We start from the raw sequence: 57,671 nt of genomic DNA, 5'->3' as shown, positions 1-57,671 counted from the left end.
ATTTTCCAACTGAAATTGAAGCAAACGTTTACAGAGGATCTAGCGTGAGCTTTAAAGCCGAAGGTAATATAAAATTAGGTGTTAAATTTACACTTGATAATAATCCGGATTATATCTATGAAAATGGAATTCAAAAAATAGACGGATTTAATAACAATTTATACGGAGAAGTTTTAACCGACATGAAATTTATCATCATACCTCAAGTTCAAGTTTTCCAATCTAAATTAATTGATGTTAAAGGTAAAATAACTGTAGGACTTAAAACTTCTAATATAGGTAATGGAACTTCTTCAGATGACTCTAAAAGTTTTTCACAAGGAACAGTTTATACTTCTGCGGCATTCACTTTTTCAAGTTTAGGTTTACCTGCCTTTACCACCGATATTTTCAAAAAATCAATAAATATATGGAAAAAAGGAGAATATATTAATTCTGTTTCTTTTTCAAATTTTAAAGTGGGTAAAGCTACCATTGTACCATGCAGCGGTTTGACCTCTTTTGGATATGATGTTTTGTTAGATTATAAATACAGCTTACCAGGTAAAACAATTTCCGGTGATTTAGAAATAACTTATGATGTATATGCTGATAATGGAACTCTTCTTGAGTCCAATAAAACAGTCAAAGTATTACCATATAATGTAACTTCTAACTCATTTAAATTCAACATGTGTATTCCTTTCAGAAAAATCAATTTCTTCAATATATCTAAAATTAGTTATGTTAAAAATATAACTATTAAAGATGCTAACGGTTATATAGCGAATGGAATATTAGACCCATTGACCGGAAGCCCGGTTACTGAAATTGCATTTGTAAGGTAATTTTTCTTAGTAATATATTAGTAAAGGTAGACGCTCATTGTCTACCTTTTTTTATAGAACTAATATTTCCTCAAAAAAATCAAAATGTATAACATTAAAATTATCAATTTTTAAATTTTTCTTAAGATGTATAAGATATCGTGAAGAATTTTTAAAAAGAATAGTAAATAAATACGGTAAACATTTTAAAGGACTTACAGATTATTACTAAATTTGCACGATAAAATTGTTATTATGCAACTTTCAGAACAAGAACTAATTCGAAGAGAAAAATTACAAAAACTTAAGGATGCGGGTATCGATCCATATCCCGCTGCAGAATATAAAGTTACGCATACTGCCCAAGAAATAAAAGATCAATTTAAAGAAGGAGAGAAGGTTGTGATTGCCGGAAGACTTATGTCTAATCGTATTCAGGGAAAAGCGGGTTTTTCTGAGCTGCAAGACACCACCGGGCGTATTCAGCTGTATTTTAACAGAGATGTAATTTGTCCCGACGATGATAAATTTAAATATAACGATTTTTATAAAAAATTGCTCGATTTAGGTGATTTTATAGGAGTTGAAGGAGAATTATTTGTCACTAAAATGGGCGAAAAAACCGTAATGGTTAACGATTTTAAACTTCTTTCAAAGGTATTGCGACCGCTTCCTCTACCTAAAGTTGATGAAGAAGGAAAAGTCCATGATGCATTTAATGATCCTGAATTAAGATATAGAATGAGATATGTTGACTTAGTAGTTAATCCTCATATAAAAGAAATTTTTATTAAACGGACTCGTCTGTTTAATGCTATGAGATCCTTTTTTAATGATAAAGGATATTTTGAGGTTGAAACCCCTATACTTCAATCCATTCCCGGTGGAGCTGCGGCTCGACCGTTTATAACCCATCATAACGCCTTAAATATTCCATTATATTTACGAATTGCAAATGAATTATATTTAAAACGTCTTATTGTTGCCGGTTTTGAAGGTGTTTACGAATTCTCTAAAAACTTCAGAAATGAAGGAATGGACAGAACGCATAATCCTGAATTTACTGCAATGGAAATTTACGTTGCTTATAAGGATTATAATTGGATGATGAAGTTTACTGAACAATTATTGGAACATTGCGCCCTAGCAGTAAACGGAACAACCCGAGCAACATTTGGAGAGCATGAAATTGATTTTAAAGCTCCTTATGCCCGAATTTCCATGACCGATGCTATTAAAAAATTTACGGGATTTGATATAACAGGAAAATCTGAGGAGGAATTGAGAAATGCAGCAAAAGAAATGGGTGTTGAGGTGGATGAAACTATGGGTAAAGGAAAAATCATCGATGAAATATTCGGAGAAAAATGTGAAGGTAATTTTATACAACCAACCTTTATTACTGATTATCCCAAAGAAATGTCTCCATTAACTAAACAGCACCGAGATAATCCTGAATTAACCGAACGTTTTGAATTAATGGTTTGCGGAAAAGAAATTGCTAATTCTTATTCAGAATTAAATGATCCCATAGATCAAAGAGAACGTTTTGAAGAACAATTAAAATTGTCTGAAAAAGGAGATGATGAAGCGATGTTTATTGATCAGGATTTTTTACGTGCATTGGAGTTCGGTATGCCTCCTACTGCAGGTTTAGGTATAGGAATGGATCGATTAATCATGTTCCTTACTAATAATCCGTCTATACAAGAAGTATTATTTTTCCCGCAAATGAAACCCGAGCAAAAAGCATTTTCTATTGAACATTCTGAGGAAGAAAAGATTATCATCAAATTATTACAAGATAATAATTCTTCTATGGAATTAAGTGAATTAAAATCTTTGGCCGGGCTAAGTGGAAAAAAATGGGACAAAGCCATGAAATCGCTTTCTAAACATTCATTGATTACTGTTACTGTTACAAATGAAAATAAAACAGTTGAATTAATTTCTTAAAATAAAATTTTTAAAAAATACAATATTTAAGGCTATCTTTTTTAGATAGCCTTTTTAAATTAAAATTAAATTTAAAAATGAACTAAAAAAATGTTTTTATTATCTACTAAATCTATAGGGATTGGATGATATTAAATTCATATTTATTATCTTTGTTTAAAATCAAAATAAATAAATGATTATGGAAACCATATTTAAAAATAAAAGTCAAGAATTACTTAGCAGTATTGAAAATCTAAAATTAAGTAATTCTGATTACGAACAAGTTGCATCAGAATTATTTAAATATAATTTTAATGATTACGATGCAGCTTTTTCTATTAATAAAGTAAATGTTCCGGAAGGCAGTTATGTTCGTTTACCTATTTATGCTAATAAATGCTGTGCAATTTTAATGCTTTGGGGAATAAATAATAAAACTGCCATTCATGACCACTTAAACTATGACGGATTAATAAAAGTTTTAAAAGGAAATCTTACAGAAGTTAGTTACATTGAAGATAAAAATTTCATAGTATACGAAGGAGAAGGCGTAGCTCCTGAAGGTGCTATTTTTCCTGAAGATTTAGGAGGTATTCATTCGGTAGTTAATAATTCTTCGGAAATATCTGTTAGCTTACATATCTATCACACTCCTCAAACTTCTTTAAAAGGTGTTAGAATTTTTGATATTGTAAATAGAAAAATAGCCATCTTAAATGATAAGGCTACATCCTGTTCATGGAATTTACCTGAAGATAATTACGAGAAAATCACTCAATTATAACTAGTATAATCTAGTATAATTTTAAAATATTTAAATTCTAACTCAGATTGAGTTAGAATTTTTTAATTAAATATTAATTCATATTCGTCAATTTTAAACCCTAACCAAGTATTCAACCTCTACTTTTCAGATATTAATTCTAATCTTATATTTTCTAATTTTTTTGAACTTTACAACTTATAAAGTTTAGCAATAAAAAAAGCTATTCCATTTAAATGAAATAGCTGTTTAATCTTATTAATTGTAAAAATTATTGTAAAAGTTTTTGAAGATTTAAAGCATCTGCATTTTGAGGATCCACAGATAATGTTTTTTTCAAATAAGTTTCTGCTTTATCTTTATTTCCTTCATGATATTCTTTATAAGCGAAAAATGTATAGGCAATAGCTAAATAGGCTTTTTCATTGGCTGAATATTCTTTCTTCGGTTCAACCATATCAATATATTTTTGGAAGGCTTGAGCTGTAAGACCGCTCTTATCACTCGAATCATACGCGTATAATGCCATACCTTTTCCGGCATAAGCTACTTCCCAGGTAGGAATTAGAGAAATCAATTGGTCCCATGATGCAACAGAGCCTAAATAATCTTTAGCTTCGTATTGTTCTAAAGCTAAATTATACCATGAAGTTGTATCTTTAGCATCAGCCGCAACCGATTTTTTCAAAGCCTCAATTTTAGGATTAGTTATAGATGCTTCTGTTTTAGCTCCCGGTTGTAAGGATAAAAGAATAGATTGATAATCATAGGTTTTATCTCCATGACCGATGGCTTTGGTTAAATTCAGTATCGCGGTTTTGGTTAATTCCTCTTTTTCTTGACCGTTTGCAGTTTTAAGTAATGAGGCTTGTATTTTTCCTAAAACTCCATAATCTGAACCTTCTCTTTTTGATTCAGGAATGGTTTGTAAATATTGATTTATATTTTTATAGGCTTCGGAAAAATCTGAATTTTCAATTAAATCCAATGCTTTTAACTTAAATTTTAACGGATCGGATATATCATTCCAATTTCTAGTCAGTAAATCTAAAGACTTTGCATAATCTTTAATAAAATAGGAAACTTTAGCTAATTCAAATTGAGTTTCGGCATCGTTGTTCCCTGACAAAGAAATATATTTTTGTAAGTTTTTAAAAGCTTCATTATAATTACCACTTCTCACATTAAAGTCTGACAAATATTTGTATGTTAATGGATAATTAGGATTAGCTGCTATGGCCTTGTCAAAATTTTCTGCAGCTAATTTTCCTTGTCCATTGGTTCGCCCCCATATGTTTCCTATTAATGCATAAGGTATGGATTTATCTGCGGCAATTCCTAAGGCTTTGGTATAATTGGAAACCGCCTTACCCGGATCTTTTTTTTCAAAATAGGCATTTCCTAAAACTATATAGTATTCGGACTTATCTTTATTCTTAACCAAGTCTAATAACTTTTGGCCATATTCGATACTTTTATCATAATCTGTACTTTCCGGCTTATTGGTAAATAATTGATAGGCTTTTGATATTTGAAATAATACATCCGCATTTTTGTACTTAGATCCTTTGGCGATGGATTCAAATTCTGCATTTGCTTCCGATTTTTTTCCTTGATATAATTTTATTGTCGCCAATCCGATTTTGTTTAAATCAGATTTTGGATCTAAAGCCAAACCTTTATTAAAATATTGTGAAGCCATTTCTAGATCAGGTTTAGAAATTGATAAATAATATGCCCCTAAATAATAATAATTGTCTGCTGATGGTGATTGAGCTGCTAATTTTTCAAAAGTATTTTTAGCCTTGCTATATTGATCGCTTTCTAAATACTTAATACCTTCTTGAATACTTTGTGCATTCATAAATCCTGATAACATCATAGCAGAGATTACAAATGTTGCACCTATTTCTTTTTTCGCGTAATTCATTCTAAATTTTTATTTATTTTTATTTTTATTTTATTTTTAACTATTATTTGTATTCTAATAGTATTAAAATTATTTATTTTTTAAACTATTTTTTAAAATTTATCTTCCATGAAGCTCAATCCTTCTTTCATACAAATAATAGGGTTGAAGTCCTGCCCTTTTAACAATAAGCTGTCCTCTCTGAGAGCCACAAAATCTTGAAAAACTGCTCCCTATTTTAAAACTGTTTTCAGCATTTAATAGAAAAACTCTTTTGGTGAAAGGGTATATACCTTCACGCAAATTAGGCACCGTCGGATTTATTAAATTACCATCCGCTCTTCTTATAGGCAATATTCTCACTTTTGAAAGGAACTCCTTAACTTCATTACTATTTTCTTCACTTAATACATCCAAACCAATAATTCCTATATGAGAGCTATTTTTACTAATAAATTGGATTACCTCTTTTCCATTTGAAAATGAGTTAATTTTTTGATTTTTAGCAAGTTTAAACCCTAATTTTTTTTTTAAATTATTAAAATTACTTGAATTTCCTCCATCAAATACAAATTTACTATCATTTGAAATAATATTTGATTTTAAAGAAGTTTGGTCAATTTCTTTAATGGAACTTTCTTTTGACACAACAAAAATGGTTGCATCACACGCTATTTGTGTTGAAATATAAGTAACATTGGTATGATTATATAAAATTCCGGCTTCTTCTGAAGATAAATCTCTGGTAGTCATTGCTAAGGAAACCTTACCGTTCAAAAGATAAGCGATCACTAAATCTTCAACTTCCGGCTTGAATAAAATTTTTGTTTCGGGATAAGAGGATTGAAAAACTTCAACTAAAGCAGAGCCTAAATTAATAAGTGACGGATCAATAGCTAAAGTTATATTCCCTTGCCTATACGCTTGTTTCTTTTTTATATCTTCTTGGCACGAAATACATATAATTAAAAAAGCTAAAAATACTATGGGGCTGATTATTAATCTATTGTTCATTTTGTCTAATATATTTAGTCGCTCGATAAGCTCTAAAAAATCCGTAAACTATTAATAATCCCCCTAAAATCCAAGAGTATTCAGGTTCTAATTCAATAAAAAACTTTTTATAAACAATAATTAATATTCCTATTATAAAATACCCAATTCCAATAAATATGGAAAGTGATTTATAACTTAGCTTCATACTTCTTTTTTTGAAGAATTCTAAATAACAAATATAAAAATATTTATTTACTTATCTTTGCAGTTACTATTCTTATAATCTTTTTAAAAAATAAATTATATGGATTATGTTATCAATACATTTTCAGACTTAGAAGATGTTGCTAAAGAAATAATTTCAAATTCAAAATATAAAATTTTTACACTTAAGGGAAATCTAGGTGCCGGAAAAACCACTTTAGTAAAATATTTATGCAAAACACTTGAATGCCATGATACCATAACCAGTCCAACTTTTTCATTAGTAAATGAATACCTGTGTCCTGCAGGTAGAATTTATCACTTTGATTTATATCGAATTAAATATATGGAAGAATTAATAAATATTGGTTTTTATGAATACATAGATTCCGATAATTATTGTTTTATAGAATGGCCGGATATATGTGAAAATGAATTACCTGAACATCATAAAATTTTATTAAATTTGATGGATCAAACCAGGCACTTAACATTTAACTAATATGGGTATTTATACACCTTTTTCCGAAGAAGAGTTGATTCCCCTGGAGGAACGAATTGAAGTGATAAAAAAAGGAGGAAAATGCAGTATTGGTATTCCTAAAGAAGATCATTTGATTGAAAGCAGGATTGCTCTCACTCCCGATGCTGTATCGGTTCTAAGCTCTAATGGTATTGATATCATAATGGAAAGTGGAGCCGGTTTAGGGGCTCATTATTCCGATGCTTTATATTCCGAAGCAGGGGCAAAAATTTCATACGACCCTAATGAGGTTATGTCTCAACCCATCATTTTAAAAGTTGAACCTTTATCCATAGATCAAATAAAGCACTTGCAGCCAAATTCCTATTTGATTTCTGCTGTACAAATAAATACTCAATGCAAAGAATATTTCGAAGAACTTTCTAAAAAAAAGATTACGGCTTTAGGATTTGAATATATACGAGACAGCCATAATGAATTATCCATTGTACGACTTATTGGTGAAATAGCCGGAGTTTCCAGCATACTTATTGCCGCTGAATTACTGTCTTCAACTCATGGGGGAAATGGTCTTTTACTAGGAGGAATAACCGGTGTTAGACCGTCCAACGTAGTAATTATAGGAGCAGGAAATGTGGGAGAAAGCGCCGCACGTTCGGCTTTAGGGTTAGGAGCCACCGTAAAAGTGTTTGACAATTCTATTACTCGACTTAGAAGATTTCAAGAATTACTGGGACGACGGTTATATACGTCTACGATAGACCCGAAAGAGCTCAGCAAAGCGTTGATTCGCTGCGATGTTGCCATTGGTTGCTTAAAGGGAGAACTTAGAGCTCCGATTATTGTACCTGAAAATACTGTTAAAAGAATGAAACCGGGATCAGTTGTCATTGATATAAGCATTGATAACGGAGGAGTTTTTGAAACCTCAGAAATAAATGCTAAAAATGAAGCTTTTATTAAACATGAAGTCCTACATTATTGTGTTCCCAACATCACTTCTAAATTTGCAAGAACCGCTTCAAAAGCTTTAAGTAATTTCTTTTTAAGTTATTTTCTCAATCTGAACAATCAAGGAGGATTTGAAGCTATGTTTAGAAAAAACCGTGGAATTTGTCAGGGCATTTATATGTACAAAGGCAGAATAACAAATAGACAGATAGCTTCTTGGTACGACCTGCCGTATCAAGACATTCATTTACTAATTATTTAAGCATGTCATTTTCTAAAAGATTAAGACTCTATCTTACGGGTTTTTTTATGGGTCTTATATTTATATTATTTGTATTTGGTAATAAGGTATTTTCTTGGTCATATTTGCCCAATGACAGGGTTTTAGCCGAAATACAAACCAAACCTTTAAAATTTTCAAATCAAAGTCTGGAAAGTCTTAAACTAAAAAAAATATCTCTCAATTTTATAAAAGATACAGTTCTTAGTAAAGGTAAAATAAATTTTAAGATGAGTAATGCTAAAGCATTGCCTTGTCCTCATTATGTCCTTCATTATGAAAGCTTAAAAGTTACATTTACTAAATGCAAAGACACGGTAGTTATAAACACGATTGATTAATCCTATTAAGGATTTTTTAACATAAAATTCCGTTTGTACAATTTTTTCCTATATTTACAATCTAAATGTAAAACAGAATATATGAGATGGTTTACTAGACAGAAAAAAAACATCAGTACTGACATTAGCGAAAAGAGGGAGGTTCCTGAGGGATTATATTATAAAACTCCATCCGGGAAAATTATTGAAACTGATCAATTAACAGCTAATTTCTATGTAAGTCCGGAAGATGATTTTCATGTTAGAATTGGTAGTTCCCAATATTTCCAAATTTTATTTGATAATGGTAAATTTAAAGAACTTGACGTAAAAGTTCACAGCAAAGATTCATTAAATTTCGTCGATTCCAAACCGTATAAAGATCGATTAAAGGAAGCACAATCTAAAACTAATTTAACTGAAGCCATAAGAAATGCGGTAGGTAAAGTAAATGGAAAAGAAATTTATATTTCTTGTATGGACTTTAGTTTCATCGGAGGGTCTGTAGGATCTGCGGTTGGAGAAAAAATTAGAAGAGCCATCGATTACTGTATTAAAAATAAATTACCATATGTAATTATAAGTCAATCCGGAGGTGCTAGAATGCAAGAAGCAGGGCTATCTTTGATGCAATTGGCAAAGGTTGAAGCTAAATTAGCTCAATTAAGTGATGCCGGACTTCCTTATATATCTGTACTAACAGATCCAACCTTTGGAGGAATAACCGCTTCATATGGTTCTACCGGTGATATTATAATTGCTGAACCCGGCGCATTAATCGGATTTGCAGGACCAAGAGTAATTAAAGAAACTATCGGAAAAGATTTACCTCCTGGTTTCCAATCTTCTGAATTCCTTTTAGAAAAAGGCTTTATAGACATTATAGCACACAGAAAAGATTTAAAAAATACCATTTCACATTGTGTTGACATGTTAATGAATAAAGAAGTTAAATAAAATATAAATAACAAAGAAAAAGCTAATAATTATTAGCTTTTCTTTTTTTAATCCATTACCTAAAAATTTATAATCTCCTCAAATAAATGACCCTTAATTATATTTGGATTGCCTTTATTATCTTATCTTTCTTTGTAGGAATTCTTAAGTTCCTGTTTTTAGGAGATACGGTAATCTTTAAACATATGGTTGACGGGTTGTTTAGTACTACCAAAGTTGCAGTAATGGATATAGCTTTGCCTTTGGCAGGAATGATGACTTTCTGGTTAGGAATAATGAAAATTGGTGAAAATGCAGGTGCTATACGTTTTCTCTCTAAACTGGTATCTCCTTTTTTTTCCAAATTATTTCCTTCCATTCCCAAAGGTCATCCTGCAATAGGAAATATGATGATGAATTTTAGTGCAAATCTTCTTGGACTGGATAATGCCGCCACTCCTTTAGGATTAAAAGCAATGGACAGTTTGCAAACACTGAATACTAAAAAAGATACTGCAACGGATGCACAGATCATGTTTTTAGTTTTGCATACCTCGGGACTAACATTAATCCCGACTTCCATTATGCTCTACCGTTATTTAAATGGCGCACAAGATCCCACCGATATATTCGTACCGTGTATTGTTGGAACTTTTTGCACTACTTTATTTGGTATAATTATAGTAGGAATTAAACAACGCTTAAACCTATTTAGTCGCCAAATATTGATTGGTTTACTAGGAGCTCTAGTAATGATTTTTGGGCTTTCATACTTCATTAAATATTCCACAGATTCTCGGACAAAATATGCTGTTGAGTATGTATCTCATATCACCCCTCAAACTGTATCCGGTGAAAATGTAACTACAGAAGATTTCGTTAAATTATATCCTGATTCATTTCAGAAGGAGATTAACATAAAAGATAAAAAAATAACTCCTGAGTTGATCCGTAAAACTAACCAAGAATATATAAATTTTGAGCGTGGTACAGCCTCTCGAGTGATTAGCAACGTACTTTTATTACTAATCCCCGTTGTATTTATTACAGGCGCTTTTATAAAAAAAATAAATGTTTTTGATAGTTTTATTGAAGGTGCTAAAGAAGGTTTCGGAGTATCTGTAAAAATAATTCCTTATTTAGTAGCCATGTTAGCTGCTATCAGTTTATTGAGAACCAGCGGGATAATGGATTATCTAATTAATTCTATTTCTTATTGCTTATCCTCGTTACATATCAATACCGATTTTTTACCTGCACTACCTACTGCTTTAATGAAGCCCCTTAGTGGGAGTGGTAGCCGTGCATTAATGATTGAGGCCATGCAAAATTATGGTGCTGATTCTTTTGTAGGAAGACTTACCTGTATATTTCAGGGAAGTGCAGATACTACTTTCTATATAGTTGCTCTTTATTTTGGAAGTGTAGGTATTAAAAGAATTAGATATTCTCTTTCTGCAGGTTTGCTGACCGATTTATTAGGCGTAATTACGGCAATTTTTATTACCTATTATTTCTTTGGGTAGCCATTAACTATAAATATGTTAATTTTTTTAACACATCATCGAACTCCTATAACAATATTTTTCTTAATTAAATATTAATATCTTTGCACCTGTTAATATTTAATTTTTCTTTGTTCCTATGAATGATTTTAGTTGGGGCCAATTAGTTAATCCGGAGTTTTATATAAAGTTAGGCGGTATTTATTTAGTTTTATTTATAGTTTTTGCTGAAACGGGTCTCTTTGCCGGATTTTTCCTTCCCGGAGATAGTTTATTATTCCTCTCAGGTATATACAGTAAGGAGTTAATTCGAGAAATTTTTTATATTGAATCAGATTTTTTAAGTGTTTTTTTATTATCGTGCTTAATTTCAATTGCCGGTATAATTGGCAACGAAATAGGTTATTGGTTTGGAAAAAAAAGCGGAACTTATCTTTATAATAAAAAAGATACCTTTTTATTCAAAAAAAAATATCTTTTCCAAGCAAAAGAATTTTATGAAAAACATGGGGGAAGAGCAATTATTCTTGCTCGGTTTTTACCTATTTTAAGAACATTTGCACCTATAATTGCCGGAATTGTTCAAATGAATAAGGGTAAATACTTATTTTATAATGTTTTAGGATCAACGGCTTGGTCTTTTTCCTTATTATTTGCAGGACATTACCTTTATCAAATATTCCTTAAGGAATTTAATTTTGATTTGAAACGTCATATTGAAACTATTGTATTAGTAATGGTAATAGTAACCACCGCTCCTGTTGTAGTTAAGTTATTTTTCCAAAAAAATAATGATATTTCAGAAAATTAATGTAAAAAACTAATAGATATATATAATTTTTGAAATTATATATATCTACCAGCTGCTTTTAATTGCAATAAATTATTGACTGTTTAATTTTACTTAATTCAATAATTTTTATACTTTTTGAAAAGTTTAGAATTAAATTTATAGTATATTCGGAAGGACCTCTCCTTTCATTTGACAAATTAATAGATTTTTTATACATTGAATATTGTTCTTTACTAGTTATTATAGTATAGATAACGATATTAAATTAAATTTTATTATTATAAATGAATGTTAAATTTTTGGTCTCAATTAGTTTTCTTAGATTTAAAATTGCATATCTCATTCTACCTAATGCCGTATTAATTCCGACATTTGTTTCTTCTGCAATTTCTTTGAAGCTTAAACCTTTATAAAAGCGTAATTCTAAAACTTCTTTTTGATCTTCAGACAGCTCATTTATAAGTCTTTTAAGATCCAGGTTAATTTGCTCATTTATTATTAAATCCTCTATGGAAAGTTCGGATACTTTTACAAAATCAAATATATTATAATCCTCATTCTGTCCACTGGATTCATTAATTATTTTCGTTTTATTCGAAACCCTAAAATGATCGATAATTAAATTATGTGAAATTCTCAAAACCCATGGTAGAAACTTCCCCTCTTCGTTATATTTTTTCTCCTTAAGAGTTAATATAACTTTTATAAAAACATCTTGAAATAGATCTTCAGCTAACTCCGGGTTATTAACCTTTCGATTGATATAATTATATATCTTTAACTTATGCCTATCCAACAATGTTTTAAGAGCATTTTCATTTCCATTAATATAAGAATGAACTAATTCACAGTCAGTTCTTTTTATCATTACTTATGATATTTGTTAGTTAATAGAGTAAAATTTTATTCTATATATCTAATAATTTCAATTTTCTAACAAGACAACTTCTTAGGGAACAAATGTATATATAAAATTTTAAAAAAACCTAAAAAATGTTAATGAAATTATAATATTTTATTCATGCAACATAAAATTGATTTATTTTTTTCTTATTTATACTGCAAAATTCTACTATTACTATCAAAACTTAAATACCATGAAATAAAATCAAAACTTTTTCATTAAGCAATATAATTTTTAAAATATAGAACAAATTTATATATTGCAACTTGAAATCTAAATATTAATATGAATAAGATAAAATACCAATTAGAATTTGCAATGAAATGTTCCACTACTCTTTTGTTTGAATATATTGGAACTTCTTCAGGTATGAGTGAGTGGTTAGCAGATGACGTAATTGAAAGAGGAGATAAATTTACTTTTGTTTGGGGTGATCAAGAAGAATCAGCCAACTTAATACGATATAAAGAAGAATCTTTTGTGCGTTTCAGATGGGAAGAAGATGAAGGAACGAAATATTTTTGGGAACTTGCCATACATGTTGATGATGTAACCAGTGACGTTGCTCTTGTAATTACTGATTTTGCCGAAGAAAGCGATTTAGAACACTCAAAATTATATTGGGAAAATTTAATTGAAGACCTAAAAAAGATTATAGGTTCTTAAATAATATAATTACTCCCCGTATTAGGGCCAATAAAAAAAACCACTAACACAAAAAATACTAATGATTTAGTATGAAAATTATTTTCAATCAAAAATGTATTGAAGAAAATCAATTAGTAATCAATTACACTGAAAACAATTATTTTTCCGGGGATTTTGTAAACGGTTTCTGTTGGCTATTTCAAAATAAACTCCTCTATTGGGAATATGTATATTTCCAATTGATGGCATCCATGAGAAAAATGAGGATAGATATACCTCTAGCTTTTACTCCGGAATTATTTGAAGATCAAATTAAAATACTCTCTGAGAAATTAAACACCACAGAAGGTAGAGTAAAAATAACAATCTATAGAAATATCCAAAATCATCCCCCTTCATTTATAATACAAATTTTACCCCATAAAAATTTCTTTGTAACTACTGAAAATGAAGTTGATGTTTATAAAGAAATTCTTATATATCCCAATTTATTGTCAGATTTATTAATTTATCAGCCTCTTAATAGCATAGCAGAACAATATGCAATAGAAAATGAGTTACAGGACGTTATTTTGCTGAATAGTGAAAAAAGAATAGCTAGATCTGTATTAGGCAATATATTTTTAATTCAAGATAATATGATAGTTTCCCCTCCCACTACGGAAGGTGCCATCCAATCTGTTTTAAAGAAAAATTACATCCTTTTTCTACGAGAAAAAACAAATTACATCTTTAAAGAAGCACCAATATCTCCTTTCGAAGCTCAATCTGCAGATGAATTTTTTATTCTTAGTGATGAAAATGGATTACTGCCCGTTACCCGGTTGAGAAAAAAAGTTTTTAAAAAAGATCAAACTCGTTTATTGACAAAAAAGTTTATCGGTTATTCTTTAGAATAGTTGGTAACTCAAAACATCTGTTTTTGTTTTAAATAAAAAAAGGTCGCATAAGCGACCTCAAACTAAAACCACAAAAAAATGAGAAAGCGATTACATTTAAGTAATCATGTCTTGAAAGATCATTAAAAATCTTTTTAAAGATATCTCTTACTTTCTTGATGCAAAAATAATCTAATTATGGTTCTATAAAGGGTTTTATCAATAAAATTATTTTATAGTGTAAATAGTACGTTTTTTATTACCCCTCAATTTTAGATAGATAAACACGCTAAAGTGTAAAATAAAATTTAAGCTTGTACTATAAAAATGGTGGGTTCTTTGTGAAAATTTGGTTTTTTAGCTTTCCAATCTTTGCAATATAAAGTTTTAATAGATTCGTTGGGAAGAGTAACATTCGTGGCAATACATAAAGAAGTTTTTGGATTTAAGTATTTAATCAAGTCATCAAATAACGCTTGATTTCGATACGGAGTTTCCATAAATATTTGCGCTGATCCTTGATTTCTGCTCACCTTTTCAAGATTTACTATTGTCTTTTTCCTTTCATTAGAATCTATGGGAAGATAACCGTTAAAAGCAAAATTTTGACCATTTAAGCCACTGGCTATTAAGGCTAATATGATGGAAGAAGGACCTGTAATAGGAACTACTCGAATATCGTGTCTGTGACACCAAGAAACTAAAATATTACCCGGATCTGCTATGCAAGGTAATCCCGCTTCTGAAATTAATCCAACATCCTCCCCGTTTTTCAAAGGCTGTGAAAGATATTCCAATTCCTCTTCCGTGGTTCTTTTATCTAATATTGAAATACTTAATTCGCTTTGGATTATATCCGGACATAAAAATTTAATAAATTTTCTGGCCGATTTTTGATTTTCAGCAACAAAAAATTTTAACGTATGTAATAATTCGATTTCTCTCGGAGAAAATATATCTTTGGGTGAAGTTTCACCTAAATAGGCAGGAAGTAAATATAATACAGCCATAATTATTTTTTACTAAACTTTTTTCTTCTTACAAATATAAACGAACCTCCTACGATACTGATTAAAACGATAGGAACCCCTAAATTTAACCATTGCCAATACGTTTTTTCCTGAACAATTAGAGGCTTATTCAACATTCTCATTTGTACCGTCCTGTTTCTTAAAAGCATTAAACCGTGATCATCTAATAAATAGTCCAGGGCGTTTATTAAAAATTCTTCGTTTCCATAAGTAATACCTGTTGAATAATCAAAACCTAAAGGCAAAGGTTGACCTTTTATCACCTGATTTCTTGCTATGTCACCATCGGATATAACGATCATCTTATTATTGTTTGACCGGTCCACAAAATTTTTAATTCCACTAGACTCTATCCTATCCTTGTATGCAGAGGTAAATTTCCCTTCAAGCAAAACTGCCAATATTTTAGGCCCTTTATTGTATTCGTTCCAATTTACATTTTCTCTTTCAAATAACTTTGCTTCTTCAAGTGATATATAAGAGGGTACTCCTTGAAGCGCGGTATAGGAAGAACTTTGATAGAGAATTGTTTTTTTAACTCCGGGAGTATCTAAGGTATCTATGGAAGTAGGAAACTGAAAGTATACCGGATTAATATTTTTGGTTATCGGATGATTATTCAAGGATAATCCCATAGGAAAATATACCCAAGGTACTCTTGCATTTTGTGCATTTCCTTGTATTTCTCCAACCTGTAAATTTATATAGGTAGGATTTTTTATATCCTTAACAATTCCGGAATTTATCCTTACTCCGTAAGAAAATAATAAATCAGTTAAATTAAGATCATACGGATAAGCCAATATTTTACTGGACTTAAGCAAAGTATCCATTTCGGCATTAACTTGATCAATTGCCCATAGTGTTTTACCTCCACTCATGATATATTGGTCAATCGTTAATTTTTCCTTATCAGTAAAAGCCTTTCTTGGTTTAGCAATCAGTATGGCGTCAAATTTCTTAAGAGTTGGTAAATCCTGAAGTGACAGTGTCTGACTATCTTTAGGAAAAATAGGTCCGAAGTTATAACTTTGATGAATCCTATTAGCCAGGCTGAACATTTCCAATCGGTTCAGTTCTTTTTGATTTACTAAAATGCCTACACTTTTCAAACGTTTATTGGATAACTTATCAATAGCACTTATAAAACCGTATTCCAAATTTTCGATAGATTTAGCCATTTGCTCATCTCCTGTTATTCCTGCTTGTGAAATTATTAACGGTACTGTTTGCCCATTGCCTTTATATTTTATAGTTGCATAAGGAAATAAAATTAGTTGAGATGATGCTCCATCTTTTTCAACCCGCAAAGCCGAAGGAGCCATACCCATAGCTTCTAATGTCTCTTGTGATAATTTTTCCTTTATTGGATCTATTAATTGAAAATTAATATTGGAATTTAACCTTTTAAATTCATCCAGCAGACTGAGGGTTTCAGACTGCAGTTGTTTAAAATCTGCAGGAAAATCTCCTTCTAAATATACATCAATCTGCATGGGCTCATCAATTTTTTTTAATATTTGACGAGTACTTTCAGTTAACGTATATCGTTTATCCGAAGTTAAGTCAAACCTTTTATAAAAAAAACCACTAGCCAATATAAGCCCTGCAATAAGTAGTAATACTAAGCTAATATTTATCTTTTTTAAATATCTCATTACTTTTTGCTGTTGATTATTCGAATCGATAATAAAAGAAATCCAACTATTACAAAGATAAAATAACCTATATCTCTTGTATCAACGATCCCTTTTGTAAAACTGGTATAATGTTGAAAAAATCCTATTTTTTGCAGGGTATAATCTAAATTTCCTAACAGATTATACGATGCCAAATTTTCAAATCCATAAAAACAAATAAAACAAAAAAAGACACCCGTTACAAACGCTAATACCTGATTTTTTACTAAGGAAGAACAAAAAATACCAATTGAAGCAAAGGTCATAGACAAAAAGAGTAATCCGATATATCCGCTAACAATGATTCCTGAATCTATATTTCCTTTCGGTATACTTAAATTATTAATCGTATAAACATAGGTAAAAGTAGGAAGTAAAGAAAATAAGACTAGAACTAGAATCGCCCAATATTTACCTAAAACAATAGATGAAACAGACAATGGTTGAGAAAATAACCAGACCAAAGTACCGTTTTGCTCTTCTTCCGCAATGCTTTTCATTGTCAAAGCAGGTAATAGGAACATCAATACCCAGGGAGCAAGTATAAAAAAGTTATTTAATGTAGCTAATCCTACATTGAAAACATTAAAATCATTATCGAAAAACCATAAAAATAACGAACAGATTAACAAGAAAGCAGCCGAAACAATATAAGCGCCTAATGTTCCAAAATATGCCCAAAGTTCTTTTTTAAAAATTGAAAACATACGATTCTTACTTTTTCTTTTTTCTGTTAACTAATTTTACAACCAACATAATTACAAGAACTAAAACAATAAAACTGATCAATAAGCTTAGCCACATTCCCATAAAATATTGTTTAAAAATAACTATAAATATTACGGCAAATAAAATAATAGTAGCAACTTCATTCATCATACGGAGCTTAATAGAGGTTGTAATGAATTTTCCGGCCTTTATCCTCCTAATACACCTCCAACTCCAGTAATGATATAGAGCCAATGCTCCAACAAATACCAGCTTAATATGGAACCAAGGTTCTCTTAAAATGTAAAAAGTAATATCCCCGCGAGTATTAATCATCATTAATGTTCCGGTAATAAGCATTATAATTCCTGCCGGAACCGTTATGATATCCCATAAACGAGAAATCATATATATGTATTGCTTTCTAAGAATCTCACGCTCAAGCTCCGGTTTTTCATTGGTATCTATAAAATAAACAAATAAACGTATTAAGTAAAAAATCCCCGCAAAATAGCTTACCATAAAAATAATGTGAATCGCTTTTAAGGCAAAATAACTGGGAATATCAGGAATATGCATTATACAATCAATTTTGAATGCGAATTTAATAAATTTAATATTATCAATACTTTAATATATAACCCTGTGAACAGGCTATATATACACACCATATATATTTAAGCTAAAATTAAAGTTCTTTGAATATTTGAATAATTGATATAATTTTTGTTAATAAAGAAATAAGTAAATATTGCTTAACCATTCTATCAATTTCATAAATAAAATTGTAATAAAATTAGTATTATACTGAATAAATGTAAAATTTTAGGCATTTTTTTTGAAAATAACTTTAAACATATGTATTTAGATAGCATACATCAGTATCAAAAAATTGTGTTATTATTTCAATTAATTAATCATTTATATAATTCTGTTTATGAAAAATGCTTTACATCCTAAGAAAAATGTTGCCGTATGGGTAGGAATCATTTCAGGAATCATTTCAGGTTTTATCAAATTCGGTTGGGAAGTTCCTTTTCCTCCCCGTACTCCCGAAAGAGATATGACCAATCCACCACAACACCTCCTGGAACAACTGGGAATGTCTCATGACCTCTCCCATCTCATGTATTATTTTAATGATAATCCGCGACCGATCATGAGCTTTATTATTCATTTTTCCTTCTCAATTATCTGTGCAATATTCTATTGCATAGTTGCAGAATATTATCCTAAAATTAAATTATGGCAGGGAACTGCCTATGGAATATTTATTTTCATAATGTTTCATATTATTATAATGCCAATACTGGGAACGGTACCTGCCCCGTGGGATCAGCCTTTTGCAGAACATTTCTCTGAATTTTTCGGACATGCGTTCTGGACCTGGATAATTGAAATTACGCGTAGAGATTTACGAAACCGAATTACGAAACAACCGGATTCCGAAATCCCTCTTACTTCTCCTTTCAGGTAAAAATTTTATATTTCAACATACATGTAAAAAAGGAGCATATATTTTATGCTCTTTTTTTACCTTATTTACCTAAAAAAAAATCAAAACATTTCTATACCTTTGTTTTCAAAATAAGACATAAAGAAATGAAACCCGGAATTCCTAAAGGCACCAGAGATTTTACCGCTAAAGAATTACAAAAGAGAAGATACATAATTACTAAGTTACAATCCAATTTTGAAAAATTTTGCTTTCAACCGTTGGAAACTCCTTCTTTTGAAAATTTAGATACATTGACCGGTAAATATGGAGAAGAAGGAGATCGTTTAATTTTTAAAATATTAAACAGCGGTGATTTTCTAGCTGAAGCGAAAAAAAAGAATCCGGATATGTCTCAATGGAGTTCCAAAAATATAATCGGTTCTATTTCAGAAAAAGCTTTGCGGTATGATCTTACCGTACCTTTTGCACGTTACGTTGCCATGAATCACGGGCAACTTCCCCTACCTTTCAAAAGATACCAAATACAACCGGTGTGGAGAGCAGATCGACCTCAAAAAGGACGATATCGTGAATTTTATCAGTGCGATGCCGATATCGTTGGTTCAGCCAGTTTGTGGCATGAAGTAAATCTTACTTTATTATATGATTCGGCTTTTTCGGATTTACATATTCCTATTGAAATTCATATAAACAACCGAAAGTTATTGGCAGCTATTGCTCAATATGCATCTATCGAAAATCAATTAATCGATTTTACCGTTGCTTTGGACAAGTTAGACAAAATTGGTTTAGATAAAGTTTTAGAAGAAATGTCAACTAAAGGCATTGGACAAGATTCTTTACAAAAACTTATTCCGATTATTGAACTTTCGGGAACTTTTGAAGAAAAAATTTCGCAACTGAAAGATATACTCATAGATATTGAAATAGGGCAAGAAGGTATTCAAGAGATGGAATTTATTTACAATCGGGTAAAAGAAATTGGTCTTAACTCTGCGGAAATGGTTTTCAACTTGACCCTAGCGCGAGGTTTGGATTATTATACCGGAACTATTTATGAAGTGAAAGCTAAAAATATCTCCATGGGATCAATTGGCGGAGGTGGACGATATGACAATCTCACCGAAATATTCGGCGTTAAAAACATGCCGGGAGTAGGTATTTCTTTCGGATTAGACCGAATATATTTGGTTATGGAAGAACTTAATCTTTTCCCTGAGGCTACATTACATCAAAAACAAATTCTCTTTTTCAATTTCGGTGAAAATGAATGTCTTCAAGCATTGAAACTAATTAAAGAACTTAGAAGTAAAAACATTGCTTGTGATTTATATCCTGAAAAATCTAAACTTCAAAAACAATTCAGCTACGCAGAAAAAAAGGAAATATCTTTTGTAGCCTTTTATGGAGAAGATGAAATTAATACGAATACAGTAACACTTAAAAATATAAAAACGGGCGATCAGAAAAATTTATCTATTGATGAAATTGAAGAATTTTTATCTTAATTTTAATTAATTTTACCTCAAATGATTTACGAAATTACAGTTATGTAGCTAGTAATTAAACACATAAAAGCTTTTAAAACTGGCATATTTTTAGATTGGTTTTATTTGTTAATTAATTTAATAAAACCAAAATAATAATGAACAAGTTTTTAACCTTAGCATTTCTAGTAATGCTGTCTACTTCTGCCTTTGCTCAATCCGGAAGAAAAGAAATGAATAAAGAATACGGCAGACAATATAAAGAGATAGGCAAAAATCAAAATTTATCCGGATACGAAAAAGCACAAAAAAAACGTGAACTTTCACTTCAACAAAAACAAGATAATTTAAATTACTCGAACTCTCATGATCATGCATACGATCACCACTCAGAGCTTGCCGACAAAAAGAAAAAAGAATTAGACGCTAAAATTGATCAATTAGAAGAAAGATATAAAAGAGATAAAGAAAGAATTGAAAATAACCGTCAATTAAGCAAAAATGAAATAAAAATTCAAAAAAACGAACTTGAAAGAACATATAAAGATAAAAAAAATGCATTAGTTAGAGAAAAGAAAGCAATTAAGAAATAAATTTTATTAATGAAATAAAAAATAATTTCTTTATTTAAAAAATTGCATTTAACTTTATCTTATGAAATATTTTAAATTACTATTTTTTCTTTCAATGCCTTTTTGTGTTCTACAAGCGCAAATGCAAAGTTTAGAAAAAAAAATTCATTCCATTACTAAGAATAAGAAAGCCACTGTGGGAGTGGCCGTAATTTTCGACGGAAAAGATACCTTAACAGTCAATAACGATATGGAGTATCCGGCGATGAGCGTTTTCAAATTTCATCAAGCACTTGCTTTGTTGGACTACATGAACAAAAATTTACTTTCTTTGGAATCTAATTTATATCTGAAAAAATCAGACATAAAAAAAGATACTTACAGTCCTTTAGCAAAAGAGTACCCGGAAGGTAATTTTACTATTCCTATTGGCGATTTGTTAAATTATACGGTTTCCAAAAGTGACAACAACGCCTCTGATGCTTTATATTATTATATGAGTGGTACTAAAATGACAGATCTGTATTTACGTACACTAGGAAGTAAAAATTTTTCCATTCAAGCAACCGAAGAGGAAATGAGCAAAGATTTTAATAACCAATATATAAATTGGACGACTCCGTTGGAAGCTGCTCGTTTATTGGATATTTTTATAAATAAAGACATCTTTTGTAAAAACTATAAAGATTTCTTATTCCAAGCAATGACAGAATCTGAAACAGGTTCGGATAAGTTAAAAGCTCTTTTACCTAAAAAAGTTTTAATTGGACATAAATCCGGCAGTTCTTCCCGAAATTTGGAAGGTTTAAAAGCCGCCGATAATGACATCGGTTTTGTTTATTTACCCAATGGGAAACAATATTCTATTGCAGTATTTATTAAAGATTCCAAAGAAGATGATAAAACCAATGCTCGAATGATTGCCAATATTTCTCAGGTAGTATATAACTTTTATAAAAATAAATAATTTTTCATTTTGAAATTTTACATATATCAAACCGGAATGATTTTAAAAATCATTCCGGTTTTTTAAAACTAACAATAACTAGATATTACGCTATTTCCTTTCTAATTTCATCCAAAAATTCCAATTCGGAACGTGGAATTAATTTTTTAGCTATATCCAATAGATTATATATATCTGTACGCACCTCTTCTTCTAATTTTTCTTCTTTAAAAAACAACGATTTTTGTGAAATATGAATAATGGAGTAAAGCAAAGCTCCCAACTGCACATAATTTTCAAACACAAATCCCGATTCAAGATCCTCTGTTGCCGGAGCAGATTGTAAATAATGACGTGCTTTATCAAGCCAAAAATCTTTAGTATTTGTCATTCTCATTTGTTATTATACTGTCAAAATTAGCTCATTATTGATATGGTATTTTACAAGTACTTACTTGTATAATACAATTATTGAGATGTATTTCACAAATTCGTCGCTTTTAGCCGTATTTTTAGTATTTTTGTATACAATAAATAAATAGTAACAAAGAATGAAATTAGATATTGCTCCTCAAAAAACACATCATGGTAGAAATATCAAACGATTGCGCGAAATGTTAGGAATAAAACAAGAGGCGATCGCTATTGATTTGGATATTACCCAACAATCCGTTTCTGAACTTGAGCAAAAAGAATTTATCGATGATTCTACACTAAAAAAAGTAGCCAAAACTCTTAATGTTCCGATTGATGCTATTAAAAACATGAATGATGAAGCAACTTTTAATTATATCAACACTTTTAATGATAAAGTAGAAAGTTCATTTTTAAATAATCCAATAAATTGTACTTTCAATCCTATTGATAAAATTGTAGAGCTCTATAATGAAAAGGAGGCTTTATATGAGCGCATGCTGAAAGAAAAAGATGAATTATTGGAAAAGTTATTGAATAAATAACGGATTTCAATTTAGATAATAGTTTAAAGAGGTTTTAGTGTTAAAATCTCTTTTTTTATTTTACTGATTTTTTTCAAATCATATGTTTTATTTAACTGAATTGATTAAAAATAAAAAAACACTCTCAAATACTGAAAGTGTTTTTTTAATCTAATGTTATAACTATTTTAACTGTGAATTGCTCTTTTTTCGGTAGCTTCTAAGGCAGCCTCTTTTATAGCTTCAGCATACGTAGGATGTGCATGGCTCATTCTAGCTATATCTTCAGCAGATGCTCGATATTCTAATAAAGTCACGGCATCCGCAATTAAATCGGCGGCACGAGCGGCTATCATATGAATTCCCAATACTTCATCGGTTGCCTCATCAGCCAATATTTTTACAAATCCGTCCGTATCGCCACTTGCTCGAGCCCTTCCTAATGCACGAATGGGAAATTGTCCTATTTTGTAACTACGCCCCTCCTCTAACAATTGTTCTTCTGTTTTTCCTACTCCTGCAACTTCCGGCCAGGTATATACCACAGCGGGTATAAGATTATAATCTATATGAGGTTTTTGTCCTGCTAACTGTTCGGCAACTAAAACTCCTTCTTCTTCCGCCTTGTGTGCCAACATAGGTCCACGAACCACATCTCCTATAGCATAAATATTCGGAATATTCGTTTGCAAATGTTCATTTACTTTTATTCTTCCTTGATCATCCAATTCAATACCTGCCTTTTCCAATCCAAGATTTTCAGTATAGGGTTTTCTTCCGACAGCGACTAAACAATAATCACCCTCAAACCTGATTTCCTTACCATTCTTTTCCACTGCTTGAACAAATATTTTATCTCCCTTACGTTCTATCTTGGTAACTTGAGTGGATAAAGAAAATTTCATTCCTTGTTTTTTTAACACTTTCAGTAATTCCTTAGATAAATCGCCATCCATTGTAGGAATTAACCGGTCTAAAAATTCTATGACGGTCACTTCTGCTCCCAACCTTTTGTATACAGATCCTAGTTCTAATCCGATAACTCCTCCCCCGATAACCAATAAATGCTTAGGTATTTCTTTAAGATTTAATGCCTCTGTTGAAGTGATCAAACGTTCTTTATCTGCGGGAGCAAACGGAAGGTTTGCAGGTTTAGAACCGGTGGCTATAATGAAATATCGAGCTTCCAGGTTTTTTATATTTCCTTTCTCATCTTTAACTTCCAATTGATTGGAAGACTTAAAAGTACCCATACCATGAAAAACCGTAATCTTATTTTTATCCATTAAATAATCGATTCCCTTACTTGTTTGTTCAACGACTTCATTTTTCCGTTGAATCATTCTGCTAAAATCAATCGTTGGCTTAGTAATTTCAATTCCGAAGTCTTTAAATTGGTGTAAAGCTTTATCATAAAGCTCGGAAGCATCTAACAAGGATTTGGAAGGAATACATCCCAAATGTAAACAGGTGCCTCCTAAATGGGAATATTTTTCTACCAATGCAGTTTTAAATCCTAATTGTGCACAACGAATGGCTGATACATACCCCCCGGGCCCCGATCCAATGATTACTATATCGAAATTATTCATGATTTATTTTTCTACTAGGTTGGAATTCAAAGATAAAAAATATACATTCAATTTATACATCTCACCTAAACAATTTTATAAATTTAAAATTACTTAGCCTATACCTTTACATAATGTATTAAATATAGTTAAACAGTAAAAGGTCTTGATCGAAATTATTTCCATTTCCAATCCAACATTCTTTTATACGGAATCGATTTTAATTCTGCTAAATCAGTAAGATTTTTAGTAAGTGAGTCTTTAGCCTCAATTTGAGATTTTGGAATAATAATATTTCTTCCCCTATCTAATTTTATAAAAAAATGCGAGGGAATTTCATAGATTAGTTCTATATTGGAAATAGGAATTTTTCCTTCATTTTCACCGTTGGAAAGGATTATATCATCCGTTGTAAAAGTAAGTCCAATGGTCTCTAATTGTGTTTTATTAAAATTTCGATAAACAAAACGTTTATAAAATCTTTTATATATCCAACGAGAATAAATCGGATAAATAAATATAAAACCAATTCCAAATACTCCAAAATAAGCTGCTAATGCATAGTTTTTTAAAAAAACAAAAATTACAGCAAGTACAAAAAAAGCGGAAGTCCATAAAAGTAGCCCTTTTTTCCTTTGTTGTTTTACTATTTCATTCATCGAAGCACTAAAAAGCTGATGAGTAAGATAATCATCTGCTGAAATTTTATAAGTATATGTATAATCTTTCATAATTGTAAATGTATGAAATCCGTCGAATTTATGTTAGTGATTTAATAAGTAAGAATGAGATACGTATAAATAAATATTCCTATCTCCCTATATTATAAAATTAATTTATAATTGAAAATAGTAAAAGATAGGAATAAGTATATGTCCCGTTAGTAACGGAAGCATATTATGGTTATATTTTCTTTAAAAGAGATTTTAATTCAACATTCTCTCCTAAAATAGTTCGTAAGGAATCTACTGAAACTCTTTCCTGTTTCATAGTATCTCTGTTTCTTATAGTAACAGTATGATCGGAAAGCGTGTCATGGTCAACGGTAATACAGTAAGGAGTACCGATAGCATCTTGTCTTCTATATCGTTTACCAATGGCATCTTTATCTTCATACATTACATTATAATCAAATTTCAAATCATTGAAAATCTTTTCTGCATATTCCGGCAATCCATCTTTTTTAAGTAATGGAAATATAGCAACTTTATTAGGCGCTAAAGCAGGAGGCAAACTTAAAACAACTCTTGATGAGCCATCTTCCAATGTTTCGTCTTTTAAACATTTAGATAAAAGAGCTAAAAACATTCGGTCTAATCCAATAGAAGTTTCCACTACATAAGGAACATAACTTTTATTTTGTTCCGGATCGAAATATTGAAGTTTTTTACCGGAATATTTTTCATGTGCCGATAAATCAAAATCAGTTCTGGAATGGATACCTTCCAATTCTTTAAATCCGAATGGAAAATTAAATTCAATATCAGTGGCAGCGTTTGCGTAATGCGCTAACTTTTCATGATCGTGAAATCTATAGTTATCTTTTCCCAATCCTAAAGCTAAATGCCAATTTAAACGTTTTTCTTTCCATTCTTTAAAATAAGACAATTCTGTGCCCGGAGGAACAAAAAATTGCATTTCCATCTGTTCAAACTCTCTCATCCTAAAAATGAATTGTCTTGCCACAATTTCATTTCTAAACGCTTTACCAATTTGTGCAATTCCAAAAGGTAATTTTTTTCTTCCTGTCTTTTGAACATTTAGGTAATTTACAAAAATTCCTTGTGCCGTTTCAGGTCTTAAATATAAATCGGTAGCAGAATCAGCAGTAGAGCCTAATTTTGTCCCAAACATTAAATTAAACTGACGAACTTCTGTCCAGTTTTTGGAACCTGTTTCGGGATCACCAATTTCCAGTTCTTCGATTAAAGCTTTAGTATCTGCTAAATTAGTTTCCAAAGATTTAGCTAATCTTTGTAAGATATCTGCTTTTTGCTTTCTATATTCTAAAACTTTAGAATTAGTAGTCTCAAACTGTTCCAAATCAAAAGCTTCTCCGAATCGTTTTCTTGCTTTTTCAATTTCTTTTTTGGCTTTATCTTCAAATTTCTCCGCAAAATCTTCCACTAAAACATCCGCACGAAATCTCTTTTTACTGTCTTTATTGTCAATTAACGGATCATTAAACGCATCAACATGACCGGAAGCCTTCCAAATAGTAGGATGCATAAATATAGCAGAATCCAATCCCAAAATATTTTCATTCAACTGCACCATTGCTTTCCACCAATACTGTTTAATATTGTTTTTTAATTCAACACCATTTTGACCGTAATCGTAAATGGCTGATAATCCGTCATAAACTTCACTGGAAGGAAAAACAAACCCATATTCCTTGGCATGGGCAACTACCTTTTTTAAAACATCTTCTTGAGATTTCATATATATACTTGGTTAGATATTTATATTCAACGTTCAAATTTACTATAAAAAATGAGATATTACCCTATAACTGTTATATACCTCTATCAGGAAAAACAAAATATATCTAATAATTCAACCGAATCTTTCGTTGATATTAAAAATAAATTTGCGTTTGCAAATTATCTTCATATATTTGCACTTCGAAAATAAATGAAGAACAAAAAAGAGATGTTATTATGTTAATTATTCCAGTAAAAGATGGAGAGTCTATTGATAAAGCTCTAAAAAAATATAAAAGAAAATACGATAAAACCGGTGTTGTTAAAGAATTAAGAAAAAGACAACAGTTTATTAAGCCTTCTGTCACTAAAAGACAACAGGTAATTAGAGCAGCTTACAAACAAAGATTGCAAAGTCAAGAAGAAGCATAAGAAACTTTTTCTATAAAATATTAGCCTATTTTTCGAAATTATTTTTAATTTTGAAAAGTAGGCTTTTTATATGTTACAAAAATTTCTTGAATACCTTACCTTAGAGAAACATTACTCTTCTCTTACCATACAAAGTTATGAAAGAGATTTGCTGGATCTTCAAAGCTTTCTTATAGAATCTGAAAGCATTTCTGATGCAGAACATGCCACTGCCAAACAACTAAGGAATTTCATTATTTATCTATCCAATAAAAATTTATCGGAAAAATCCATCAATAGAAAAATTTCTTCTATAAGAAGCTTTTTTAAATTTTTGCTTAAAATTAGTTATTTGGATATAAATCCAACCATACACTTAAAAAATCTTAAACAAAAGAAAAAAGTTCTACTCCCTTACACTGAAGATGAAATTTATTCCATCGAAACTTATATAAATTCTTGTGAGGCAGGAAAAGATAATTCAGATTCCTTTGAAACTCTTAGAAACCATCTCATTTTTGAGATATTTTATCAAACAGGTATCAGAAGAATGGAGCTTCTGCAACTTAAAACTTCAACAATCGATTTAAAAAATCACGCGATTAGAGTTACAGGAAAAAGAAATAAAGAAAGATTAATTCCTATAACTCAAAAATTAACAGAGCAAATAAATGCATTTCTAGCCTATAAAATCAATTTTGGTATACCTTATGAATATTTATTTACCAATAAAAACGGTAAAATTTTAAGTGAAAAGTATGTATATAACCTGATTCATAGATATGTTAGCATGGTAACTACTAAGGATAAAAAAAGTCCGCATATGCTCCGTCATACCTTTGCAAGTCATCTCTTACACAACGGAGCTGAAATCAATTCCATAAAAGAATTACTGGGTCACAGTAGTTTAGCAGCTACACAGGTTTATACTCATAATACTATAGAAGATTTAAAAAAAGTATTCAACCGGTCCCATCCTTTTGGGCTTAAAAATAAAAAAGATGAAAATTAACGTACAAGCAGTAAATTTTAATGCACAAGACACCCTATTGGCATTTTTAAATAAAAAAGTTTTAAAATTAGATCAATATTACGACAAAATAATCAATGCTAATATATTCCTAAAATTGGAAAACGTTGGAAATAAAGAAAATAAGACTACGGAAATCGTTTTAGAAGTTCCCGGTGATGAATTAGTAGCTAAAAAAACGTCCCCTACATTTGAAGAAAGTATTGACTTAGCCTGTGAAGCCGCTAAAAAGATGATACTCAAAAGGAAAGAAAAAATGTAGGTAAAAAATCATATTTTTTTTTCATAAAAATTTGGAAATATTAAAAATTTATCTACCTTTGCAATCCGTTAGACGAAGATAATGATCTTAGAAAAATAACGAAATATTTTCTTTGAAATAAAAAATTTAATGCCGGTATAGCTCAGTTGGCCAGAGCACGTGATTTGTAATCTCGGGGTCGTGGGTTCGAATCCCTCTACCGGCTCGTTTTTGAAGGGGAGATACTCAAGCGGCCAACGAGGACAGACTGTAAATCTGTTGGTTTTTACCTTCGGAGGTTCGAATCCTCCTCTCCCCACAAAAAAAATTAAAAAAAATTTTGTAATTCAAAAAAAATTTCTACCTTTGCAACCGAATTACAAAGGTAATCAAAAAATAAGCGGAAGTAGCTCAGTTGGTAGAGCGTCAGCCTTCCAAGCTGAATGTCGCGAGTTCGACCCTCGTCTTCCGCTCAATTTTTTAACAGCCGATGTAGCTCAGGGGTAGAGCGCTTCCTTGGTAAGGACGAGGTCACGGGTTCAATTCCCGTCATTGGCTCTCAATTATCCAAACATACAATCACAAATTTTATTAATAAGCCTAAACTTTCTTAAAGACATATTTACAAAACAGTTGTTTATAAAAAAGTATTTATTTTTTATAAGCTATTGTTATTTAAAAAAAATTGAGTATATTTGCACTCATTTTTGGAAATATAAACAAACATATTTATCATGGCAAAAGAAACTTTTCAGCGTACCAAACCACATCTTAATATAGGTACAATCGGTCACGTAGACCACGGAAAAACGACTTTAACAGCTGCTATTACAAAAGTATTAGCAGAAAAAGGGTTAGCAGAAAAAAGAGATTTCTCTCAAATTGATGCAGCTCCTGAAGAAAAAGAAAGAGGGATCACAATCAATACTGCACACGTAGAATATCAAACAGAAAACCGTCACTATGCACACGTTGACTGTCCAGGGCATGCTGACTATGTAAAAAACATGGTTACCGGTGCTGCTCAAATGGACGGAGCTATTCTAGTAGTTGCTGCAACAGATGGACCTATGCCTCAAACAAGAGAGCACATCTTGTTATGTCGTCAGGTTAACGTACCTAAAATCGTTGTATTCATGAACAAAGTGGATATGGTTGACGATCCTGAATTATTAGACTTAGTTGAAATGGAAGTAAGAGAATTATTATCTTCTTACGATTATGACGGAGATAACACTCCTGTTATCCAAGGTTCTGCTTTAGGTGCACTTAACGGAGATCCAAAATGGGTTGCTACTGTTGATGAATTAATGGCAGCAGTTGATAACTGGATTGATTTACCGGTTCGTGATCAAGATAAACCATTCTTAATGCCAATCGAAGACGTTTTCTCTATTACAGGTCGTGGAACTGTAGCTACAGGACGTATTGAAGCCGGAGTTATTAACTCAGGTGAAGCTGTAGATATCGTTGGTATGGGAGATGAAAAATTAACATCTACTGTAACCGGAGTTGAAATGTTTAGAAAAATATTAGATAGAGGTGAAGCCGGAGATAATGTTGGATTATTATTAAGAGGTATTGAAAAAACTGATATCCGTCGTGGTATGGTTATCGCTAAACCGGGTTCAATCACTCCTCACAAAAAATTCAAAGCAGAGGTTTATATCTTAACTAAAGAAGAAGGTGGACGTCACACTCCATTCCACAATAACTACCGTCCTCAATTCTACGTTAGAACTACTGACGTAACCGGTACAATTACTTTACCGGAAGGAACTGAAATGGTAATGCCTGGTGATAACTTAACTATTACAGTTGAATTACACCAACCAATCGCACTTAACAACGGTTTAAGATTCGCTATCCGTGAAGGTGGTAGAACTGTTGGTGCAGGTCAGGTAACTGAGATTTTAGATTAATTTAAATAAAATCATAACAAAAGAAAGAACTTTAAGTTCTTTCTTTTTTAAGCGGGTGTAGCTCAGCTGGTAGAGCAGTGGTCTCCAAAACCAAAGGTCGTGAGTTCGAATCTTTCCGCCCGCGCAAAATAATAATAAATGAACGGACTCATTAAGTATTTAAAGGGCGCAATAGAAGAATTTAAAGATCACGTCGAGTGGCCTAAATGGTCCGATCTGCAATCCTCAACAACTGTTGTAGCGATTACATCGATCATTTTGGCTATGTTCTGCTTTGGTGTAGATTGGATTTTTGCTAAAGCGCTTCAGAATATTTATTCTATATTAATAGGATTAAAATCTTAATATTAGGAAGCGATGGATGAAATGAAATGGTATGTACTGAAAACGATCAGTGGGCAAGAATCTAAGGTGAAAATGTATATTGAAAATGAAGTTTTAAGATACGAACATCTTAAAAAAAATCTTGGCCAAGTAGTTGTACCTATGGAAAAAGTAGTACAAATTAGAAACGGAAAAAAAATTCGTAAAGAAAAAGTTTATTATCCCGGCTATGTTATGGTTGAAGCTAATTTAATTGGTGAATTACCACATACTATAAAGAATATTCCCGGTGTAATTAGTTTTTTAAGTGCTACTAAAGGAGGAGATCCACTTCCAATGAGACGAAGCGAAGTGAGTAGAATGTTCGGTAAAATGGATGAATTATCAGAATCTGAAGATACCGTAAACATTCCTTTTGTATTTGGTGAAACCGTGAAAGTTATTGATGGACCATTTAATGGTTTTAATGGAACCATCGAAAAAATAAATGAAGAGAAAAGAAAATTAGATGTGATGGTGTTGATTTTCGGAAGAAAAACCCCCATTGAATTAAGTTTCTCTCAAGTAGAAAAAATATAGGCTGCTTCCACAGATATAAATAAAACATTTTTAAGTAAAAATTAAAATGGCAAAAAAAATTTTTAAAATGGTAAAACTCCAGGTGAAAGGAGGTCAAGCAAACCCTTCACCACCAGTAGGACCTGCATTAGGTGCTGCCGGGGTTAACATTATGGAGTTTTGTAAACAATTTAATGCCCGAACACAAGAAAAGCAAGGACAAGTATTACCGGTTATCATTACTGTATATGAGGATAAATCTTTTGACTTTGTAGTTAAAACTCCTCCTGTAACCGTTCAACTTTTAGCAGCTTCTAAAGCTAAAAAAGGTTCCGGCGAACCAAACAGAGATAAGGTAGCATCCGTTACTTGGAGTCAAGTACAACAAATTGCTGAAGATAAAATGGTAGATTTAAATTGCTTTACTATAGAATCAGCAGTTAGTATGGTTGCAGGTACAGCAAGATCTATGGGTATTAGAGTAACTGGGCAAAATCCCTTAAATAATTAATTGTAGGAATCATGGCAGTTTTAACGAAAAAACAAAAAGCAGTAGTTGCTAAAGTAGATAAATCAAAACTTTATACATTAGAGGAAGCTTCCAATTTAGTTAAAGAAGTTAATTATACTAAATTTGATGCATCCGTTGATATAGCTGTACGTTTAGGAGTAGATCCACGTAAGGCTAATCAAATGGTGCGTGGAGTTGTATCTTTACCTCATGGTACAGGTAAAGAAACTCGTGTTTTAGCTTTAGTTACTCCCGATAAGGAAGAAGAAGCTAAAAACGCAGGTGCTGATTATGTAGGTTTGGATGATTATCTACAAAAAATAAAAGATGGATGGACAGATGTTGATGTAATTGTTACTCAACCTCAAGTAATGGGTAAATTAGGTCCTTTAGGAAGAATTTTAGGTCCTCGTGGATTAATGCCCAATCCTAAAACCGGAACAGTTACCACTGAAATAGGAAAAGCTATTTCAGAAGTGAAAGCAGGTAAAATAGATTTTAAAGTAGATAAATACGGAATTGTACATGCTGCAATAGGTAAAGTATCTTTCGATGCAAAAAATATTCAAGAGAATGCACAAGAAATTATTTCTACTTTAATAAAATTAAAACCTCAGGCAGCAAAAGGAGTTTATGTGAAAAGCATATACCTATCCTCTACTATGAGTCCGGGTATTGCTATTGATCCTAAAGGTATTAACTAATTTTAATTTTACCAAAACATGACAAAACAAGAAAAAACAGAGGTAATTAAAGAATTACAGGAAGTACTTGAAAGTACAAATGTATTATATATAGCTGATACTGATGGATTAAATGCACAACAGACTTCAGAACTAAGAAGAGCTTGTTTCAAAGGTGAAATTTCAATGAAAGTTGTTAAAAACACCCTTCTTAGAAAAGCAATGGAAAATGTAGAAGATAAAGATTTTTCAGGTGTTTTTGAAAGTCTAAAAGGAAACTCTACTATTTTCATTTCAGAAAAAGGAAATGCTCCGGCTAAATTAATACAAAATTTCAGAAAGAAAACTGAAAAACCATTATTAAAAGCTGCTTGGATTGATTCTGCAGTATTTGTAGGAGATGCCCAATTAGAAACATTGGCAAATCTTAAATCCAGAGAAGAGCTTATTGGAGAAATTATTGGATTACTTCAATCTCCAATTAAAAATGTTGTTTCTGCCCTTAAATCCGGTGGGAATACCATTGCCGGTTTGGTTAAAACCTTATCTGAAAAAGAAGAATAATTTCACACTCATAATAAATAGTTGTTAAACAAAAATTAAAACAAAATTAAAAATGGCAGATTTAAAACAATTAGCTGAAACTCTAGTAAATTTAACAGTAAAAGAAGTTAATGAATTAGCTGAAATATTAAAAGAAGAATACGGTATTGAACCTGCTGCTGCTGCTGTAGCTATGGCTGCACCTGTTGCTGGTGCTGATGCTGGTGCTGCTGAAGAAAAAACAGAATTCGATGTTATTCTTAAAGCTGCAGGAGCTAACAAATTAGCTGTTGTTAAATTAGTTAAAGATCTTACAGGTAAAGGTCTAAAAGAAGCTAAAGATGCTGTAGATGGAGCTCCTACTCCAATTAAAGAAGGAGTAGCTAAAGACGAAGCAGAAAGTCTTAAAAAACAGCTTGAAGAAGCTGGAGCTGAAGTTGAATTGAAATAATTCATTCTACCTAAAAATAAAGGTTTAGGCCTCCAATTTAACATTGGTAAGGTCTAAGCCTATTTGTGTTTTAAAGATTTTAATATATCATATGAGTAAATCATTGGCGTCAAAAACTCAAAACCCTAAGAGATTTAGTTTCTCTCACTCTAAAGGACAAATTGAATTTCCTGATTTCCTGGATATACAGGTTAAATCATTTCAGGATTTTTTTCAATTAGAAACCCGTCCTGATCAAAGAAAAAACGAAGGACTTTTTAAAACGTTTACTGAAAATTTTCCTATTTCCGATACTAGGAATCAGTTCGTTTTAGAATTTTTAGATTATTTTGTTGATCCTCCAAAATATTCTATTGAAGAATGCATTGAAAGAGGATTAACTTATAGTGTACCACTTAAAGCACGTCTTAAATTATATTGTACCGACCCCGAACATGAAGATTTTGAAACAGTAGTTCAAGATGTATATTTAGGGCCTATTCCTTATATGACACCAAGCGGTTCGTTTATTATAAACGGTGCTGAAAGAGTTATGGTATCCCAATTACATCGTTCACCTGGTGTATTTTTTGGACAATCTTATCATGCCAACGGTGCTAAATTATATTCTTCCAGAATTATTCCATTTAAAGGATCTTGGATGGAATTTGCTACCGATATCAACGGCGTGATGTATGCTTACATTGACAGAAAGAAAAAACTTCCAATGACAACCTTGCTTCGTGCAATCGGTTATCAAAGTGATAAAGATATATTAGAAATATTTGATCTTGCAGAAGAAGTAAAAGTTAATAAATCCAACCTAAAAAAGATGTTAGGAAGGACTCTAGCTGCAAGAGTTTTAAATACTTGGTTTGAGGACTTTGTTGATGAAGACACCGGTGAGGTGGTTTCTATTGAAAGAAATGAAATTATCCTTGACCGTGAAACTGTTTTAGAAAAGGAACATCTTGATTTAATCATAGATTCCGGAATTAAAACTATTTTAGTTCATAAAGAAAACAGTAATGAATTCTCAATAATTCACAACACATTACAAAAAGACTCTACCAATTCCGAAAAAGAAGCTGTAGAATATATCTATCGTCAATTACGTAATGCTGAACCACCTGATGAAGAAACGGCTAGAGGTATTATCGATAAATTATTCTTCTCTGATGCTCGATATTCTTTAGGTGAAGTAGGTCGTTATCGTATTAATAAAAAGTTAGGATTAAATATATCAGAAGATATTCAAGTTTTAACAAAAGACGATATTATCGCAATTGTTAAATATTTAATTGAATTAATCAACTCAAAAGCTGAAGTTGATGACATCGATCACTTATCTAACCGTCGTGTTAAAACTGTTGGTGAACAATTAGCCGGTCAATTTGGTGTAGGTTTAGCTCGTATGGCTCGAACCATTAAAGAAAGAATGAACGTCCGTGATAATGAAGTGTTTACTCCTATTGACTTGATCAATGCTAAAACCTTAACTTCAGTTATCAACTCTTTCTTTGGAACTAATCAGTTATCTCAATTCATGGATCAAACCAATCCACTATCTGAGGTTACCCATAAAAGACGTATGTCTGCATTAGGTCCCGGTGGTTTATCAAGAGAAAGAGCCGGATTTGAAGTGCGAGACGTACACTACACTCACTACGGTAGAATTTGTCCTATCGAAACTCCGGAAGGACCGAACATCGGTTTGATATCTTCTTTAGGCTGTTACGCTAGAATCAATGACTTAGGATTTATGGAAACCCCATACAGAAAAGTTGTTGACGGTAAAGTAGATTTAGAATCCGAACCTCAATATTTAACTGCGGAAGAGGAAGAAGGAAAAATTATTGCTCAAGCGAACATCAATATGGACAGCGACGGTAAAATTCTTGATGAGAGAATCGTTGCCAGAGAGGAAGCTGATTATCCGGTTGTTGAACCTGATAAAGTGGATCTGATGGATGTTGCACCTAATCAAATTACAGGTATTTCCGCTTCATTAATCCCTTTCCTTGAGCACGATGATGCGAACCGTGCTTTGATGGGTTCAAACATGATGCGTCAAGCAGTACCCTTATTGAAACCTCAAGCTCCAATTGTTGGAACCGGTTTAGAATTTCAAGTAGCTAAAGATTCACGTATCTTAATTAATGCAGAAGGTGAAGGAGTAGTAGAATATGTAGATGCTAACATTATTACTATTAAATACGACAGAACCGAAGAAGAAGAATTAGTTAGCTTTGATTCTGCAAGTAAGACATATAAATTAACGAAATTCAGAAAAACCAATCAAAGTACTTCTATAACGCTTAAACCTATCGTTAAAGCAGGTGATAGAGTTTCTAAAGGTCAAGTTTTAACTGAAGGTTATGCTACCGAAGATGGAGAACTTGCTTTAGGTAGAAACCTTCTAGTAGCTTTCATGCCTTGGAAAGGATATAACTTTGAGGATGCGATTGTTATTAATCAAAGAGCAGTTAGCGAAGACTGGTTTACTTCTATTCACGTAGACGAATATTCTTTAGAAGTTCGTGATACCAAATTAGGTATGGAAGAACTTACACCGGATATTCCAAACGTAAGTGAAGAAGCTACTAAAGATCTTGATGAAAACGGTATGATCCGTATTGGAGCAGAAGTTAAACCCGGAGATATTTTAGTAGGAAAAATTACTCCTAAAGGAGAATCTGACCCAACTTCAGAAGAAAAATTACTTCGTGCCATATTCGGGGATAAAGCCGGAGATGTAAAAGATGCTTCTCTAAAAGCAGAACCTTCTTTAAAAGGTGTGGTAATTAATAAAAAATTATTTACACGTAACATTAAAGACAAACGTAAAAGAGGGGACGAAAAATTAAAAATTGAACAATTAGAAGCTGAATTTAAAGTAAAGCTTAATGATTTAAAAAATCAACTATTAGAGAAATTATATGTCCTTCTAAATGGTAAAACTTCTCAAGGAATCTATAATGATTTAAATGAAGAAGTAATACCAAAAGGAGTAAAATTCACTCAAAAGCTTTTATCTAGTATTGATGACTATTTTAATTTAGCTGGAGAAAATTGGACTTTAGATGATAATAAAAACAATTCTATTAAAGAATTGCTTCACAACTATAAAATAAAACATAACGATTTACTAGGTTCTCTAAATAGAGAAAGACATACTATTTCTGTTGGAGATGAATTACCGGCCGGTATCGTTAAATTGGCAAAAGTTTATATTGCTAAAAAACGTAAACTAAATGTTGGAGATAAAATGGCAGGTCGTCACGGTAACAAAGGTATTGTTGCTAGAATAGTACGTGATGAAGATATGCCATTCCTAGAAGACGGAACACCGGTAGATATTGTCCTTAACCCATTAGGGGTACCTTCCCGTATGAACATTGGACAGATTTACGAAACAATTTTAGGATGGTGCGGTAAAAAATTAGGTAAAAAATTCGCAACTCCTATCTTCGATGGAGCTACTTCCGAGCAAATCGATGAACTTACAAAAGAAGCAGGAGTACCACAGTGGGGAACTACTTATTTATATGATGGAGGAACCGGAGAACGTTTTGAGCAAAAAGCAACTGTGGGAGTTATCTATATGTTGAAATTAGGACATATGGTTGATGACAAAATGCACGCACGTTCAATCGGACCATACTCATTAATTACTCAGCAACCATTAGGAGGTAAAGCTCAATTTGGAGGTCAGAGATTCGGAGAAATGGAGGTTTGGGCTTTAGAAGCTTTCGGAGCATCAAACATTCTAAGAGAAATTATAACAATTAAATCTGATGATGTAATAGGTAGAGCTAAAGCCTATGAATCAATTGTTAAAGGTGAACCAATGCCGGAACCGGGTATACCTGAATCATTTAATGTATTTTTACATGAATTACAAGGTTTAGGGTTGGATGTAAGATTGGAAGAATAAATATTTCTTTCTTAACTCTTAATAAATTTAAATTTTTTTCAATTTAATTGATTACAAAATAATGGCAGTTAAACAAAGAACTAGCAAATTTAGTAAAATTATAATCGGATTAGCTTCTCCGGAAAGTATATTACAACAATCTAGAGGAGAGGTTTTAAAACCTGAAACAATCAATTATCGGACTCATAAACCTGAACGAGACGGTTTGTTTTGTGAAAGAATATTCGGTCCGGTAAAGGACTACGAATGTGCTTGTGGGAAATATAAAAGAATACGTTACAAAGGAATTGTTTGTGATCGATGTGGAGTTGAAGTAACGGAAAAAAAAGTTAGACGTGAAAGAATCGGACATATCAACTTGGTAGTGCCTGTGGCACATATCTGGTATTTCCGTTCTTTACCCAATAAAATTGGATATTTATTAGGTATTCCATCCAAAAAACTGGATATGATTATCTACAACGAACGTTTTGTAGTAATTCAAGCCGGAATAGCTAAAAAATTAAATGGTGAAGAATTAGAACATCTTGAATTTTTAACGGAAGAAGAATATTTAGATATATTAGAAACTCTTCCTATTGAAAATCAATATTTAGATGATTCTGATCCGAATAAATTTGTTGCCAAAATGGGAGCAGAATGTTTGGAAGAACTTTTAAAGAGAACAGATTTAGATGCTTTATCTTATGAATTAAGACATAAAGCCAATAATGAATCTTCCAAACAAAGAAGAACAGAAGCGTTAAAACGATTACAAGTAGTTGAATCTTTCAGAGATGCTAATTCCAATGGTCGCATTAACAGACCGGAATGGATGATCATGAGAGTGATACCTGTAATTCCTCCGGACTTACGTCCGTTAGTTCCCTTAGATGGAGGGCGTTTTGCTACTTCTGACTTAAATGATTTATATCGTAGGGTTATTATCAGAAACAATCGTTTAAAACGATTAATTGAAATTAAAGCCCCTGAAGTAATTTTACGTAATGAGAAGCGTATGCTTCAGGAAGCTGTTGATTCTTTATTTGATAATACCAGAAAATCATCTGCGGTTAAATCTGAATCTAACAGACCTTTAAAATCTCTGTCTGATTCTTTAAAAGGTAAACAAGGACGTTTCCGTCAAAACTTATTAGGTAAACGTGTGGATTATTCTGCTCGTTCGGTAATTGTTGTAGGTCCTTCCCTTCAACTTCATGAGTGCGGACTTCCTAAAGATATGGCTGCAGAGCTTTATAAACCTTTTATCATTCGTAAATTAATTGAAAGAGGAATTGTAAAAACTGTAAAATCCGCTAAGAGAATTATTGAAAGAAAAGAGCCGGTAGTTTACGATATCCTGGAAAATGTAATGAAAGGACATCCGGTATTGTTGAACCGTGCCCCTACTCTTCACCGTTTAGGTATTCAAGCATTTCAACCTAGAATGATTGAAGGAAAAGCTATTCGTCTTCACCCGTTAGTTTGTACTGCGTTTAATGCAGACTTTGACGGTGACCAAATGGCGGTGCATTTACCTTTAGGACCGGAAGCTATTTTGGAAGCTCAATTATTGATGTTGGCTTCTCAAAACATTTTAAATCCGGCTAACGGATCTCCTATTCAAGTACCTTCACAAGACATGGTTTTAGGATTATATTATATGACTAAACCATTAACACCTACGGACGAAATTAAAGTTAAAGGACACGGATCTATTTTCTATTCTTCAGAAGAGGTAGACATTGCTTATAATGAGAAAGCAGTAGATTTAAATGCTATCATTAAAGTAAAAGCAACAGTTGTAGAAGGTGAAGAATTAGTTGAAAAAATGATTGAAACTACTGTAGGACGTGTGTTATTTAACAAAATCGTACCTAAAAAAGTAGGTTTCATCAATGAAGTATTGACTAAAAAATCATTACGTAACATTATCGGTACCATATTACAAAGAACTGATTTCCCTACCACAGCTAAGTTTTTGGATGATATGAAAACTTTAGGATATGCTACTGCATTTAAAGGTGGATTATCATTTAGCTTAGGTGATATTAAAACTCCTGAAGAAAAGAAAATCATGATTCAGGAAGCGAATGAACAAGTGGATGGGATCAGAGCTAACTATAATATGGGATTAATTACCAATAATGAAAGATATAATCAGGTAATTGATGTTTGGACTAATACCAATGCACGATTAACAGATTTAATCATGCAACGAATGAAAACCGACAAAGGTGGATTCAACTCTGTATATATGATGCTTGACTCCGGTGCACGGGGATCTAAAGAACAGATTCGTCAGTTAGCAGGTATGCGTGGATTGATGGCAAAACCTCAAAAAGCGGGATCTTCCGGAGGTGAAATTATTGAAAACCCTATTATCTCTAATTTCCGCGAAGGACTTTCCATCCTTGAGTACTTTATTTCTACTCACGGGGCTCGTAAAGGTCTTGCAGATACCGCATTAAAAACCGCTGACGCAGGTTATTTGACTCGTCGTTTAGTGGATGTGGCACAAGATGTTATTATTAATGAACAAGATTGTGGAACTTTAAGAGGTATCGAAATTTCTCCGTTGAAGAAAAATGACGAAATTGTTGAACCATTATCTGAAAGAATTTTAGGACGTGTATCTCTTCATGATGTATACCATCCTGATACAGATGAGCTATTAATTGAAGCAGATCAAATGATAACTTCCGAAATAGCTAAATTAATTCAACAATCCGGAATTGAATCAGTGGAAGTTCGTTCGCCTTTAACTTGTGAATCTAAAAAAGGTATTTGTGCTAAATGTTATGGTGTAAACCTTTCAACCAATAAATTAATCAACAAAGGGGAAGCGGTTGGAGTTATTGCAGCTCAATCTATCGGTGAACCGGGTACACAGCTTACCTTAAGAACCTTCCACGTGGGAGGTACTGCAGGAAACGTTGCAGAAGTTAGCAGCATTATTGCTAAAAGAGACGGAAAAGTTGAATTTGATGATATTAGAACTGTTGAAAGTGAAGACGAAAACGGAAATAAAGTTTCAATCGTTGTTTCTCGTTCCACAGAATTTAAATTATTGAATGCGGAAGGAAACATTCAAATGCTTACCAACATTCCGTATGGTTCTACTTTATTAGTTGAATCTGGTGATGAAGTTAAGAAAGGAGATATCATTTGTAAATGGGATCCGTATAATGCAATTATACTTTCTGAAACTGCCGGTAAGATCGAATACGAACAAATTGAGCAAGGTTCCACTTATCAACTAGAAATAGACGAACAAACCGGATTTGAAGAAAAAGTAATTTCAGAATCTAGAAATAAAAAATTAATTCCTACCTTAAAAATATTAGATACTAAAGGGAATGAGTTAAAATCAATTAACTTACCGGTTGGTGCACACCTTATCGTAAATGATGGTGAAAAAATTAAGGCAGGAAGAATCTTAGTAAAGATACCAAGAAGATCAGCTAAAGCCGGGGATATTACAGGTGGTTTACCTCGTGTTACCGAGCTGTTTGAAGCACGAAATCCTTCCAATCCGGCTGTTGTTTCAGAAATTGACGGTGTAGTTAGTTACGGTAAAATTAAGAGAGGTAATCGAGAAATAGTTATTGAGTCTAAAACCGGTGAAATTAAAAGATATTTGGTTAAATTATCTAATCAGATTCTTGTACAGGAAAATGACTTCGTACATGCTGGAGATGCCTTATCTGATGGAGCTATAACTCCTAACGATATTCTTAACATCAAAGGGCCTACTGCCGTTCAGGAATATTTGGTAAATGAAATTCAAGAAGTATACCGATTACAAGGGGTAAAAATCGATGATAAACATTTCGAAATTATTGTTCGTCAAATGATGACTAAAGTAGAAATTGTTGATTGCGGTGATACTAAATTCTTAGAAGGTAATCTTGAACATAAGATTGACTTTATTGAGGAAAATGATCGTATTTTCGGAATGAAAGTTATTACTGATCCCGGAGACAGTTTGGAATTAAAAGCCGGACAAATTATTACTTCAAGGGAACTTCGAGATGAAAATTCTAAATTGAAACGTGAAGATAAGAAATTGGTTGAAGCTAGAGAAGCGCTTCCGGCTACTGCCAGTCCTGTACTACAAGGTATTACAAGAGCCTCTTTACAAACCAAATCATTTATCTCTGCAGCATCTTTCCAAGAAACAACTAAAGTTTTAAATGAAGCTGCTGTTGCCGGTAAAGTTGATTATCTAAACGGATTGAAAGAAAATGTTATCGTAGGACACAGAATCCCTGCCGGTACCGGTTTAACTGAATATCAACACGTAGTTGTAGGTTCGAATAAGGAATTTGAGGAAATGATAACCGAAAAAATTTAACCAAAAACTAATTCGAAATGGAAAATCAAAATCAGAATCAACAAGACTTAAATATTGAATTGACGGATGAAGTAGCTTCCGGGGTATTTTCAAATTTGGCATTAATAAATCATTCTCCGACTGAGTTCGTAGTAGATTTTATACAAATAATGCCGGGGGTCCCTAAGGCTAAAGTTAAATCAAGAATCATTTTAACTCCTGAACATGCGAAACGATTATTAACAGCTTTAACTGATAATATTCAAAAATTCGAACAACAATTTGGTGCAGTTAAAGATGATACCTACCATTTAAATTTTGGTCCTAAAGGTCAAGCTTAAATAGTCTAAAAGTCAACAAATTATTTATAATAATAATGAAGCCGAGGTAAACCCTCGGCTTTTTTTATTAATGGTTTAATAGTTTACATCATAAAAGGCCGATATTTTTATAATATAGACAACTAAATAAAGGAATTAATTTGTGAATTATGTAATTATTTAACAATTATTTTACGATAATTAAAAAATATATTATATATTTGAAACGATAAATTAATGTATTAGATATGAGAGTAAACCGAATTTTCTTAGGATTTTCGTTTATCTTCTTGGGTTCGGCTTTTGCCTGGGCTCAGATGAAAACGATTAGCGGGAAAGTTCTTGGGAGTGACGGTCAGCCACAAGCTGATGTTTCTGTTACGATACAAGGATCTACCAAAAAAACGTATACTGACGACTCAGGAAATTTTTCAATTGATGCTGAACCCGGACAAACCATCGAAATTTTATCATTTGATGACGAAACTGCAAGTTTTATTGTTAATGATCAAAGTTTCTATGATGTGGTTCTACAGTCTCCAGTTACAGAAAACAAAGAACCTGCTGAAAAAAAGGAAACAGTAATTGAAGGAGTCGTGGTAACTGCTTTAGGTATCACAAGAGAAAAAAAGTCGTTGGGTTATGCGACTCAATCAGTAAATGGCGACGATCTTTCCGTTACCAGAGAAAGTAATCCAATTAATTCACTTTCGGGAAAAGTATCGGGATTGCAAATCGTTAATAATAGTGGGACCATGGGAGGTTCAACACAAATCAGATTAAGAGGAATGAGGTCTCTATCTCAATCCAATAAACCTCTTATTGTTGTAGACGGTATTCCTTTAATTGATCAAAATATCAATGATAAAAACACTGAACGAGGAGCCGGTGGAATTGATTATGGTGATTCATTCGGTGACATTAATCCCGACGATATAGCAAATATTTCCGTACTTAAAGGAGCTACTGCCGCGGCATTATACGGATCCAGAGCCATGAATGGTGCTATAATGATTACCACAAAAAAAGCAAAAAGAGGTAAAACTGAGATTGTCTTTAATTCAGGAGTTGTATTTGACAAAATATACAAAATGCCTCATCAACAAAAATTATATGGTGGTGGCGGAAGCAAAACATTTGCAACAAAAAATATTAATGGTGTGGATTACCTGGTGGTTGACTATAGAACCGATGAATCTTGGGGGCCAAAATACGATCCGAATGTTAAAGTCTTACATTGGAATGCATTCGATCCAGAATTTCCAAATGATTATTTAGTTGCAAAACCGTGGATATATCCTAAAAATGATTACAAGAAATTTTTCAAAACCGGTGTAACATACAATAATGGTATTTCTTTTAGCAGAAGTGTTGAAAATACTAATATCAGAGTGGGATATAATAATACTAAATCATCCGGAATAACCCCAAATTCAGACTTAACCAAAAATTCATTATCCATGAATCTGAATTCTAAATTATCTGATGATTTAAAAATAAATGCTTCTGCAGCTTATACTTCTACAAGAGGTTTCAACAGACCTGAAGTGGGATATGACAATAACAACATTATTCAAAAAATGTTTCATTTTGGTCAAACCTCATTAGACTATAATGATCTACAAAAATATGAGTTAGCAGACGGTACTCAAAGAACTTGGAATAGAGAATCTTGGGATAATCCAAAACCCGCTTATTCAGATAATCCCTATTGGACAATAAACAAAAATACCAATAAAGATAATAGAGATCGTTTATATGGTACTGCCGGATTAATTTATAACATAACAAAAGATATGTATGTTAATGGAAAGGTAATGCTTGATACCTATACTCTTCATACAGAAAACAGAACAGCTGTTGGATCACATGCTCTTTCTCAATTTAAAATTTCAGAGAGAAAATATACTGATCTAAATTATGAAGCAACTTTACATTATGACAAAAATATAGGGAACTTTTCACTTAATTCTTTTGCCGGAACTAACCGAAGGGAATACACATATAGAAGAATGAATGGAAAAACTAAAGGAGGACTAATTATAAGAGACTGGTATAATCTAAATAATTCATTAGAGCCGTCTTTAGTTATGAATGAAAAAGAGAAGAAAAGAGTAAACAGTTTGTTTTATTCATTTAGTTTAGGATATGACAATTTTGTATTCTTAGAAACTACCGGTAGAAATGACTGGTCTTCTTCTTTACCTTCTAAAAACAATTCTTTTTTCTATCCATCGGTGGCAACCAGTTTTGTAGTTACTAGATATCTTACCAGCAATTGGTTGGAATTTTTAAAAATTAGAGGGGGATATTCTGAAGTTAGAAATGATACCGATCCTTATCAACTCATCAATACATTTTACAATATAGATGAGGAAGAGGATCCGGATTATGGCAGCTTGTATTTAAAAGATCCTTGGTTTTGGTTAACAACTGTTGCTAAAACAGATAAATTAAAACCCGAAAAATTAGAATCTTTTGAATTGGGGGTAGAATTTCAAATGTTCCAAAGAAGATTAAACGGGGATATTTCATTATATCAAACTACCACCAAAGACTTAATAACCAAAGTACCTTTAGACGGTTCTGCCGGTTTCAAATATGCGATGATGAATGCCGGAAAATTAGTTAATAAAGGAATAGAAGTTTCATTGAATATAGTTCCTATTAGAAAGGAAAATTTTAGATGGGATTTTAATTATAATTTTTCAAAATCTGATAATGAAATCAAATCTTTGAGTGAGGATTTAAGTTCACTAACCATAGCTAAAGCTCCATTTAATGCTTTTGTCGTTGCACTACCCGGGTATAGATACGGACAAATATACGGGACAGATTTTGTTTATAAAGATGGAAAAAAAGTGGTGGGTAGTAATGGGCTATATCTGAAAACCGATAAAAACGTACCCTTAGGATCAATACTTCCCGATTTTAATATGAGCTTTAGAAATTCTTTCACTTATAAAAATTGGAGCTTAGGATTTCAAATTGATTGGCAAAAAGGCGGTAAATATTTTTCAACTACCCATATGCTAGGTATGAGCTCCGGAATATTACCTGAAACTGCTGCAAATGGAATTAGAGAAAACGGTATTATTGTAGACGGCGTTAAAGAAAATGGAAAACCTAATGATATTAGAGTTTCAGCAACAGAATATTCTAAGCATTTTTTTAGTGGACCTAGTGCACAAAATGTATTCGACGCGGATTACATCAAACTGCGTGAATTGTCACTAGCTTATTCTCTTCCCTCTCAATATTTAGGAGATTTTATTAATTCCATAACATTTTCTGCCTTTGCAAGAAATTTATTTGTATGGGGACTAGATTGGAAATCCATGGATCCTGAAGTTGCTAATTATGGTAGTGGAAATGCTTCAGGAATTGAAGGGGGATCGATGCCTACTACCAGATCATTTGGAGTTAATGTGCAAGTTAAGTTCTAAATTAAAATATTCAATATGAAAAAAATAACCATTTATATAGCTTCTCTAATTTTTCTATCTGCCACCGTTTCTTGCGACAATGATTTTGAAAACATCAATACCAATCCCAACAATCCGGAGAAGGTTCCCGGTTATACTACTTTTAGATACGGTAGCCGATATTTTATTGATAACACTCGAGATGAATGGGGATCCGGAAGAATGGTTCTTCCTTGGATACAGTATTGGTGTCAGGTAAATTATACGGAAGAAGATCGATATCAGTATAGAGACGGAGCTAATCAAAACTTATGGAAAGATTATTATCGCGCTGCAGAAAATCTTAAAACCTCCATTGAATTAGTAGAAGCCGATCCGATAAGCAATATGCAATTTGGTGCTATAAACAATCAAATAGCTGTCGCTAGAATAATGTTAAGTTATTTATTTATGCAACTTACAGATACCTACGGAAATGTTCCTTATTGGTCTTACGGGGGACAATCTAATCCGGATTTTCAGGCTTTACAGGTTGAAAAATATAAAACTCCAAAATTTGCTTCACAAATAACCATATATAAAGACATTTTAAAAGAATTAAAAGAAGCTTCCGCCCAACTTGATCCTTCTGAAAAAGTCACTACAGGAGATCACATGTATGATGGAAATGCGTTAAAATGGAAAAAATTTGCCAATTCTTTACGCCTAAGATTAGCTAATCGTTTAAAAAGCGTTTTACCTGAAGCATTAGACGAAGCTATTGATGCGTCAAAGGATGTATTTACATCTAATGATGATAACGCAGTATTTGCGTATGGAAATACTACATCAGATGCTAATCCAATGTGGATGGCTTATTTTGTTAAAAATAGGACTGATTTTGCAGTAACCAATACTTTTATTGAATTATTAAAAGGAAAAACAGGTAATTTTTCTGCTGATCCAAGACTTTATAAATTCTCCTCTCCTAAAAAAGCAAGTATAGACGATGTAAAAAATAATACGTATATATCATCCACTAATTTAGATGATTATGAAGGAATGCCTTATGGTGTTAAAAGCGAAATGGCATCTGAAGTGTTCACCTCCAGCACTATTTCTTTCCCTAGTTATGACGTTTTACATATTAACAGAGGTGAAGTACTTATGGAATATGCTGAAGTTGAATTTATATTATCCGAATTAAATAATTGGGATCAAGCACATTATGAAAGTGGTGTAAAAGCTTCACTTGATAAGTGGAATGTATCTGCTGCAGAACAAACAGCCTTTTTAAGCATTTTGCCGCCGGCAAACGAAGAAAATGTACTAACACAAAAATATATTGCACTTTATATGCAACCTCATGAGGCATGGGCTGAATATAGAAGAACCGGGTATCCTAAAACTTTATTATTACCTAATCAATCGCATACTCTTCCGGCGTATAATAAAACTCCCGAAGGAACTACGTATACTTTTATGCCTTTAATCAATAATATGATTGATCTACCGACTCGTATTCCTTATCCTTCTCATCTTTCTACACAGAATTCAAAAAATTATAATGAAGCTGTTAAAGGATTGGGAGGACCTGATGATATGAAAACAAAATTAGTTTGGGATGTAAATTGATACTTAGTTAAAATTTCATATATAAATAACGCTCTGTTTAATTATAAACAGAGCGTTGTTATATTTATAAAGCGATTTTTTAAATTTAATATTCTACCAGTAATTGAATATCCTGTGTATACTTTTTTAACTCATCTAGACCTCCCAAAAAGGAAAGTCCCAATATAAAGCTAAATTGAGAGACTACTGCATCACAATTTTGTACCAATTTAGCACATGCAGAAGCTGTTCCTCCTGTTGCTAGAACGTCATCATGAATTAGAATTCTTTGTCCCGGCTTAATGTGTCCTTTTTTAACTTCAATAATTGCTGAACCATATTCTAAATCATATTCTTGGGAGATTATCGGAGGAGGCAATTTCCCTGCTTTACGTACCAATATAAACGGCAAACCAAGCTCCCTGGCAATTTGAACTCCGAATAAATACCCCCTACTCTCAATACCACAAACTGCATCAATTTTACCTCTACTTAAATCAGCAAAAGCTTTTACAATTTTGGAACACAAATCTGCATTTAAAAATATGGGAGAAATATCTTTATATTGAATGCCTTCTTTTGGAAAATCTTGAACTCTATCAATATGTAAATCTATTTCTTGGCTTAAACTTAATTCTTTCATTCAATTCATTTTTAATTTTACTTAAAATATCTTATTTCCAAGTATCTTCTTTTATTTCTTTAGTTTCTGTATTTGTTATTAACCAATTATCTTTAACTTTTTTTAGTATAAAATTTTGAGTTAAAGTTTTTATTTTTCCATTAATGTCTTTGATCTGATATTGTACATTAACAGTTTGTTTATCATCATTCTTTTCTTCTAATTGTGCGTTTATTAAGTTAGTAGCAGCAATAGTTCCAAATCCATTGGTAGTAGACGAAAATTGATCTAAAGAAGTCCATTTAGGATTCTGTGCTAAATTATAAGCATCGGAATATTGCTTATCACCAATTAATTGTATAAATTTTTTAACATTGTCCAACGCAACTTGTTTATTTATTTCATCCTCTATAGGTGTGGATGCATCTCTTATTTTGGATAAATCTATAGGAATACCCGACAGTTTACCGTATAGGTATTTATCTTCGGCATTAATCTTTATTTCAACATCCAGGGAGGATGTCGCCAATTTTTTGTTATCAAACATGAAAAAAGGAATTTTAATACCTTTATTTAATGAGGGATCTCCCACTGCCGAAGAATTAATTTCTCTTTGGATTACATATACTATGGTACCATTGTTTATAAATGATATGGATAAAGTCAATGGTAAATCAGCATAAAAAATTTCTGATCCTGAATCATCAATTAATTCGGGGTATAAATAAAATCCATCATTGATGGTTTCATCTTTGCTAATCGGAGAATAACGAATATTGATCCGTGTTGCTTTTTCTATTTGTTTTAGTTTTTGCTCAGCTTCAGTTAATGGTTTTAAATCATTATCGAAAACAGAAGGATCTACTGAGTTCATGGAAGTGCTGGACCAAGCAATCTTGTTCTTCTTTGCTATATCCTCTGCTATATCAAAAATTTGTTCGGCATTTTTACCATTAAGTAAAGTATAGAGTTGTTCCCATCTCTTATTCTCATCAGATCCTTCTGTTTTAAACTTATAAATCAGTTTAACCGCTTCTTGAATTTTATCCTGTTGTAGGATAGTCAATTTGGACGATATAGATTTTACACTTTTAGTAAAGGTTTCCTTTGATGTCCCGTCAATTACCTTATATTCTTTTTCACAAGAAGAACATAAGAAAATAAAGGTTAACCCTATCAAAAATATTTTTCTCATAAAAGTATGTTTGTCACAGGTAAAAATACATTAATTATTTTTAACGATATACCCCGATATTTTTAATGATGAAAGATTTTTATAAGTAATTAGTGCTTTGGTTTCATAATCTATGATATTCAATCCGGCATATTTAGCAATGGCGTGTCCACCGGCAATATCCCAAAAATTAATGGGACTTAATCGTGCATATTCGTTTGCTTTTCCTTCTGCTACCAGGCCAATTTTAATGGCGCTGCCCATCTGTAAAACAACAATTTCTGAATGTTGTAATTTTAAGTTTTTTATATACTCTTCATCCACATGACTATAGTGGGAACGACTTGTTAAAACGGTATATTTTTTTAAATCGGGTTTAAAAGGTAATGTAACGGATTGTTCCAGTAGTTTGTCCGTAAGATCATCTTCATTCAGTAACGCATATAAATCTTCATACTTTCCATTCCATTTATAACTACCTAATCCTTCCGCAGCAAAATAAAACAATCCCATAGAGGGAGCAGCTAAAACTCCGAGCAAAGAAGTTTCGGGAGTCAGTAAGCCAATTGAAATACAATATTCTCCGGTTTTATTCACATATTCTTTAGTTCCGTCAATTGGATCTACACACCAATATTTTTCCCAACTTCCCATTACCTTTTCCGATTCATGCTCGGTTTCTTCACTTAAAATAGGAATTGATGTTTGTTTTAAATAAGTGGTAATAATTTCATTTGACTTAAGATCACCCGTTGTTACGGGTGATTGATCTTTTTTTAAGGAAACTGAAAAGCCATCCTCATATATCTTATGGACTTCTTGAGAAGCTTCTATAGCAGCTTTTAGCGCTATATTAATTAGTTTTTTCATTAGTATGAATCATTTGTATTACCTTTTTGAGATAAGGCTTTTGCCGAAGAAGTTCCAATTCTTTTTACTCCCATTTCAATCATTTTCACTGCTTCATCGTAGGTTCTAACTCCACCAGCTGCTTTTACCAGCAAGGGTTGAGAATATTTAAGCATAATTTCCATTGCATGGAACGTCGCTCCATTTGGTTTTCCCTCTTCTGCTTGGTAAAAACCGGTGGAAGATTTCACAAAAATGTTACCAAATTCATTCTTTTCAAAGTTTTCTTGAGCCCAGGTGGAAAAATAAGAGCAAATGGATTGGATTTGTTCGTCAGTTAATGCCGCAATCTCAATAATCCATTTAACCACTTTGGATGCTTTTAAACCTAATGACGTTCCGGTAATAAATTCTTGTTTAATTAAATCGATATCTCCCTTTTTAAAAGCCTCATAGTTGATTACATAATCCAACTCATCCACTCCATCTTCAATAGCTTTCTGTGCCTCTGCGATTTTTTCAGTTAATGAATAGGTACCTTCATGAAACCCAATGACGGTACCTACTTTTACCTCAGAATCAACTTTTTGAATCATTTCTTTCACTTTTTTAATGTATTCGGGACGAATCATTACTAAATAAAAATGATTTTCAATTGCTTCTTCAGTAAGTTTTTTAACTTCTTCCCAAGTTTGTTCTTCGGTTAATCCACTTTGAGAAGGTAGCTTAAGGTAAGTTGAATCTAAATACTTTGTTATATCCATTTATCTTATAATTTTTAATTGTGTTTTTAGGGTATAATCTGTCGTGAAATACTTTGTTCTAAAGAAATAATGGTTTCAGTCCTTTCAATTCCCTTGATATTTTGTATCTCATTTCTTAAAACCGACATGAGATGATCATTATCTTTACATAATATTTTGATGAAAATTGCATAATTTCCTGTTGTAAAATGTGCTTCGATAATTTCAGGAATTTGCATCATGCTTTTAATGGCTTCTTTGTACTGGGCCGATTTTTCAAGAAAAATACCCACATAAGCGGTAGTTTTATATCCTAATAATTTATAATTCAAAGGGGTAACCGGATCTTCTATGATTTTTGCTGCTTCCAGTTTTTTAATTCGTTGATGAATTGCTGTGGATGAAACTCCTACCTGTTTTGCTATTGTTGAAACCGGTATTTTCGAATTCTCCATTAATGCTTTTAAAATGATTTTATCGATACCGTCTAATTCTACTGTATGTATATCTGATATTCTCATTTTTCGGTAAAATTACAAATACTAAATTAATATTATACAATTTTATATTTTATCTTTTATATTTTTAACAATTTCTACAAGATTTAAATTATTTTTACTTTTTGTCCTTGTATTTAAAAATAAGTACCTTTGGGATTAATAATTTTAAATAGCTGTACATGCAGGACAATATGCTTAATCATCCCGGATTAATTACCATATTCGCGGTTTCGATTATTATTATGCTACTTCTTGACTTAGGAATTCTCAATAAAAAATCTCATGCTGTTTCTAATAAGGAAGCTGCGATATGGTCGGTAGTTTGGATATCATTAGCCATGATTTTCAGTGGGATTATTTATTTTGTTTTTAAAGGGGCTGATGGATCAAAATTCGCCCTTGAAAAATTCTCTCAATTTCAATCTGCTTATTGGATAGAAAAAGCACTATCCGTTGACAATCTTTTTGTATTTATAATGGTTTTTGGATTTTTTAAAATCCCGAAAGAATATCAACATAAAATTTTATTTTGGGGTATTATTGGTGCCTTGGCTTTCCGCGCCGTATTTATTTTCTTAGGTGTAGAAATGATTAATAAAACCTATCTTCCTCCTTTTTCCATCGGAAATTTTCATTTTATTTTAGACCAACAAAGTGCGGAACATGCCGATTATAGTCAAATGCTGTTTTTCAGGCCTAATATAATTTTAACTATTTTTGGATTCTTCCTTATTTATGCCGGTATCCATTCTTGGACATCCAAAGAGGATGACAACTCCGACAAAAAAAATCTAAATGAGAGTTTCGGTGCTCGTTTTGTAAAACGATTTTTTAAAGTATCTGATGAATTAGACGGAAGTAAATTTTTTACAGTTAAAAATGGGATTAAAATGGCAACCCCTTTATTTACTGCTCTAGTTATCATTGAATTTACTGATTTAATTTTTGCAGTGGACTCCATACCTGCTATCTTCGCTATTGCACCTAATGACCCGTTTATTTTATATACCTCTAATATATTTGCCATTTTAGGTTTGCGATCTCTTTACTTTTTACTGGCTAATTTTATGTATATGTTCAGTAAATTAAAATATGGATTGGCTGTGATCTTAAGTTTTATAGGAGTTAAAATGTTGGTAGCTCCTTTTATACATATTTCATCGATAGTTTCTTTAGGAGTTGTGGCAGGAGTACTTGTAATTTCAGTATTGCTTTCATTAACTTTTCCTGAAAAAAAAGAAAAAAATGTTTAATAATTTAAAATAAAAATTAGAATTTACAATGAATAAACCTATTTCGGAATTTATTGAAAAATATTTTTTACATTTCAATTCTGCAACCTTGGTAGATGCTGCTAAAGGTTATGTAGCTCATCTTAAAGATGGGGGTAAGATGATGATTACTATGGGAGGTGCCATGAGTACCGCTGAATTAGGAAAAATTTTGGCTGAGATGATTCGCCAAGATAAGGTATCCATTATTTCTTGTACGGGAGCTAATTTAGAGGAAGACATCATGAATTTGGTGGCTCATTCCCACTACAAGAGAATTCCTGAATATCGCGACCTGACTCCTCAACAAGAATGGGAATTACTTGAGAATCATTTAAATCGCGTTACAGATACGTGTATTCCGGAAGAAGAAGCTTTTCGACGTATCCAACAACATATTGAAAAAATATGGAAAGATGCAGACGATAAAGGAGAAAGATATTTCCCTCATGAATATATGTATCAAATGCTTCGTTCGGGAGTATTGGAACAATATTACGAAATAGACCCTAAAGATAGTTGGATGTTGGCCGCTGCTGAAAAAAATTTACCTATTGTAGTTCCGGGTTGGGAAGACAGTACTATGGGTAATATTTTTGCTGCTAATGTGATTAAAGGAAATTTGAAAGCTTCAACCATGAAAAGCGGTATTGAATATATGATATATTTAACCGAATGGTACCGAAACAATTCTGAAGGTAAAGGTGTAGGATTTTTCCAAATAGCCGGAGGAATATCCGGAGATTTTCCTATTTGTGTAGTTCCTATGATGTATCAAGATTTAGAGTGGGAAGATGTTCCGTTCTGGAGCTATTTCTGTCAGATATCCGATTCAACCACCAGCTATGGCTCATATTCGGGGGCTGTTCCCAATGAAAAAATAACCTGGGGTAAATTAGATATTGATACTCCTAAATTTATTATTGAGAGTGATGCAACTATTGTAGCTCCGTTAGTTTTTGCTTATATTCTAGAAATGTAGTAAGATAAAATTATTAATTTACACTATAAAAAAGTTCGGAACTAAAATTCCGAACTTTTTTTTATATTATCTTAAAAGATTACGATACCATTCCCAAAGAACTATTCCGGCACAAACGCTTACATTTAAAGAGTGTTTCGTTCCAGATTGAGGGATCTCAATAAAAATATCTATTAAATGGAGAATAGAATCACTGATCCCTTCAACTTCATTTCCGAAAATTAAGACATACTTTTGTTCCTTGTTTATTGGATAATCTTGCAATAAAATGCTTCCTTTCACTTGTTCTACACCTACAATACTATACCCTTCGTTTTTTAAGTTAGTTATTAATTCACTTATATTTTCCTGATGCTCCCATTCAACGCTTTCCGTAGCTCCCAAGGCTGTTTTTTGGATTTCACGATGAGGAGGGCACGGCGTAATTCCGCATAAATAAATTTTATTTATAGCAAAAGCATCTGAGGTTCTGAAAACCGATCCAACATTATGCATGGAACGAACTTGATCCAGCAATACTATTACGGGAATTTTCTCACTTTCTTTATAATCTTCAAGTGATTTTCTGTTTAACGATTCTAATTTTAATTTCTCTACTCTTTCCTGTTGCTGCATATTTTCAGTAATGTTGATAGATTTTTAGAAGTTTCATATATTTTTTTACCTTTTCTTTACTACCGGTAAAATTTCATTTTTCGATAATGCGTATTTTTTCATTTCACTTTCGGGTAAAGTTTCATAATACTTTACTTGCTCTACTTGAAACCCTGCGTTTTCTAAACGTTCAAAATAATCCAACCCATACCATCTCACATGATCATATTGTCCGAAATGTTTTTTTCTTTCTTCTTTGTCTGTGATGGAGAAATCTTCGTATGTTTTGTTAGATCCATATCTCATGGGTACTTGAAAAATTCCCCATCCTCCCGGCTTCATCACCCTGTATAATTCTGACATTGCTTTACGATCATCTTCTATATGTTCCAAAACATGATTGCAAAAAATAACATCAAATTCGTTATCTTTAAAAGGCAGGTTCAAAATATCCGCTTTAACATCTACAATAGGAGAATAAAGATCAGCTGTTGTATAGTCTAAATTTTTTAATTTTTTAAACCTTTTTAGGAAGCATTGCTCCGGAGCAATACTTAAAACTTTTAAATTAGCTGAAAAAAAATCAGTATCTTTTAGCAAATACAACCACATTAACCTATGTCTTTCAAGAGATAATGTCCCCGGTGCTAAAGCATTATTTCTAGGTTTACCGTAACCGTACGGCAAAAATTTTCGATATTTTTTACCGTCTATTGGGTCTACAAATTGATCTCCTTTGTAAAACCACGCAAAAAAAGGAGCAAAGAAATAGCTGAATTTAATAAGAATCGGTCTAGGTATTAAATTCAAAAAAAACTTAAATACTTGCTTCATTAACTAAATTAATTCTGCGCGGGTTGGTATAAAAATTCATCCTCTTCATTGGAAGTAATGCCTAAAGCATCATATATGTATTTATAAGTTGAAAGCAGTTTTGGCTCTCCATCAACTACTGCAACATCGTGTTCAAAATGACAAGAGGGTTTGTTATCCCGCGTGGTGACTGTCCATCCGTCGTTATGGAATTTAACTTTATATGTACCTAAATTGACCATCGGTTCAATTGCTATTACTAACCCTTCTTCTATTTTCGGACCATTGCCTTTTCTTCCATAATTAGGAACTTGCGGATCTTCATGCATTTCTTTACCCAAACCATGACCTACTAATTCGCGTACTACTCCATATCCTGCATTTTCACAAATTAATTGTATCGCAAAACTTATGTCCCCTATTCTATTTCCTGCTTTGCATTTTTTTATTCCTGCATATAAACTTTGTTTGGTAATTCGCATCATTTTATCAACTTCAGGATCAATGCTTCCTACAGAGAATGTATACGCTTGATCACCGTAAAATCCATTTTTTAATGCTCCACAATCAATGGAAATTATATCTCCATCTTCGAGCGGTTTATTATTAGGTATACCGTGAACCACTTGTTCATTAGGAGACATACATAAAGTATTAGGAAAGTCATACAATCCTAAAAAACCGGGAATAGCACCGTGATCTCGTATATATTCTTCAGCAATTTTATCTAAATGTAAGGTAGTCACTCCGGGTTTAACTTCTTTTGCCAGTACTCCCAAAGTTTTAGAAACCAATTGAGCGCTTTCGTACATCAATTCAATTTCTTCTTTTGTTTTTAATTGTATCATAATTTAAAAATTCTTGAAAAAAAACCTCTCTTATTTTTATGTTTTCTTTTTGAATAAGCCAACACTTGTCTTCCCTCTACGCCAAATTCTATCTTTTCCTTTATAATTTCATAAACTTCTCCCCATCCGGGAAATCCACCTAAATTCCTGTCATCAATGAAATAATCGGCATTTATTTTTCTACTTTGGGTCTCTCTATCAAATATTTCCCCTTCAAAACTTGAATTCACTGCATAAAATTCAATTCCGTTTTTATAACAAAATTCTACGGCTTCTTCTAATCTCTTACCATGTCTATAAGTCCAAAGGATTAAACGAAAACCTCTGCTCTGAAGTCTTTTCATTGTTTCAAAAGCAAAAATCATCGGTTTACCAATTTCCGGATATTTATCTTCTACAATTGTCCCATCAAAATCAATAGCTATTATCTTATTATTCATATAATTATACTACAAGTTAGTTCTGTTTACTCTTTTAAGTTTAGTGTTCAAATTAGTGTTCTAAATTGTCATTAATTTTCCAAATTTACAAGTTTTTAATCAATAAATTTTTTGTTATCCACTTGGATATTAGCCTGAAATAATTTAAGAAATCTTTTATATCAAATTCGGTTATAATTTTTATAATTTTTGGTATAATATTAGATGAGAAAATTTTTAGTTCTGAAATATTAATTAAAAAAATAAAGGTCTATGAAATTAAAACTTTTAGTTATGACTGCTTTTTGCATCTTACTTTCCAGTTGTGCATTAACTACTTCCTATGATTTTGACAAAACGGTTGATTTTTCAAATTATAAATCTTTTACCATTTATCAACAGGGTATCGATAAATTAAAATTGAATGATATTGACAAAAGTCGTATCATCCGTGCTTTAGAGGATCAATTAAAAAGCAAGGGATTAACAGAAAGTGCCGACGGAGATTTGATCGTAAATGTTCTTGCTTCATCAAAAAAAGTAATTAATGTTGATAATGATCCATATTGGAACGGCCCGTGGGGATGGGGATATTATTGGGCTCCTTCCAGCACAGTTTATGAAACTCGTGAAGGAAAACTAACGTTTCATTTAGTGGATTCTAAAAAAAATATTCTAGTTTGGGAGGGTATGGTTGATGGTTTTGATGTTGGTAATATCAAAAATAAAGAGGAACAAATAAATAAAGCCATTCAAAAAATATTTAATTATTATCCGCCTAAAAAGAAAAATAACTCATATTATTAAAAAAATAAACACATCTAAAGCCTCAAAATTTAAATTTTGAGGCTTTATTTATCTAACCTAAACTATTTTATTTTTTACTAATAAATTATTTTTGAGATCTTTAACTAGATATTAACGTCCATTGCTAAATGAGATCATCCTCTTAAATTTGTTGCAAAAAAATTTTTCTTCTAAATTTATTAATGAAATTTTTTGGTAATTTAATCCATAAAATTTTTGTAGGAAATTAAGTACCCAAATAAATTTCCCAAAAAATCTTTACTCTTTTAAATTTTTAAATATTTACCCTATCTGCCAAAGTGACATAATGAATAAAAAAAGGGTTTATCTAAGTCAATAGGGATATGAAAACCTCTCACTATAAGTAAGAACGCTACTCTTTTTGCCACAAAATTTAGTACAATATTGATGCTATTATGGTAACAATTGTAAGACTTCTTCCAAAATATCGACTCATTATTTGTTCATAATTTCTTTAAAAAAAATATACTTCTGAGGATTTACTATGTGTTTCATTTACTATTTATTTTAATAATAAATGAGATAATTTTAAACTAGCTAAATCATTATTTTTTTATGAACATTTGTAAAAACTTTTCGATATTTAAACAAGAATTAAAAGATATTTATACTTTTGCACTTGATATCATTTCCCTTATTTAAAAATTCAAAAAAGC

At 31.8% G+C, this 57,671-nt stretch carries 55 protein-coding genes and 5 tRNA genes (1 of these 60 only partly in view); 39 read left to right on the top strand and 21 right to left on the bottom strand.

Annotated features, from left to right (window positions below):
• The 3 genes from J3U20_RS05415 to J3U20_RS05405 form a co-directional block, all read left to right on the top strand.
• On the top strand, positions 1–827 hold the 3' portion of the coding sequence (locus tag J3U20_RS05415; protein WP_160541938.1) for a hypothetical protein. It extends 838 nt beyond the left edge of the window; the window shows 827 of its 1,665 coding nt (coding positions 839–1,665); its start codon lies beyond the left edge, outside the window; it ends in the stop codon at positions 825–827.
• Between the two features lie 234 nt (positions 828–1,061).
• Positions 1,062–2,762, top strand: a complete 1,701-nt coding sequence (gene lysS, locus J3U20_RS05410; RefSeq protein WP_160541937.1) for a lysine--tRNA ligase — start codon at positions 1,062–1,064, stop codon at positions 2,760–2,762.
• Positions 2,763–2,943: 181 nt separating this feature from the next.
• Positions 2,944–3,528, top strand: coding sequence for a cysteine dioxygenase (locus J3U20_RS05405; RefSeq protein ID WP_160541936.1), 585 nt, complete (start codon positions 2,944–2,946; stop codon positions 3,526–3,528).
• A gap of 250 nt (positions 3,529–3,778) precedes the next feature.
• Here J3U20_RS05405 and J3U20_RS05400 read toward each other — a convergent pair whose 3' ends face one another.
• From J3U20_RS05400 to J3U20_RS05390, 3 genes are all read right to left on the bottom strand, one after another.
• The gene (locus J3U20_RS05400; RefSeq protein ID WP_160541935.1) at positions 3,779–5,437 is read right to left on the bottom strand and encodes a tetratricopeptide repeat protein; all 1,659 of its coding nucleotides are present in this window, start codon (positions 5,435–5,437) and stop codon (positions 3,779–3,781) included.
• Between the two features lie 99 nt (positions 5,438–5,536).
• Positions 5,537–6,430: a PstS family phosphate ABC transporter substrate-binding protein gene (locus J3U20_RS05395; RefSeq protein WP_160541934.1), complete on the bottom strand. Its 894-nt coding sequence runs from the start codon at positions 6,428–6,430 to the stop codon at positions 5,537–5,539.
• Positions 6,420–6,617 carry a C4-dicarboxylate ABC transporter gene (locus tag J3U20_RS05390; RefSeq protein ID WP_105298037.1) on the bottom strand — a complete coding sequence of 66 codons (198 nt, stop codon included), beginning with the start codon at positions 6,615–6,617 and terminating at the stop codon, positions 6,420–6,422. The genes J3U20_RS05395 and J3U20_RS05390 overlap by 11 nt, the downstream gene beginning before the upstream one ends.
• Before the next feature lie 99 nt (positions 6,618–6,716).
• On the opposite strand from J3U20_RS05390, the gene tsaE reads away from it, so the two are divergent.
• From tsaE to J3U20_RS05360, 6 genes are all read left to right on the top strand, one after another.
• Positions 6,717–7,118 (top strand): tRNA (adenosine(37)-N6)-threonylcarbamoyltransferase complex ATPase subunit type 1 TsaE, encoded by a 402-nt coding sequence (tsaE, locus tag J3U20_RS05385; RefSeq protein WP_160541933.1) that lies wholly within the window; start codon positions 6,717–6,719, stop codon positions 7,116–7,118.
• A 1-nt stretch (position 7,119) separates the two neighbouring features.
• Positions 7,120–8,313: an alanine dehydrogenase gene (locus J3U20_RS05380; RefSeq protein WP_160541932.1), complete on the top strand. Its 1,194-nt coding sequence runs from the start codon at positions 7,120–7,122 to the stop codon at positions 8,311–8,313.
• Positions 8,314–8,315: 2 nt separating this feature from the next.
• Positions 8,316–8,672: a DUF4258 domain-containing protein gene (locus tag J3U20_RS05375; protein WP_160541931.1), complete on the top strand. Its 357-nt coding sequence runs from the start codon at positions 8,316–8,318 to the stop codon at positions 8,670–8,672.
• 81 nt (positions 8,673–8,753) lie between these two features.
• Positions 8,754–9,608, top strand: coding sequence for an acetyl-CoA carboxylase, carboxyltransferase subunit beta (accD, locus tag J3U20_RS05370; RefSeq protein WP_105298041.1), 855 nt, complete (start codon positions 8,754–8,756; stop codon positions 9,606–9,608).
• Positions 9,609–9,694: 86 nt separating this feature from the next.
• Positions 9,695–11,113, top strand: a complete 1,419-nt coding sequence (locus J3U20_RS05365; protein WP_221410875.1) for a nucleoside recognition domain-containing protein — start codon at positions 9,695–9,697, stop codon at positions 11,111–11,113.
• 118 nt (positions 11,114–11,231) lie between these two features.
• Positions 11,232–11,903 carry a DedA family protein gene (locus tag J3U20_RS05360; protein WP_160541930.1) on the top strand — a complete coding sequence of 224 codons (672 nt, stop codon included), beginning with the start codon at positions 11,232–11,234 and terminating at the stop codon, positions 11,901–11,903.
• Positions 11,904–12,150: 247 nt separating this feature from the next.
• Here J3U20_RS05360 and J3U20_RS05355 read toward each other — a convergent pair whose 3' ends face one another.
• The gene (locus J3U20_RS05355; protein WP_105298044.1) at positions 12,151–12,753 is read right to left on the bottom strand and encodes an RNA polymerase sigma factor; all 603 of its coding nucleotides are present in this window, start codon (positions 12,751–12,753) and stop codon (positions 12,151–12,153) included.
• Positions 12,754–13,074: 321 nt separating this feature from the next.
• Here J3U20_RS05355 and J3U20_RS05350 point away from each other — a divergent pair, with 321 nt between their 5' ends.
• Complete coding sequence (locus J3U20_RS05350) at positions 13,075–13,455, top strand: START-like domain-containing protein (RefSeq protein WP_105298045.1); 381 nt, start codon at positions 13,075–13,077, stop codon at positions 13,453–13,455.
• Positions 13,456–13,526: 71 nt separating this feature from the next.
• Complete coding sequence (locus tag J3U20_RS05345; RefSeq protein WP_160541929.1) at positions 13,527–14,336, top strand: aminotransferase class IV; 810 nt, start codon at positions 13,527–13,529, stop codon at positions 14,334–14,336.
• Between the two features lie 287 nt (positions 14,337–14,623).
• Here the strand turns inward: J3U20_RS05345 and J3U20_RS05340 are convergent, their stop codons facing one another.
• The 4 genes from J3U20_RS05340 to J3U20_RS05325 are packed head-to-tail and all read right to left on the bottom strand — an operon-like array spanning position 14,624 to position 18,312.
• The gene (locus J3U20_RS05340) at positions 14,624–15,325 is read right to left on the bottom strand and encodes an SAM-dependent methyltransferase (protein WP_160541928.1); all 702 of its coding nucleotides are present in this window, start codon (positions 15,323–15,325) and stop codon (positions 14,624–14,626) included.
• A gap of 2 nt (positions 15,326–15,327) precedes the next feature.
• Complete coding sequence (gene gldG, locus J3U20_RS05335) at positions 15,328–17,004, bottom strand: gliding motility-associated ABC transporter substrate-binding protein GldG (RefSeq protein ID WP_160541927.1); 1,677 nt, start codon at positions 17,002–17,004, stop codon at positions 15,328–15,330.
• Positions 17,004–17,732, bottom strand: a complete 729-nt coding sequence (locus tag J3U20_RS05330; protein WP_160541926.1) for an ABC transporter permease subunit — start codon at positions 17,730–17,732, stop codon at positions 17,004–17,006. The genes gldG and J3U20_RS05330 overlap by 1 nt, the downstream gene beginning before the upstream one ends.
• Positions 17,733–17,739: 7 nt before the next feature.
• Positions 17,740–18,312 (bottom strand): CopD family protein, encoded by a 573-nt coding sequence (locus tag J3U20_RS05325; protein WP_160541925.1) that lies wholly within the window; start codon positions 18,310–18,312, stop codon positions 17,740–17,742.
• A 358-nt stretch (positions 18,313–18,670) separates the two neighbouring features.
• Here J3U20_RS05325 and J3U20_RS05320 point away from each other — a divergent pair, with 358 nt between their 5' ends.
• The 4 genes from J3U20_RS05320 to bla all read left to right on the top strand — a co-directional run bounded on the left by J3U20_RS05320 (position 18,671) and on the right by bla (position 22,218).
• The gene (locus tag J3U20_RS05320; RefSeq protein ID WP_160541924.1) at positions 18,671–19,210 is read left to right on the top strand and encodes a YagU family protein; all 540 of its coding nucleotides are present in this window, start codon (positions 18,671–18,673) and stop codon (positions 19,208–19,210) included.
• Between the two features lie 125 nt (positions 19,211–19,335).
• On the top strand, positions 19,336–20,700 hold the full coding sequence (hisS, locus tag J3U20_RS05315; protein WP_160541923.1) for a histidine--tRNA ligase: 1,365 nt from the start codon (positions 19,336–19,338) through the stop codon (positions 20,698–20,700).
• A gap of 137 nt (positions 20,701–20,837) precedes the next feature.
• Positions 20,838–21,272, top strand: a complete 435-nt coding sequence (locus J3U20_RS05310) for a hypothetical protein (protein ID WP_160541922.1) — start codon at positions 20,838–20,840, stop codon at positions 21,270–21,272.
• Positions 21,273–21,333: 61 nt separating this feature from the next.
• Entirely contained in the window at positions 21,334–22,218 is an 885-nt protein-coding gene (gene bla, locus J3U20_RS05305; RefSeq protein ID WP_160541921.1) for a class A beta-lactamase, subclass A2, read from the top strand.
• 85 nt (positions 22,219–22,303) lie between these two features.
• On the opposite strand, the gene J3U20_RS05300 is transcribed toward bla, so the two are convergent.
• A complete protein-coding gene (locus J3U20_RS05300; RefSeq protein WP_160541920.1) occupies positions 22,304–22,588 on the bottom strand; it encodes a hypothetical protein in 285 nt (94 codons plus the stop codon).
• Positions 22,589–22,748: 160 nt separating this feature from the next.
• Here J3U20_RS05300 and J3U20_RS05295 point away from each other — a divergent pair, with 160 nt between their 5' ends.
• Entirely contained in the window at positions 22,749–23,156 is a 408-nt protein-coding gene (locus J3U20_RS05295; protein WP_105298055.1) for a helix-turn-helix domain-containing protein, read from the top strand.
• Positions 23,157–23,323: 167 nt separating this feature from the next.
• On the opposite strand, the gene lpdA is transcribed toward J3U20_RS05295, so the two are convergent.
• From lpdA to J3U20_RS05280, 3 genes are all read right to left on the bottom strand, one after another.
• Positions 23,324–24,727, bottom strand: coding sequence for a dihydrolipoyl dehydrogenase (gene lpdA, locus J3U20_RS05290; protein ID WP_160541919.1), 1,404 nt, complete (start codon positions 24,725–24,727; stop codon positions 23,324–23,326).
• 155 nt (positions 24,728–24,882) lie between these two features.
• Complete coding sequence (locus J3U20_RS05285; protein WP_160541918.1) at positions 24,883–25,437, bottom strand: YcxB family protein; 555 nt, start codon at positions 25,435–25,437, stop codon at positions 24,883–24,885.
• A 172-nt stretch (positions 25,438–25,609) separates the two neighbouring features.
• On the bottom strand, positions 25,610–27,148 hold the full coding sequence (locus J3U20_RS05280; protein WP_160541917.1) for a glycine--tRNA ligase: 1,539 nt from the start codon (positions 27,146–27,148) through the stop codon (positions 25,610–25,612).
• 218 nt (positions 27,149–27,366) lie between these two features.
• Between J3U20_RS05280 and rpsU the strand changes: the two genes are divergently transcribed.
• The 20 genes from rpsU (at position 27,367) to J3U20_RS05180 (ending at position 47,393) form a co-directional block, all read left to right on the top strand.
• A complete protein-coding gene (gene rpsU, locus J3U20_RS05275) occupies positions 27,367–27,561 on the top strand; it encodes a 30S ribosomal protein S21 (protein WP_055425292.1) in 195 nt (64 codons plus the stop codon).
• 70 nt (positions 27,562–27,631) lie between these two features.
• Positions 27,632–28,552, top strand: coding sequence for a tyrosine-type recombinase/integrase (locus J3U20_RS05270; protein WP_160541916.1), 921 nt, complete (start codon positions 27,632–27,634; stop codon positions 28,550–28,552).
• Positions 28,542–28,832, top strand: coding sequence for a ribosome hibernation-promoting factor, HPF/YfiA family (gene hpf, locus J3U20_RS05265; RefSeq protein WP_105298060.1), 291 nt, complete (start codon positions 28,542–28,544; stop codon positions 28,830–28,832). The genes J3U20_RS05270 and hpf overlap by 11 nt, the downstream gene beginning before the upstream one ends.
• Before the next feature lie 131 nt (positions 28,833–28,963).
• Positions 28,964–29,037 (top strand) — tRNA-Thr (locus J3U20_RS05260).
• 10 nt (positions 29,038–29,047) lie between these two features.
• Positions 29,048–29,130, top strand: a tRNA-Tyr gene (locus J3U20_RS05255).
• Positions 29,131–29,211: 81 nt separating this feature from the next.
• Positions 29,212–29,284 (top strand) — tRNA-Gly (locus tag J3U20_RS05250).
• A 13-nt stretch (positions 29,285–29,297) separates the two neighbouring features.
• A tRNA-Thr gene (locus tag J3U20_RS05245) sits at positions 29,298–29,369 on the top strand.
• Between the two features lie 176 nt (positions 29,370–29,545).
• Positions 29,546–30,733, top strand: a complete 1,188-nt coding sequence (gene tuf / locus J3U20_RS05240; protein ID WP_105298061.1) for an elongation factor Tu — start codon at positions 29,546–29,548, stop codon at positions 30,731–30,733.
• Between the two features lie 51 nt (positions 30,734–30,784).
• A tRNA-Trp gene (locus J3U20_RS05235) sits at positions 30,785–30,857 on the top strand.
• 14 nt (positions 30,858–30,871) lie between these two features.
• Positions 30,872–31,078, top strand: coding sequence for a preprotein translocase subunit SecE (gene secE, locus J3U20_RS05230; protein WP_105298062.1), 207 nt, complete (start codon positions 30,872–30,874; stop codon positions 31,076–31,078).
• A gap of 12 nt (positions 31,079–31,090) precedes the next feature.
• A complete protein-coding gene (gene nusG / locus J3U20_RS05225) occupies positions 31,091–31,636 on the top strand; it encodes a transcription termination/antitermination protein NusG (RefSeq protein WP_105298063.1) in 546 nt (181 codons plus the stop codon).
• Between the two features lie 46 nt (positions 31,637–31,682).
• Positions 31,683–32,126, top strand: coding sequence for a 50S ribosomal protein L11 (gene rplK, locus J3U20_RS05220; protein WP_160541915.1), 444 nt, complete (start codon positions 31,683–31,685; stop codon positions 32,124–32,126).
• Positions 32,127–32,137: 11 nt separating this feature from the next.
• Positions 32,138–32,830 carry a 50S ribosomal protein L1 gene (gene rplA, locus J3U20_RS05215; protein WP_160541914.1) on the top strand — a complete coding sequence of 231 codons (693 nt, stop codon included), beginning with the start codon at positions 32,138–32,140 and terminating at the stop codon, positions 32,828–32,830.
• An 18-nt stretch (positions 32,831–32,848) separates the two neighbouring features.
• On the top strand, positions 32,849–33,373 hold the full coding sequence (gene rplJ, locus J3U20_RS05210; RefSeq protein WP_105298066.1) for a 50S ribosomal protein L10: 525 nt from the start codon (positions 32,849–32,851) through the stop codon (positions 33,371–33,373).
• A 52-nt stretch (positions 33,374–33,425) separates the two neighbouring features.
• Complete coding sequence (gene rplL, locus J3U20_RS05205) at positions 33,426–33,803, top strand: 50S ribosomal protein L7/L12 (RefSeq protein WP_105298067.1); 378 nt, start codon at positions 33,426–33,428, stop codon at positions 33,801–33,803.
• Positions 33,804–33,894: 91 nt separating this feature from the next.
• Positions 33,895–37,719: a DNA-directed RNA polymerase subunit beta gene (rpoB, locus tag J3U20_RS05200; RefSeq protein ID WP_105298068.1), complete on the top strand. Its 3,825-nt coding sequence runs from the start codon at positions 33,895–33,897 to the stop codon at positions 37,717–37,719.
• A 61-nt stretch (positions 37,720–37,780) separates the two neighbouring features.
• Complete coding sequence (rpoC, locus tag J3U20_RS05195; RefSeq protein ID WP_160541913.1) at positions 37,781–42,055, top strand: DNA-directed RNA polymerase subunit beta'; 4,275 nt, start codon at positions 37,781–37,783, stop codon at positions 42,053–42,055.
• A 17-nt stretch (positions 42,056–42,072) separates the two neighbouring features.
• Positions 42,073–42,375 (top strand): DUF3467 domain-containing protein, encoded by a 303-nt coding sequence (locus J3U20_RS05190; protein WP_105298070.1) that lies wholly within the window; start codon positions 42,073–42,075, stop codon positions 42,373–42,375.
• 227 nt (positions 42,376–42,602) lie between these two features.
• Positions 42,603–45,800: a SusC/RagA family TonB-linked outer membrane protein gene (locus J3U20_RS05185; RefSeq protein ID WP_160541912.1), complete on the top strand. Its 3,198-nt coding sequence runs from the start codon at positions 42,603–42,605 to the stop codon at positions 45,798–45,800.
• A gap of 15 nt (positions 45,801–45,815) precedes the next feature.
• Entirely contained in the window at positions 45,816–47,393 is a 1,578-nt protein-coding gene (locus J3U20_RS05180; RefSeq protein WP_160541911.1) for a SusD/RagB family nutrient-binding outer membrane lipoprotein, read from the top strand.
• A gap of 85 nt (positions 47,394–47,478) precedes the next feature.
• Here the strand turns inward: J3U20_RS05180 and J3U20_RS05175 are convergent, their stop codons facing one another.
• The 5 genes from J3U20_RS05175 to J3U20_RS05155 are packed head-to-tail and all read right to left on the bottom strand — an operon-like array spanning position 47,479 to position 51,281.
• The gene (locus J3U20_RS05175) at positions 47,479–48,015 is read right to left on the bottom strand and encodes an adenine phosphoribosyltransferase (RefSeq protein ID WP_160541910.1); all 537 of its coding nucleotides are present in this window, start codon (positions 48,013–48,015) and stop codon (positions 47,479–47,481) included.
• Between the two features lie 31 nt (positions 48,016–48,046).
• The gene (locus J3U20_RS05170; protein WP_160541909.1) at positions 48,047–49,189 is read right to left on the bottom strand and encodes a hypothetical protein; all 1,143 of its coding nucleotides are present in this window, start codon (positions 49,187–49,189) and stop codon (positions 48,047–48,049) included.
• Between the two features lie 30 nt (positions 49,190–49,219).
• Positions 49,220–50,038, bottom strand: a complete 819-nt coding sequence (locus J3U20_RS05165; protein ID WP_160541908.1) for a 3'(2'),5'-bisphosphate nucleotidase CysQ family protein — start codon at positions 50,036–50,038, stop codon at positions 49,220–49,222.
• Entirely contained in the window at positions 50,038–50,781 is a 744-nt protein-coding gene (deoC, locus tag J3U20_RS05160) for a deoxyribose-phosphate aldolase (RefSeq protein ID WP_160541907.1), read from the bottom strand. Before deoC ends, J3U20_RS05165 begins: the two co-directional genes overlap by 1 nt.
• 26 nt (positions 50,782–50,807) lie before the next feature.
• Positions 50,808–51,281: an Lrp/AsnC ligand binding domain-containing protein gene (locus J3U20_RS05155; RefSeq protein ID WP_160541906.1), complete on the bottom strand. Its 474-nt coding sequence runs from the start codon at positions 51,279–51,281 to the stop codon at positions 50,808–50,810.
• A gap of 158 nt (positions 51,282–51,439) precedes the next feature.
• On the opposite strand from J3U20_RS05155, the gene J3U20_RS05150 reads away from it, so the two are divergent.
• Together J3U20_RS05150 and J3U20_RS05145 are read left to right on the top strand one after the other, a co-directional pair.
• A complete protein-coding gene (locus tag J3U20_RS05150) occupies positions 51,440–52,513 on the top strand; it encodes a TerC family protein (protein ID WP_160541905.1) in 1,074 nt (357 codons plus the stop codon).
• A 28-nt stretch (positions 52,514–52,541) separates the two neighbouring features.
• Entirely contained in the window at positions 52,542–53,513 is a 972-nt protein-coding gene (locus J3U20_RS05145; RefSeq protein WP_105298079.1) for a deoxyhypusine synthase family protein, read from the top strand.
• A gap of 66 nt (positions 53,514–53,579) precedes the next feature.
• On the opposite strand, the gene J3U20_RS05140 is transcribed toward J3U20_RS05145, so the two are convergent.
• Genes J3U20_RS05140 through J3U20_RS05125 form a run of 4 tightly spaced genes read right to left on the bottom strand, consistent with a single transcriptional unit; the run spans position 53,580 to position 56,208 of the window.
• A complete protein-coding gene (locus J3U20_RS05140) occupies positions 53,580–54,128 on the bottom strand; it encodes an RNA methyltransferase (protein WP_160541904.1) in 549 nt (182 codons plus the stop codon).
• Positions 54,129–54,173: 45 nt separating this feature from the next.
• On the bottom strand, positions 54,174–54,941 hold the full coding sequence (locus J3U20_RS05135) for a class I SAM-dependent methyltransferase (RefSeq protein ID WP_160541903.1): 768 nt from the start codon (positions 54,939–54,941) through the stop codon (positions 54,174–54,176).
• Between the two features lie 8 nt (positions 54,942–54,949).
• Positions 54,950–55,768, bottom strand: coding sequence for a type I methionyl aminopeptidase (gene map / locus J3U20_RS05130; protein WP_160541902.1), 819 nt, complete (start codon positions 55,766–55,768; stop codon positions 54,950–54,952).
• Positions 55,765–56,208, bottom strand: a complete 444-nt coding sequence (locus J3U20_RS05125) for a BT0820 family HAD-type phosphatase (RefSeq protein WP_160541901.1) — start codon at positions 56,206–56,208, stop codon at positions 55,765–55,767. The genes map and J3U20_RS05125 overlap by 4 nt, the downstream gene beginning before the upstream one ends.
• A 252-nt stretch (positions 56,209–56,460) precedes the next feature.
• On the opposite strand from J3U20_RS05125, the gene J3U20_RS05120 reads away from it, so the two are divergent.
• A complete protein-coding gene (locus J3U20_RS05120; RefSeq protein ID WP_160541900.1) occupies positions 56,461–56,994 on the top strand; it encodes a DUF4136 domain-containing protein in 534 nt (177 codons plus the stop codon).
• Positions 56,995–57,671: the final 677 nt, after the last annotated feature.

This window comes from Apibacter sp. B3919 (assembly GCF_026537405.1).
Taxonomy (GTDB): domain Bacteria; phylum Bacteroidota; class Bacteroidia; order Flavobacteriales; family Weeksellaceae; genus Apibacter.
The sequence above is the reverse complement of the archived record's forward strand: the minus strand, read 5'-3'. Positions and strand labels throughout refer to the sequence as shown.

Bases quoted from the DNA above. Each gene is read 5' to 3' on its own strand.
- lysS (WP_160541937.1), top strand. From the start codon at position 1,062: ATGCAACTTTCAGAACAAGAACTAATTCGAAGAGAAAAATTACAAAAA.
- J3U20_RS05405 (WP_160541936.1), top strand. From the start codon at position 2,944: ATGGAAACCATATTTAAAAATAAAAGTCAAGAATTACTTAGCAGTATT.
- J3U20_RS05400 (WP_160541935.1), bottom strand. From the start codon at position 5,437: ATGAATTACGCGAAAAAAGAAATAGGTGCAACATTTGTAATCTCTGCT.
- J3U20_RS05395 (WP_160541934.1), bottom strand. From the start codon at position 6,430: ATGAACAATAGATTAATAATCAGCCCCATAGTATTTTTAGCTTTTTTA.
- J3U20_RS05390 (WP_105298037.1), bottom strand. From the start codon at position 6,617: ATGAAGCTAAGTTATAAATCACTTTCCATATTTATTGGAATTGGGTAT.
- tsaE (WP_160541933.1), top strand. From the start codon at position 6,717: ATGGATTATGTTATCAATACATTTTCAGACTTAGAAGATGTTGCTAAA.
- J3U20_RS05380 (WP_160541932.1), top strand. From the start codon at position 7,120: ATGGGTATTTATACACCTTTTTCCGAAGAAGAGTTGATTCCCCTGGAG.
- J3U20_RS05375 (WP_160541931.1), top strand. From the start codon at position 8,316: ATGTCATTTTCTAAAAGATTAAGACTCTATCTTACGGGTTTTTTTATG.
- accD (WP_105298041.1), top strand. From the start codon at position 8,754: ATGAGATGGTTTACTAGACAGAAAAAAAACATCAGTACTGACATTAGC.
- J3U20_RS05365 (WP_221410875.1), top strand. From the start codon at position 9,695: ATGACCCTTAATTATATTTGGATTGCCTTTATTATCTTATCTTTCTTT.
- J3U20_RS05360 (WP_160541930.1), top strand. From the start codon at position 11,232: ATGAATGATTTTAGTTGGGGCCAATTAGTTAATCCGGAGTTTTATATA.
- J3U20_RS05355 (WP_105298044.1), bottom strand. From the start codon at position 12,753: ATGATAAAAAGAACTGACTGTGAATTAGTTCATTCTTATATTAATGGA.
- J3U20_RS05350 (WP_105298045.1), top strand. From the start codon at position 13,075: ATGAATAAGATAAAATACCAATTAGAATTTGCAATGAAATGTTCCACT.
- J3U20_RS05345 (WP_160541929.1), top strand. From the start codon at position 13,527: ATGAAAATTATTTTCAATCAAAAATGTATTGAAGAAAATCAATTAGTA.
- J3U20_RS05340 (WP_160541928.1), bottom strand. From the start codon at position 15,325: ATGGCTGTATTATATTTACTTCCTGCCTATTTAGGTGAAACTTCACCC.
- gldG (WP_160541927.1), bottom strand. From the start codon at position 17,004: ATGAGATATTTAAAAAAGATAAATATTAGCTTAGTATTACTACTTATT.
- J3U20_RS05330 (WP_160541926.1), bottom strand. From the start codon at position 17,732: ATGTTTTCAATTTTTAAAAAAGAACTTTGGGCATATTTTGGAACATTA.
- J3U20_RS05325 (WP_160541925.1), bottom strand. From the start codon at position 18,312: ATGCATATTCCTGATATTCCCAGTTATTTTGCCTTAAAAGCGATTCAC.
- J3U20_RS05320 (WP_160541924.1), top strand. From the start codon at position 18,671: ATGAAAAATGCTTTACATCCTAAGAAAAATGTTGCCGTATGGGTAGGA.
- hisS (WP_160541923.1), top strand. From the start codon at position 19,336: ATGAAACCCGGAATTCCTAAAGGCACCAGAGATTTTACCGCTAAAGAA.
- J3U20_RS05310 (WP_160541922.1), top strand. From the start codon at position 20,838: ATGAACAAGTTTTTAACCTTAGCATTTCTAGTAATGCTGTCTACTTCT.
- bla (WP_160541921.1), top strand. From the start codon at position 21,334: ATGAAATATTTTAAATTACTATTTTTTCTTTCAATGCCTTTTTGTGTT.
- J3U20_RS05300 (WP_160541920.1), bottom strand. From the start codon at position 22,588: ATGACAAATACTAAAGATTTTTGGCTTGATAAAGCACGTCATTATTTA.
- J3U20_RS05295 (WP_105298055.1), top strand. From the start codon at position 22,749: ATGAAATTAGATATTGCTCCTCAAAAAACACATCATGGTAGAAATATC.
- lpdA (WP_160541919.1), bottom strand. From the start codon at position 24,727: ATGAATAATTTCGATATAGTAATCATTGGATCGGGGCCCGGGGGGTAT.
- J3U20_RS05285 (WP_160541918.1), bottom strand. From the start codon at position 25,437: ATGAAAGATTATACATATACTTATAAAATTTCAGCAGATGATTATCTT.
- J3U20_RS05280 (WP_160541917.1), bottom strand. From the start codon at position 27,148: ATGAAATCTCAAGAAGATGTTTTAAAAAAGGTAGTTGCCCATGCCAAG.
- rpsU (WP_055425292.1), top strand. From the start codon at position 27,367: ATGTTAATTATTCCAGTAAAAGATGGAGAGTCTATTGATAAAGCTCTA.
- J3U20_RS05270 (WP_160541916.1), top strand. From the start codon at position 27,632: ATGTTACAAAAATTTCTTGAATACCTTACCTTAGAGAAACATTACTCT.
- hpf (WP_105298060.1), top strand. From the start codon at position 28,542: ATGAAAATTAACGTACAAGCAGTAAATTTTAATGCACAAGACACCCTA.
- tuf (WP_105298061.1), top strand. From the start codon at position 29,546: ATGGCAAAAGAAACTTTTCAGCGTACCAAACCACATCTTAATATAGGT.
- secE (WP_105298062.1), top strand. From the start codon at position 30,872: ATGAACGGACTCATTAAGTATTTAAAGGGCGCAATAGAAGAATTTAAA.
- nusG (WP_105298063.1), top strand. From the start codon at position 31,091: ATGGATGAAATGAAATGGTATGTACTGAAAACGATCAGTGGGCAAGAA.
- rplK (WP_160541915.1), top strand. From the start codon at position 31,683: ATGGCAAAAAAAATTTTTAAAATGGTAAAACTCCAGGTGAAAGGAGGT.
- rplA (WP_160541914.1), top strand. From the start codon at position 32,138: ATGGCAGTTTTAACGAAAAAACAAAAAGCAGTAGTTGCTAAAGTAGAT.
- rplJ (WP_105298066.1), top strand. From the start codon at position 32,849: ATGACAAAACAAGAAAAAACAGAGGTAATTAAAGAATTACAGGAAGTA.
- rplL (WP_105298067.1), top strand. From the start codon at position 33,426: ATGGCAGATTTAAAACAATTAGCTGAAACTCTAGTAAATTTAACAGTA.
- rpoB (WP_105298068.1), top strand. From the start codon at position 33,895: ATGAGTAAATCATTGGCGTCAAAAACTCAAAACCCTAAGAGATTTAGT.
- rpoC (WP_160541913.1), top strand. From the start codon at position 37,781: ATGGCAGTTAAACAAAGAACTAGCAAATTTAGTAAAATTATAATCGGA.
- J3U20_RS05190 (WP_105298070.1), top strand. From the start codon at position 42,073: ATGGAAAATCAAAATCAGAATCAACAAGACTTAAATATTGAATTGACG.
- J3U20_RS05185 (WP_160541912.1), top strand. From the start codon at position 42,603: ATGAGAGTAAACCGAATTTTCTTAGGATTTTCGTTTATCTTCTTGGGT.
- J3U20_RS05180 (WP_160541911.1), top strand. From the start codon at position 45,816: ATGAAAAAAATAACCATTTATATAGCTTCTCTAATTTTTCTATCTGCC.
- J3U20_RS05175 (WP_160541910.1), bottom strand. From the start codon at position 48,015: ATGAAAGAATTAAGTTTAAGCCAAGAAATAGATTTACATATTGATAGA.
- J3U20_RS05170 (WP_160541909.1), bottom strand. From the start codon at position 49,189: ATGAGAAAAATATTTTTGATAGGGTTAACCTTTATTTTCTTATGTTCT.
- J3U20_RS05165 (WP_160541908.1), bottom strand. From the start codon at position 50,038: ATGAAAAAACTAATTAATATAGCGCTAAAAGCTGCTATAGAAGCTTCT.
- deoC (WP_160541907.1), bottom strand. From the start codon at position 50,781: ATGGATATAACAAAGTATTTAGATTCAACTTACCTTAAGCTACCTTCT.
- J3U20_RS05155 (WP_160541906.1), bottom strand. From the start codon at position 51,281: ATGAGAATATCAGATATACATACAGTAGAATTAGACGGTATCGATAAA.
- J3U20_RS05150 (WP_160541905.1), top strand. From the start codon at position 51,440: ATGCAGGACAATATGCTTAATCATCCCGGATTAATTACCATATTCGCG.
- J3U20_RS05145 (WP_105298079.1), top strand. From the start codon at position 52,542: ATGAATAAACCTATTTCGGAATTTATTGAAAAATATTTTTTACATTTC.
- J3U20_RS05140 (WP_160541904.1), bottom strand. From the start codon at position 54,128: ATGCAGCAACAGGAAAGAGTAGAGAAATTAAAATTAGAATCGTTAAAC.
- J3U20_RS05135 (WP_160541903.1), bottom strand. From the start codon at position 54,941: ATGAAGCAAGTATTTAAGTTTTTTTTGAATTTAATACCTAGACCGATT.
- map (WP_160541902.1), bottom strand. From the start codon at position 55,768: ATGATACAATTAAAAACAAAAGAAGAAATTGAATTGATGTACGAAAGC.
- J3U20_RS05125 (WP_160541901.1), bottom strand. From the start codon at position 56,208: ATGAATAATAAGATAATAGCTATTGATTTTGATGGGACAATTGTAGAA.
- J3U20_RS05120 (WP_160541900.1), top strand. From the start codon at position 56,461: ATGAAATTAAAACTTTTAGTTATGACTGCTTTTTGCATCTTACTTTCC.